The sequence below is a fragment of the Stenotrophomonas sp. MMGLT7 genome (assembly GCF_021168555.1).
Classification (GTDB): Bacteria; Pseudomonadota; Gammaproteobacteria; order Xanthomonadales; family Xanthomonadaceae; genus MMGLT7.
The window spans coordinates 283819-334290 of record NZ_JAJOZS010000002.1 but is presented as its reverse complement, the minus strand read 5'-3'; the positions used below and the strand labels follow the sequence as shown (position 1 = coordinate 334290).

The 50472-nt window shown below is 70.8% G+C and carries 35 protein-coding genes and 1 pseudogene (1 of these 36 only partly in view); 27 read left to right on the top strand and 9 right to left on the bottom strand.

Going from position 1 to position 50472, the window contains the following annotated elements:
- Window positions 1-56: 56 nt before the first annotated feature.
- Entirely contained in the window at window positions 57-2486 is a 2430-nt protein-coding gene (locus LRX76_RS04170) for a penicillin-binding protein 1A (RefSeq protein ID WP_231802375.1), read from the bottom strand.
- 215 nt (window positions 2487-2701) lie between these two features.
- On the opposite strand from LRX76_RS04170, the gene LRX76_RS04165 reads away from it, so the two are divergent.
- The 18 genes and pseudogenes from LRX76_RS04165 (at window position 2702) to LRX76_RS04080 (ending at window position 30428) form a co-directional block, all read left to right on the top strand.
- Entirely contained in the window at window positions 2702-3760 is a 1059-nt protein-coding gene (locus tag LRX76_RS04165) for a pilus assembly protein PilM (RefSeq protein WP_343237801.1), read from the top strand.
- Window positions 3760-4386: pseudogene (locus LRX76_RS04160) on the top strand (PilN domain-containing protein); the annotation flags it as partial. The gene LRX76_RS04165 and the pseudogene LRX76_RS04160, both read left to right, overlap by 1 nt.
- 2 nt (window positions 4387-4388) lie before the next feature.
- The gene (locus LRX76_RS04155) at window positions 4389-5066 is read left to right on the top strand and encodes a type 4a pilus biogenesis protein PilO (RefSeq protein ID WP_231802371.1); all 678 of its coding nucleotides are present in this window, start codon (window positions 4389-4391) and stop codon (window positions 5064-5066) included.
- Window positions 5063-5587: a pilus assembly protein PilP gene (locus tag LRX76_RS04150; protein ID WP_231802369.1), complete on the top strand. Its 525-nt coding sequence runs from the start codon at window positions 5063-5065 to the stop codon at window positions 5585-5587. Before LRX76_RS04155 ends, LRX76_RS04150 begins: the two co-directional genes overlap by 4 nt.
- Before the next feature lie 20 nt (window positions 5588-5607).
- Window positions 5608-7473: a type IV pilus secretin PilQ family protein gene (locus LRX76_RS04145; protein WP_231802367.1), complete on the top strand. Its 1866-nt coding sequence runs from the start codon at window positions 5608-5610 to the stop codon at window positions 7471-7473.
- 133 nt (window positions 7474-7606) lie between these two features.
- Entirely contained in the window at window positions 7607-8638 is a 1032-nt protein-coding gene (locus LRX76_RS04140) for a MoxR family ATPase (protein ID WP_231802365.1), read from the top strand.
- Window positions 8639-8783: 145 nt separating this feature from the next.
- Window positions 8784-9725, top strand: coding sequence for a DUF58 domain-containing protein (locus tag LRX76_RS04135; RefSeq protein WP_231802363.1), 942 nt, complete (start codon window positions 8784-8786; stop codon window positions 9723-9725).
- The gene (locus LRX76_RS04130; RefSeq protein ID WP_231802361.1) at window positions 9722-10177 is read left to right on the top strand and encodes a DUF4381 family protein; all 456 of its coding nucleotides are present in this window, start codon (window positions 9722-9724) and stop codon (window positions 10175-10177) included. The genes LRX76_RS04135 and LRX76_RS04130 overlap by 4 nt, the downstream gene beginning before the upstream one ends.
- Window positions 10174-11184 carry a VWA domain-containing protein gene (locus LRX76_RS04125; RefSeq protein WP_231802359.1) on the top strand — a complete coding sequence of 337 codons (1011 nt, stop codon included), beginning with the start codon at window positions 10174-10176 and terminating at the stop codon, window positions 11182-11184. Before LRX76_RS04130 ends, LRX76_RS04125 begins: the two co-directional genes overlap by 4 nt.
- Window positions 11181-12941 (top strand): tetratricopeptide repeat protein, encoded by a 1761-nt coding sequence (locus tag LRX76_RS04120; RefSeq protein WP_231802357.1) that lies wholly within the window; start codon window positions 11181-11183, stop codon window positions 12939-12941. The genes LRX76_RS04125 and LRX76_RS04120 overlap by 4 nt, the downstream gene beginning before the upstream one ends.
- Window positions 12938-14632 (top strand): BatD family protein, encoded by a 1695-nt coding sequence (locus tag LRX76_RS04115; protein ID WP_231802355.1) that lies wholly within the window; start codon window positions 12938-12940, stop codon window positions 14630-14632. Before LRX76_RS04120 ends, LRX76_RS04115 begins: the two co-directional genes overlap by 4 nt.
- A gap of 428 nt (window positions 14633-15060) precedes the next feature.
- Entirely contained in the window at window positions 15061-16383 is a 1323-nt protein-coding gene (locus LRX76_RS04110; protein ID WP_231802353.1) for a dicarboxylate/amino acid:cation symporter, read from the top strand.
- 417 nt (window positions 16384-16800) lie between these two features.
- Window positions 16801-18804: a transketolase gene (gene tkt / locus LRX76_RS04105; protein ID WP_231802351.1), complete on the top strand. Its 2004-nt coding sequence runs from the start codon at window positions 16801-16803 to the stop codon at window positions 18802-18804.
- A 585-nt stretch (window positions 18805-19389) separates the two neighbouring features.
- Entirely contained in the window at window positions 19390-22395 is a 3006-nt protein-coding gene (locus LRX76_RS04100; RefSeq protein WP_231802349.1) for a TonB-dependent receptor, read from the top strand.
- Window positions 22396-22503: 108 nt separating this feature from the next.
- Window positions 22504-24393 (top strand): gamma-glutamyltransferase family protein, encoded by a 1890-nt coding sequence (locus tag LRX76_RS04095; protein WP_231802347.1) that lies wholly within the window; start codon window positions 22504-22506, stop codon window positions 24391-24393.
- Between the two features lie 8 nt (window positions 24394-24401).
- Window positions 24402-26240, top strand: a complete 1839-nt coding sequence (gene ggt / locus LRX76_RS04090) for a gamma-glutamyltransferase (RefSeq protein ID WP_231802345.1) — start codon at window positions 24402-24404, stop codon at window positions 26238-26240.
- Between the two features lie 316 nt (window positions 26241-26556).
- The gene (locus LRX76_RS04085) at window positions 26557-29526 is read left to right on the top strand and encodes an amidohydrolase family protein (protein WP_231802343.1); all 2970 of its coding nucleotides are present in this window, start codon (window positions 26557-26559) and stop codon (window positions 29524-29526) included.
- Window positions 29527-29606: 80 nt separating this feature from the next.
- Window positions 29607-30428 (top strand): GNAT family N-acetyltransferase, encoded by an 822-nt coding sequence (locus tag LRX76_RS04080; RefSeq protein ID WP_231802341.1) that lies wholly within the window; start codon window positions 29607-29609, stop codon window positions 30426-30428.
- Window positions 30429-30489: 61 nt separating this feature from the next.
- Here the strand turns inward: LRX76_RS04080 and LRX76_RS04075 are convergent, their stop codons facing one another.
- From LRX76_RS04075 to LRX76_RS04065, 3 genes are all read right to left on the bottom strand, one after another.
- Window positions 30490-31194 (bottom strand): M23 family metallopeptidase, encoded by a 705-nt coding sequence (locus tag LRX76_RS04075; protein ID WP_231802339.1) that lies wholly within the window; start codon window positions 31192-31194, stop codon window positions 30490-30492.
- 4 nt (window positions 31195-31198) lie between these two features.
- Window positions 31199-32161, bottom strand: a complete 963-nt coding sequence (locus LRX76_RS04070; RefSeq protein ID WP_231802337.1) for a L,D-transpeptidase — start codon at window positions 32159-32161, stop codon at window positions 31199-31201.
- Window positions 32162-32255: 94 nt separating this feature from the next.
- Window positions 32256-34208 carry an acetyl-CoA hydrolase/transferase C-terminal domain-containing protein gene (locus tag LRX76_RS04065; RefSeq protein WP_231802335.1) on the bottom strand — a complete coding sequence of 651 codons (1953 nt, stop codon included), beginning with the start codon at window positions 34206-34208 and terminating at the stop codon, window positions 32256-32258.
- Between the two features lie 586 nt (window positions 34209-34794).
- Between LRX76_RS04065 and LRX76_RS04060 the strand changes: the two genes are divergently transcribed.
- From LRX76_RS04060 to LRX76_RS04045, 4 genes are all read left to right on the top strand, one after another.
- Window positions 34795-35877 (top strand): Ldh family oxidoreductase, encoded by a 1083-nt coding sequence (locus LRX76_RS04060; protein ID WP_231802332.1) that lies wholly within the window; start codon window positions 34795-34797, stop codon window positions 35875-35877.
- Between the two features lie 323 nt (window positions 35878-36200).
- Window positions 36201-36566 (top strand): BlaI/MecI/CopY family transcriptional regulator, encoded by a 366-nt coding sequence (locus LRX76_RS04055; RefSeq protein ID WP_231802330.1) that lies wholly within the window; start codon window positions 36201-36203, stop codon window positions 36564-36566.
- Window positions 36556-38013, top strand: coding sequence for a TonB family protein (locus tag LRX76_RS04050; protein WP_231802328.1), 1458 nt, complete (start codon window positions 36556-36558; stop codon window positions 38011-38013). Before LRX76_RS04055 ends, LRX76_RS04050 begins: the two co-directional genes overlap by 11 nt.
- On the top strand, window positions 38010-38600 hold the full coding sequence (locus LRX76_RS04045; RefSeq protein WP_231802326.1) for an energy transducer TonB: 591 nt from the start codon (window positions 38010-38012) through the stop codon (window positions 38598-38600). The genes LRX76_RS04050 and LRX76_RS04045 overlap by 4 nt, the downstream gene beginning before the upstream one ends.
- 266 nt (window positions 38601-38866) lie before the next feature.
- Here the strand turns inward: LRX76_RS04045 and LRX76_RS04040 are convergent, their stop codons facing one another.
- From LRX76_RS04040 to LRX76_RS04025, 4 genes are all read right to left on the bottom strand, one after another.
- Window positions 38867-39424: a flavin reductase family protein gene (locus LRX76_RS04040; protein WP_231802646.1), complete on the bottom strand. Its 558-nt coding sequence runs from the start codon at window positions 39422-39424 to the stop codon at window positions 38867-38869.
- Window positions 39425-39503: 79 nt separating this feature from the next.
- Entirely contained in the window at window positions 39504-40319 is an 816-nt protein-coding gene (locus LRX76_RS04035) for an MBL fold metallo-hydrolase (RefSeq protein WP_231802324.1), read from the bottom strand.
- Between the two features lie 12 nt (window positions 40320-40331).
- The gene (locus tag LRX76_RS04030) at window positions 40332-41132 is read right to left on the bottom strand and encodes a S1/P1 nuclease (RefSeq protein WP_231802322.1); all 801 of its coding nucleotides are present in this window, start codon (window positions 41130-41132) and stop codon (window positions 40332-40334) included.
- Between the two features lie 269 nt (window positions 41133-41401).
- Entirely contained in the window at window positions 41402-42046 is a 645-nt protein-coding gene (locus LRX76_RS04025) for an OmpW family outer membrane protein (RefSeq protein WP_231802320.1), read from the bottom strand.
- Window positions 42047-42247: 201 nt separating this feature from the next.
- Here LRX76_RS04025 and gap point away from each other — a divergent pair, with 201 nt between their 5' ends.
- From gap to LRX76_RS04000, 5 genes are all read left to right on the top strand, one after another.
- Complete coding sequence (gap, locus tag LRX76_RS04020) at window positions 42248-43249, top strand: type I glyceraldehyde-3-phosphate dehydrogenase (RefSeq protein ID WP_231802318.1); 1002 nt, start codon at window positions 42248-42250, stop codon at window positions 43247-43249.
- A 373-nt stretch (window positions 43250-43622) separates the two neighbouring features.
- Window positions 43623-46283 carry a DUF2339 domain-containing protein gene (locus tag LRX76_RS04015; protein ID WP_231802316.1) on the top strand — a complete coding sequence of 887 codons (2661 nt, stop codon included), beginning with the start codon at window positions 43623-43625 and terminating at the stop codon, window positions 46281-46283.
- Complete coding sequence (locus tag LRX76_RS04010; RefSeq protein WP_231802314.1) at window positions 46280-47635, top strand: DUF3999 domain-containing protein; 1356 nt, start codon at window positions 46280-46282, stop codon at window positions 47633-47635. Before LRX76_RS04015 ends, LRX76_RS04010 begins: the two co-directional genes overlap by 4 nt.
- A 411-nt stretch (window positions 47636-48046) precedes the next feature.
- Entirely contained in the window at window positions 48047-49222 is a 1176-nt protein-coding gene (locus tag LRX76_RS04005) for a phosphoglycerate kinase (RefSeq protein WP_231802312.1), read from the top strand.
- Window positions 49219-49866 carry an HAD family hydrolase gene (locus LRX76_RS04000; protein ID WP_231802310.1) on the top strand — a complete coding sequence of 216 codons (648 nt, stop codon included), beginning with the start codon at window positions 49219-49221 and terminating at the stop codon, window positions 49864-49866. The genes LRX76_RS04005 and LRX76_RS04000 overlap by 4 nt, the downstream gene beginning before the upstream one ends.
- A gap of 114 nt (window positions 49867-49980) precedes the next feature.
- Here LRX76_RS04000 and LRX76_RS03995 read toward each other — a convergent pair whose 3' ends face one another.
- Window positions 49981-50472: the 3' portion of a nitroreductase family protein gene (locus tag LRX76_RS03995; protein ID WP_231802308.1), read on the bottom strand. It continues 108 nt past the right edge of the window; 492 of the gene's 600 nt are visible here — the last part of the coding sequence; its start codon lies off the right edge, out of view; its stop codon occupies window positions 49981-49983.

Below are 50472 nucleotides of genomic sequence, written 5' to 3'. Positions count from 1 at the left end.
GGGGGCCAGCCCGGGTCCCGGGCTTCGTTGGTGGCGGACGTGGGGCCCCGCCGCCATCAGAAGATGTCGAACGCCTTGTCGTCGGCCTGCGGGTCCTGCTGGCCGTAGTCGTAGTCCTGCAGGCGGTCCATGTCCTCGACCTTGACCCATTCGGTGGCGCCATTGAGGGTGGCCTGCACCATGCCGTCGGGCGGGTCGTTGGCGGCGACCGGCGTGTCCTTCAGCGCGACGCGCATGTAGTCGATCCAGATCGGCAGCGCCGACCTGCCGCCGTACTCGCGGTAGCCGAGCGAGCGGAAGTCGTCGCGGCCGACCCATACGGTGGTCACGTACGGGCCGCCGAAGCCGGAGAACCAGGCGTCGCGGTGGTCGTTGGTGGAGCCGGTCTTGCCGCCCACGTCCTCGCGTCCGAGCGTCCTGGCCTGGGCGCCGGTGCCGCGCTGGACCACGTCGCGCATCATCGACACCAGCTGGTAGGCGGTGCGCGGGTCTATCGCGCGCGGTGCGATGCGCACGTCGGGGCTGGCCGGTGCTTCAGCCTCGGCCGGCGCCTGCGCGACCGGCTGTTGCGGCGCGGGATTGGCCGGCGCCGCCGCACCGAAGTTGAAGCCGTCCACCACCTGGCTGACCGGTGCGCTGGCGGCGCCGCCGGTGTTGCCGCAGCTGCGGCAGGCCACCGCCGGGTTCTCCTCGAACAGCACCTGGCCGTCGCGGTCGGTCACCCGCTCGATCATCCACGGATCCACCCGCGAGCCGCCGTTGGCGAACACCGCGTAGCCGCGCGCCACCGACAGCGGGGTCAGCGAGGCGGTACCCAGCGACATCGACAGGTTCGGCGGCAGCTCGGACTCGTCGAAGCCGAACTGGCTGATGTACTTGCGCGCGAAATCCACGCCGATGGCGTCCAGCAACCGCACCGAGACCAGGTTGCGCGACTGCACCAGCGCCTCGCGCAGGCGCATCGGCCCGCGGAAGCCGCCGCCGTCGTTCTGCGGCGACCAGGTCTTGCCGCGGCGGTCGCGGAACACCACCGGCGCATCGAGCACGATCGAGGCCGGGTTGAAGCCCTTCTCGAACGCCGCCGCGTAGACGAACGGCTTGAAGCTGGAGCCGGGCTGGCGCCGCGCCTGGGTGGCGCGGTTGAACTTGTTGCCGGCGAAGCTGAAGCCGCCGACCAGCGCGCGCAGGGCGCCGTTGTTGGCATCCAGCGAGACCAGCGCGGCCTGGCCGCGCGGCAGCTGGTCGATCAGCCACTCGCCGTCCTTGTCGCCGGCGCGTATGCGCACCAGGTCGCCGCGCTTGAGCAGGGCGGCCGGGGTGCGTCCGGTCCAGCGGCTGGCGGCGGCCGGCAGTGCCAGCTCGGTCCTGTTGGCCAGCACCACGGTGACGCCGCCGTCGCTACCGGCGCCGGCGACGACCGCCGGCAGCAGCCCGGACTGCGGCGCGATGCCCACGAGCTGGGCGGCGATCGCGGCCGTGTCGGCCTGCGCGGGCAGGTCGAAGTGGCGCTCGGCGCCCTGCCAGCCGTGGCGGTGGTCGTACAGCAGCAGGCCGTCGCGCACGGCGCTGTTGGCCGCGGTCTGCAGTTCCGGGTCGATCGTGGTGGTGACGTGGTAGCCCTTGTTGAGCACGTCGCCGCCGTAGCGGGCGATCATTTCCTGGCGCACCAGCTCGGCCACGTACGGCGCGTACACCTCGACCGGGCGCTCGTGCGGGGCGGCATGCATCGGCACCGCCTTGGCCGCGTCGGCCTCGGCCCGGCTGACGAAGCCCAGCTCGGCCATGCGCTCGAGCACGTAGTAGTCGCGGCGTTCGCGGGCGCGCTCGGGATTGCTGATCGGGTTGCCGCTGGAGGGGAACTTGGGGATGCCGGCCAGCGAGGCCATCTCGTCCAGCGACAGCTCGTCGAGCTTCTTGCCGTAGTAGTACTCGGCCGCGGCGGCGACCCCGTAGGCGCGATTGCCGAAGAAGCTCTTGTTGAGATACAGCTCGAAGATCTCGTCCTTGCTCAGCTCGCTCTCGATCTTGCGCGCCAGCAGGATCTCGGCCAGCTTGCGGGTGTAGCTGTACTCCGAACTCAGGAAGAACTGGCGCGCGACCTGCTGGGTGATGGTGGAGCCGCCGGGCACGCGCCTGGCATCGGTGGTGGCCAGCAGCCACACCGCGCGGGCGATGCCCTTGTAGTCCACGCCGCCGTGCTCGTAGAAGCGTGCGTCCTCGGTGGCCAGGAACGCCTGCTTGAGCCGCTCGGGCACGTCGGACATGTGGATCGGGTAGCGGCGGGTCTCGCCGAACAGCGCCATCAGCCGCCCGTCGCTGGCATAGACGTACATCGGCTCCTGCAGTTCCACCTGCTTGAGCGACTGCACGTCCGGCAGCTTGGAGGACACGACGTAGTAGATGGCGCCGGCGGCCAGGCAGCCCAGCAATACGAGTACGACAAACGTGGCTGCCAACCAGCGCAGCCAGCGACGGAGACGAGGCATCAGGGCGGATTCCGATTGCGAATTTTCTGGGTACAGAGTATAGATGACGCCGGGTTTCGGCCGAGGTCGGGACCGGGGAGTGCGAGGGGTAGCCACTGGGGCCGCGTGACGGGTTTCTCGACTTGGACGCGGAAGTGTTGCCAATCGCAAGTGAACCGTTATTAATGCGCGGGCGCGGATAGCGCTTATAGGTGCCCGTCGGCAGGGGAGTTTCCGTGGGGCTCATTCCCAAAAGCCAGTCGCCGCTGATGGGCGTCGACATCAGTTCCACTGCGGTCAAGCTTCTGCAGCTGTCGCGCAGCGGCAACCGTTTCCGCGTGGAGCACTACGCCGTGGAACCGCTGCCGCCGAACGCGGTGGTGGAGAAGAACATCGTCGAGGTCGAGGCGGTCGGCGAGGCCATCCGCCGCGCCATGACCCGCTCCGGCAGCAAGGCCAGGAACGCGGCGGCGGCGGTGGCGGGTTCGGCGGTGATCACCAAGCTGATCCCGATGCCGGCCGATCTGGACGAGAACGACATGGAAGCGCAGGTCGAGCTCGAGGCGGTCAACTACATCCCGTACCCGATCGAGGAGGTGAACCTCGACTTCGAGGTGCTCGGGCCTATCCCCAACAACCCGGAGATGGTGCAGGTGCTGCTGGCCGCATCGCGTTCGGAGAACGTCGAGATCCGGCAGTCGGCGCTGGAGCTGGGCGGGTTGGCCGCCAAGGTGATGGACGTGGAGGCGTTCGCCATCGAGAACGCGTTCGGCCTGGTCGCCCGCGACCTGGCGCTGGCGCCGGATGCGGTGGTCGCGCTGGTCGACATCGGCGCCACCATGACCACGCTCAACGTGCTGCGCAACGAGCGCAGCCTGTACAGCCGCGAGCAGGTGTTCGGCGGCAAGCAGCTCACCGACGAGGTGATGCGCCGCTACGGCCTGAGCTACGAGGAGGCCGCCCTGGCCAAGCGCCAGGGCGGGCTGCCGGAGAGCTACGAGGTCGAGGTGCTGGAGCCGTTCAAGGAGGCGACGGTGCAGCAGATCAGCCGCCTGCTGCAGTTCTTCTACGCCGGCAGCGAGTTCAACCGCGTCGATCACATCGTGCTGGCCGGCGGCTGCGCCGCGCTGCCCGGCCTGCCGGAGATGGTGGAGGAGCAACTGGGCGTGGCCACCGTGGTGGCCAACCCGCTGGCGCAGATGACGCTCGGCCCCAAGGTGCAGGCATACGCGCTGGCCCAGGACGCGCCGGCGCTGATGATCGCCACCGGCCTGGCGCTGAGGAGCTTCGACTGATGGCGCGCCTCAACCTACTTCCGTGGCGCGCCGAGCGCCGCAAGCAGCGCGAGCGCGAGTTCTACACCATGCTCGGCCTGGCCGCGCTGGCCGGCGTGCTGCTGTCCGTGCTGATCTGGTTCTACTACGACCGCCAGATCGAGGGCCAGAACGCGCGCAACGCCTACCTGCAGGCCGAGATCCAGAAGGTGCAGGCGCAGAACCAGGAGATCGACCAGCTCGACCGGCAGAAGGACCGCCTGCTCGCGCGCAAGAAGGTCATCGAGGAACTGCAGGCCAACCGCTCGCAGATGGTGCACCTGTTCGACTCGCTGGTGCGCACCATCCCCGACGGCGTGGTGCTGACCGCGATCAAGCAGGAGGGCGACGTGCTCACGCTCGAGGGGCGCTCGCAGTCCAACGCGCGCGTCAGCGCCTACATGCGCAACCTGGAAGGTTCGGGCTGGATGACCGGTCCGGACCTGTCGATCATCGAGGCCAAGGCGGCCGACGCCAAGTCCGGCGCCAGTGCGGTGATGGACGTCAAGTCGCTGCCCTACGTGTTCACCCTGAAGGTCAAGCTGTCCAACCCGAGCCGGGCCGGTGCCGCCGACGGCGCGGTGCAGGCGGCCGCTGCGGGAGCCGCGCCATGAGCAAGAGCAAGGTCAGGATCAGCGAGCTGGACTTCAACAACATCGGCGGCTGGCCGCAGCAGGCCAAGATCGGTTTCTGCGTGCTGCTGGGCCTGTTCATCGTGGTCATGGCCTGGCTGCTGCTGATCCGCGGCGAGCGCGAGCAGCTGGCCGGGCTGGAGCAGAAGGAAACCGAACTGCGCGCCAGCTTCGAGAAGGAACAGGGCCGTGCCGTCAACCTGGAGCCGCTCAAGCAGCAGCTGGCGCAGATGGAGCAGGTGCTGCAGCAGATGCTGCGGCAGCTGCCCAGCAGGACCGAGATGCCGGACCTGATCATCGACATCTCGCAGACCGCGCTGTCCAGCGGCCTGTCCAACGAACTGTTCCAGCCGGGCCCGGAGTCGCCGCGCGAGTTCTACGCGGAGAAGCCGATCGCGCTGCGCATGGTCGGCAGCTACCACCAGTTCGGCGCCTTCGTCAGCGGCGTGGCCTCGCTGCCGCGGGTGGTGATCCTGACCATGCACGACATCAACCTCAAGCCCAAGGACGCCAAGGCCGGCATCACTGCGCGCGGCGCGCTGGAGCTGTCGGGCACGGTGAAGACCTACCGCTACCTGGACGACGAGGAAACCGCCGAGCAGGAACGGAAGGCCGCCGCGGCGCAGAAGGCGGCGGGCAAGAGGGGCGGCGCATGAACGGCAGGCTTTCGGTCGGCGTGCTGTGCGTGCTGGCGCTGGCCGGTTGCGCGCGCGGCGTCACCAGCACGCCCGGCGACGCCCCGAACCTGCGCAGCTGGGTGGCCGAGGTGCGCGCGCGCCCGGCGCCGCCGCTGGAACCGCTGCCGGTGATGCAGCAGTTCGAGACGTTCGAGTACTCGGCCCAGGGGATGCGCGATCCGTTCAGCGACGCGTGGGTCAACCCGGACAGCGGCAGCGGCACCCGCCCGGACCCGAACCGGCGCAAGGAACCGCTGGAGCAGTTCCCGCTCGACAGCCTGGACATGGTGGGCACGATCGGCGTCCCGTCCTCGCTGGTCGCGCTGGTGATGGCGCCGGACAAGGTCACCTACCGGGTGAGGCCGGGGATCTACTTGGGGCAGAGCGATGGCCGGGTCACGGCAGTCAAGGAGGACCGCATCGAGCTGATCGAGCTGGTGCCCGATGGCGCCGGCGGCTGGCTGGAACGTCCGGCGTCGCTGGCGCTGGATGATCAATGATTCGACTAGGGGATAGCACGATGACTCTCTACAAAGCCCTGCGCCTGCATCCTGCCGGGCGCCAGGCGATGGTCCGGGCGTGTGCGCTGGGGGTGGCGATGGCCGTGGCTGTCGGTCCGGCGCTCGCCATGGCGCAGACGCCGGCCCTGAACGCGCACGACCCGGCCAAGTCGGTTCCCGCCACCGTCGCGGTATCGAAGATCGACTTCAAGCGCGGCGACGACGGCGCCGGCCGCCTGATCCTGAAGTTCGACGGGCACGGTGCCAGCCCCGACCTGCGCAACCAGGGCAGCAACGTGGTGATCGACGTCGGCAATGCCTCGATCCCGGCCCAGCTGCAGCGCCCGATCAACGTCGCCGACTTCGCCACGCCGGTGCAGCGCATCGATGCCAGGCCCTCGGGCGGCGGCGCCCAGCTGGTACTGAGCACCAATGCAGCATTCGAATCGCTGGCCTACCAGACCGGCGACGAGTACGTGGTCGAGATTTCCCCGCGCAAGGGCGTGCCGGCGGTGGGGGCGGTCAACGCCGGCGCGGTCGAGCAGGCCGCGGCCAGGATCGCCTCGCGCGGCTACAGCGGCCGCCCGGTGACGTTCAACTTCCAGGACGTGCCGGTGCGCACCGTGCTGCAGCTGATCGCCGAGGAATCCAACCTCAACATCGTCGCCTCCGACACCGTGCAGGGCAACGTGACGCTGCGGCTGGTCAACGTGCCGTGGGACCAGGCGCTGGACATCGTGCTGCGCGCCAAGGGCCTGGACAAGCGCCGCGACGGCGGCGTGATCTGGGTGGCGCCGCAGCCCGAGCTGGCCAAGTTCGAGCAGGACAAGGAAGACGCGCGCATCGCGATCGAGAACCGCCAGGACCTGACCACCGACTACATCCAGATCAACTACCACAGCGCCTCGGCGATCTACAAGGCGCTGACCGAGGCCAAGGGCATCGGCAACAGCAGCGGCGGCAGCGGCAACAGCCAGAACGAGAACGGCTTCCTGTCGCCGCGCGGCCGCGTGGTGGCCGACGAGCGCACCAACACGCTGATGATCAGCGACATCCCGAAGAAGATCGCGCAGATGCGCGAGCTGATCAACGTGATCGACCGGCCGGTGGACCAGGTGCTGATCGAGGGACGCATCGTCATCGCTACCGATACGTTCGCGCGCGATCTGGGTGCGAAGTTCGGCATCGGTGGCACACGCACCTACGGCGACAACGTGGCAACGATCGGCAGTGGCGCCACCGGCAATGCCGATGCGACGCGTGGCTTGAACGTGAGTCTGCCTGCGGGCAGCTATACCACGGGCAACTCCATGCCCAGCCTGGCCTATACATTGCTGGGGTCCAATTTCAATCTGGATCTGGAACTGTCCGCGTTGCAGGAAGAAGGCCGCGGCGAAGTCATTTCCAACCCGCGCATCGTCACCGCCAACCAGCGCGAGGGCGTGATCAAGCAGGGCAAGGAAATCGGCTACGTCACCATCACCGGCGGCACCGCCGGGACCGCCGCCACGCCGAACGTGCAGTTCAAGGAAGTATTGCTGGAACTGAAGGTCACTCCGACCATCACCAACGACAACCGCGTCTTCCTCAACATGAACGTGAAGAAGGACGAGGTCGACCAGATGATTACGCTAGAGGACTACGGAACGGTGCCGAGCATCAATCGCCGCGAGATCAATACCGCGGTGCTGGTCGAGGATGGCCAGACGGTGGTGATCGGCGGCGTCTATGAGTTCAGCGACCGCCAGAGCGTTTCCAAGGTGCCGTTCCTGGGCGACATCCCGTTCCTGGGCAATCTGTTCAAGAAGCGCGGCAAGAGCAAGGACAAGGCCGAATTGCTGGTGTTCGTGACGCCCAAGGTGTTGCGGGTCGCCAAGGCCAACTGAGCATCCGCGGCCCGCAGTTCCGACTCGGGAATGGCCGCCTGCGGGCGGCCGTTCCGGTCCGAGGCGTCAGTGTTTGCTGAATCGGCGCAGCGCAGGATGAACCAATCGCCACGTGATCGGTCAAACTGCGGCCATGGATACTTCTCCCCTGCCCGAAGCCGTACCCACCGCGCCGCAGCTGGACAAGCCCGACGGCGACCGCCTCCACGACGACTTCATCGCGCTGCGCGATGCGCTGTCGGCCACCATCGTCGGCCAGTCGGCGCTGATCGAGCGCTTGCTGATCGCGCTGCTGGCCGACGGCCACCTGCTGGTCGAGGGCGCGCCGGGCCTGGCCAAGACCACCGCGATCCGTGCCCTGGCCTCGCGGCTGGAAGCGGATTTCGCGCGCGTCCAGTTCACCCCCGACCTGCTGCCGGCCGACCTGACCGGCACCGAGGTATGGCGGCCGCAGGAAGGCCGCTTCGAGTTCCTGCCGGGGCCGATCTTCCATCCGCTGCTGCTGGCCGACGAGATCAACCGCGCCCCGGCCAAGGTGCAGTCCGCGCTGCTCGAGGCGATGGGCGAGCGCCAGGTGACCGTGGGCCGGCACACCTATGCGCTGCCGCAGCTGTTCCTGGTGATGGCCACGCAGAATCCGATCGAGCAGGAGGGCACCTTCCCGCTGCCGGAGGCGCAGCTGGACCGCTTCCTGATGCACGTGCGCATCGGCTATCCGGATGCCTCGGCCGAATCGGAGATCCTGCGGCTGGCGCGCGAGCGCGCGCTGGACACGCTGCACAAGACCGAGGTGCCTGTGCGGCGCATGCCGCAGGAAGACGTGTTCGCCGCGCGCCGCGCGGTGCTGGACCTGCACATGGCGCCGCAGCTGGAGCGCTACCTGATCGAGCTGGTGCTGGCCTCGCGCGATGCCTCGCCTTACGACGCCGCATTGGCCAGGCGCATCGCCTGGGGCGCCAGCCCGCGCGGGTCGATCGCGCTGGAGCGCTGCGCGCGGGCGCGCGCCTGGCTGGCCGGGCGCGACTTCGTGACCCCGGACGACGTGCGCGCGGTGGCGCCGGACGTGCTGCGCCATCGCGTGCTGCCCAGCTACGAGGCGCTGGCCGAGGGCTGGGACGGCGAGCGGCTGGTGGCGGCGCTGCTGGACAAGGTGCCGCTGCCCTGAGCCGGGCAGGCGGTCAGGAACGGACGATGCGTGCGCGGCGGATGCCATGTCCTTTCGTCCCGGCCGGGCAGCGGGGCAGGCGGCCGATGCCTGCCTCCGTGGCCGATGGGTGTCGCGGACACGCAAGGCATCCGGGAGCAGGAGGATGAAGCCGTTGAGCCCGCAGCCATTGCAGCAGCCCCGGCAGAGCGCCGGGGACGAGGGCGTGCGCCCGGCGCTGGCGGAACTGCTGGCGCTGCGCGCGACCTCGCTCGGCGGGCGTGCCGCGCGCAAGGGGCGCCATGGCATGGCCGGGCCGGCGCCTTCGGCGCTGCGCGGCCGCGGCATGGAGTACGCCGAGTCGCGCGAGTACGTGGCCGGCGACGACGTGCGCCATATCGACTGGCGCCTGACCGCACGCAGCGGCAAGACCCACACCAAGCTGTTCCAGGCCGAGCGCGAGCGCCTGACCCTGGTCGTGGCCGATACCGCGCCTGGCCTGTACTTCGGTACCCGGGTGCGCTTCAAGTCGGTGCAGGCGGCCCGCGCCGGCGCGGTGGCGGCCTGGCTGGCGCAGCGGCAGGGCGACCGGGTGGCGGCGTTGCGCGGCAGTTCGCAGGAGCCGCCGGTCGCGCCGGCCTCGGGTACGCGCGGCGTGCTGCGGGTGCTGGATGCGCTGGCGCGCTGGTATGGGCAGCCGCCCGACGGCGACGAAGGGCTCGATTTCGCGCTCGAACAGGCGCGGCGGTTGCTGCGCCCGGGATCGCGGCTGGTGGTGCTGGCGGATCCGGCCGAGGCGGCGGCGATCGCGGCATCGCGCTGGTCGGGGCTGGCGGCGCACCACGAAGTGACGGTGGTCCTGCTGGTCGATCCGCTGGAAATGTCGCCGCCGCACGCCGACCTGCCGTTCGTCAGCGAAGGCGGCCGGCTGGAACTGGCGCTGGGATCGCCGGCGGTCCGGCAGCGCTGGCAGGGCGAGTTCGTCGCGCCGGTGGAGTCGCTGCTGGCCGCGCTTCCGGCGCGCGGCGCGAGCGTGCACGTGCTGTCCACCACCGACGCCAGCGATGCCTGGCTGCAGCCGTCGCCGCTGCCGGAGCTGGCCGGATGAGCGCCAACCCGCTGCCGCTGCGCGACGTGCACCTGCCGCCGGCACCGGCCTGGTGGCCGCCGGCGCCGGGCTGGTGGCTGCTGGCGGGCGCGGTGCTGTTGCTGCTGGCGGCCATGCTCGGCTGGCAGTGGCATCGCCGCCGCCGCGTGCGGCAATGGCGGGCGATGTTCGCCGCTGCCGAAGGCGCGGCGGATTCGCCGCCGGCACGCCTGGCGGCGATCTCGGTGCTGCTGCGCCGTGCCGGCCGCCGCCTGGATCCAGCCGCCGATACGCTGCAGGGCGAGGCCTGGCTGCGTTTCCTGGACGGGGGCAAGGGCACCGCGTTCTCGCAGGGCGTTGGCCGCCTGCTGCTCGACGGCGGCTTCCGCCGCGAGATCGACGCAACCGACTACCTGGCAGCGCGCGATCTGGCGCAGGCGCGTTTCCTGCAACTGATGGCGGGCCGCCGATGAGCTGGTTCGAAGGCGGCGGGCTCGGCAACTGGCTGGACGGCTTCGCCTGGCCGTGGCTGTGGCTGGCGTTGCCGCTGCCGCTGCTGATGCGCTGGCTGCCGGCCTGGCGCAGCCGCGTGCCGGCGCTGCGCGTGCCCTACGGTGCGCGCCTGCGCACCGTAGGCGCGGCCGGCGCCGACGGACATGCGGCGCACCTCGGCACCGCGCTGCTGTGGCTGGCGTGGGCCTGCCTGTGCGCCGCCGCGGCACGGCCGCAGCAGCTCGGCGAGGCGGTGATGCCGCCGCAGCAGGCGCGGCAGATGATGCTGGCGGTGGACCTTTCGGGCAGCATGAGCGAGCCGGACATGCAGTTGGGCGGGCGCGTGGTCGATCGCCTCACCGCTGCCAAGGCGGTGCTGGCCGACTTCCTCGACCGCCGCGCCGGCGACCGCGTCGGCCTGCTGGTGTTCGGCCAGCGCGCCTACGCGCTGACGCCGCTGACCGGCGACCGCGAATCGGTGCGCGAGCAGCTGCGCGACAGCGTGGTCGGCCTGGCCGGGCGCGAGACCGCGGTGGGCGATGCCATCGGCCTGGCGGTCAAGCGCCTGCGCGAACAACCCGAGGGCCAGCGCGTGCTGATCCTGCTCACCGACGGCGTCAACACCGCCGGCGTGCTGGAGCCGCTGCGCGCGGCCGAGCTGGCCAAGGCCGAGCACGTGCGCGTGTACACCGTCGCCTTCGGCGGCAGCGGCGGCTACTCGCTGTTCGGCATCCCCATCGATGCCGGCGGCGAGGACCAGGTGGACGAGGACACGCTGCGCCGCATCGCCCGGGAAACCGGTGGCCGTTTTTTCCGCGCGCGCGACACCGAGCAGCTGGCCGGGATCTATGCCGAGCTGGACCGGCTGGAGCCGGTGCAGGCGGCCGGGCCGGCGGTGCGTCCGCGCATCGAACGCTACGTCTGGCCGCTGGCGGCGGGACTGGCGCTGGCACTGCTGGCCTTCGTGCTGCCGCGGAGGTGGCGATGAGCGCGTACGTGCCAGCGTTCGCCGCGTCGCTGCATTTCCTGCGGCCGGAATGGCTGTGGGCGCTGGCGGGGCTGCTGCCCGGCATCTGGCTGTGGCGGCTGCGCCAGCGCCGGGCCGACGTGTGGCGCGGCAATGTCGATGCGCACCTGCTGCGCCACCTGGCGGTCGGCGGCGGCAGGGCATCGCTGGCGGGCCTGTGCCTGGCGGCGATCGGCTACGTGCTGGCGGTGTTGGCGCTGGCCGGGCCGAGCTGGCGCCAGAGCGAGCAGCCGCTGTGGCAATCGCGCATGCCGCTGGTGATCGCGCTGGACCTGTCGCCGTCGATCGAGGCCAACGACCTGCCGCCGTCGCGGCTGCTGCAGGCGCGGGCCAAGCTGGCCACGCTGCTGCGCGAGCGCAGCGGCGGCGAGGTGGCGCTGCTGGCCTATGCCGGCGATGCCTTCACGGTGGCGCCGCTGACTGCCGACGCGGCCAATGTCGCCCTGTTCCTGGATGCGCTGTCGCCGGCGGTGATGCCGCTGGCGGGACAGCGTGGCGATCGTGCCATCGACGCGGCGGCGCGGTTGCTGCAGCAGGCGGGGTTCCCGCGCGGCGACATCCTGCTGCTCACCGACCATGCCGACGGCGACGCGCGCGCGGCCGCTGCGCGCGCGGCGGCGCAGGGCTACGCGGTATCGGCATTGGGCCTGGGCACGGCGCAGGGGGCCGCCTATCGCGACGCCGCCACCGGCGCCATCGCCCAGGCCCGGCTGGACGAATCCTCGTTGCGCGCGCTCGCCGCCGCCGGGGGCGGCCGCTACGCCAGCCTCGGCGCCGACGACGGCGACCTGCGTTCGCTGGGCGTGCTGGCGCCAGGCGATGTCCGCGACGCCGGCGGCGGCGAGCAGAGCGGCCGGGTCTGGCTGGACGAGGGCTATTGGCTGCTGCCGCCGCTGATGCTGTTGCTGCTGCTTGCCTTCCGTCGCCGCGGTGGATTCCCGGCACTGGCGCTGTTGTGCCTGCTGCCGTTGCCGCAGCCGGCCGCCGCGGCCGAGCAGGGGGGCTGGTGGCGCCGTGCCGACCAGGTCCAGCAACAGCGGCTGGAAGCCGGCGTGCAGGCCTATCGGCAGGGCGATTTCGCCAGGGCGCAGCAACAGTTCGAGGGCATCGACAGCGACCAGGGCTGGTACAACCTGGGCAATGCGCTGGCGCGGCAGGGACAGTACGACGAGGCGATCGCCGCCTACGATCGCGCCCTGGCGGCGCATCCGCAGATGCCCGACGCGGTTGCCAACCGTGCGGTGGTGGAGGCGGCACGCAAGCGCCAGCAATCGCAGGGCGGCGGGCAGCAGGGCCAGCCGCAGCAGCCACAGCAGCCACAGCAGGATTCGAAACCATCGCCGGGCAGCGACGGGCAGCCGCAGGCCGGGCAGCCGGGCGACGATGATGCGCAGCGGCGGCAAGCGGATGCGCAGCAGCGCGAGCAGCCGTCGCGGGAGGACGCAGCGCAGGCCGATGCGCCCAGGGACGAACAGTCCCAGCAGCAGGCCGACCAGGCACAGCGCGAGCGCATGCAGCAGGCGATGGCGCAACAACAGTCCGGGCAGCAGGATTCGCCGGAACAGGCCGAAGCGGCCAGACCCGGCGAGACCCAGGCCGAGCGCGAGCAGCGGCAGGCGGTGGAGGCCTGGATGCGGCGGCTGCCGGACGACCCTGGCAGCCTGCTGCGCAACAAGTTCCAGCTGGAATACCAACGCAGGCAACGGGAAGGCAAATGATCCGCAGGTCGAACATCCTGGTTCTCGTGACCCTGTCGCTGCTGTTCGCCGGATGGATGCCGTGCGCCGCGGCCGCCAGCCGCGCGTGGCTGGACCGCAGCGAGGTGGCGCTGGGCGACAGCGTCACCTTGAACATCGAGACCGATGCCAGCGCGGCGGCGCCGGATCTGTCGCCGCTGCGCGCCGACTTCGACATCCGCGACCAGAACAGCAGCCGCCAGGTGCAGATGGTCAATGGCGCGATGAGCACCAGGTCGCTGTTCGGCGTGGTACTGACGCCGCGCCGCAGCGGCGAGCTGACGATTCCGGCGTTGCGCCTGGGCAGCGACAGCACCGCCCCGTTGCGCCTGAGCGTGGCAGCCGCGGCGGCGGCGCCCGCCGCCACGCGCCGCGGCGACGAAGTGGTGTTCCTGGAAACCGAGGTGGACGATGCCCGGCCGTACGTGCAGCAGAGCGTGGGCGTGGTGCTGCGGCTGTACTTCGCCACCCAGCTCGCCTCCGGCGAACTGGACCTGCCCACGCCCTCCGGCGCCTCGCTGCAGCGGGTGGGCGACGACGCCAACAGCGTGCGCGAGATCGGCGGGCGCCGCTACAACGTGGTCGAGCGCCGCTTCCTGCTGGTGCCCGAGCGCAGCGGCGAGCTGGTGCTGCCGCCGGCGCGTTTCGACGGACGCGCGGTGGGCGGCTTCTTCGACGACTACTTCGGCCGCGGCAGCGGCCGCCTGAGCGCGGCCAGCGCGCCGCGGACGCTGCAGGTGCAGCCGCAACCCGATGGCGCGCCACAGCCATGGCTGCCGCTGCGCAGCCTGCAACTGCACTACACCGCCACGCCGCAGCAGGCGCGCACCGGCGAGGCGGCGACCCTGGTGGTCGAGGCCACGGCGCAGGGCGCCACCCAGGCGCAGTTCCCGGAACTGCCGGTGCCCTCCGTCCCCGGCGCGCAGGTGTTCGCCGAGCCGGCCCAGGCCGAGGAGCATTTCGATGGCGATACCCCGCGGCTGAAGCTGACGCGCCGCTACTCGATCGTGCCCAGCCGTCCCGGCCGCCTGGTGGTACCGGGCATGCAGGTGACCTGGTGGGACGTGGCATCGGCAACCGCCCGCAATGCACGCTTGCCGGACCTGACGCTGGACGTGGCCGCAGGCGCCGGCGGCGATCCGCCCGCGTCCGCCCCGCCGGCCCTGCCGGCCGCGGATGAGGCGCAGGACGCCCCTGCGGCTGCCGGCAACGGCCTTGCGCTGCCGGCGGCCACGCGTGCGCCGACGCTGTGGATCGCACTGGCCGCGGTGTTCGCGCTGCTGTGGCTGGCAACGCTTGCCTGGGCGCTGTCGCGCCGCCGCCGCGGGCATGCGGCCGCGGTTGCGCCGGCAGCGCCGGACGCGGCGCCGGTCAGGTCCAGGCAGGGTCCTGGCGAGCTGCGCCGCGCCATCGATGCCGGCGGGCTGGACGAGGTCGCCCGGCTGCTGTGCGAGATGGCCGGCGTCGCCGACCTGGATGCACTGCAATCGCGGCTGGCGGACCCCGCCCAACGCGCTGCCATCGCTTCGATGCAGCGTGCCCGCTGGGGCGGCGACGGCGACATCGCCGCCGTGCGCAGCCAGTTGCGCGAGGCATTCAGGCAGGGGCCGCGCTTCGAGGTGCAGGCGCCGGCGCCGGCCGATGCGCTGCCGCCCCTGTATCCGCGGCGCTGAGAGCCCGTTCGTGGTCTCAGGATGGATGCAGCAGAGGCCGATCGGTCGCTGTGGCTCAGCAATGACAAGCCGCGAGGGGCGCCTGTGGAGCGGCCTGTAGGAGCGACCTGTAGGAGCGACTTCAGTCGCGATGGGACTCTACCGGTAGAGCCCCATCGCGACTGAAGTCGCTCCTACGGGAGATCGTGAACACGTTCCGAGGCCTGGGGAGAGCGCAGTCTCCGCCCCGGGTTTGGGGGAAGCCGGGGACGCTTGTCCGGGTAGAGCCCGGTCGCGGCTTGGGCGTCCTTTCGGCAACCCGGCAGGCCTGGGAACGGGCGATGTTCGCGTCCCCCCGTATCGCCTGCATGCGCGCCATGGGGCGGGCGGATCGTTCAGTGTTTGCTAAGCTCGGCGTTTCCCCCCTCACTGAAGAAAAGGTCTCGCCGATGACGGACGCCTCCGCCAAGCCCGACAAGCGCAAAGGATTGCCCCTGCACTGGAAGATGGGCATCGGTTTCTGCGCGGGCCTGCTGCTGGGGCTGATCGTGCACACTACCAGCGGCGCCGACGCGCAATGGGTGCAGTGGCTGACCAGCTACGTCACCCAGCCGGCCGGCACGCTGTTCCTGCGGCTGATCTTCATGCTGGTGATCCCGCTGCTGTTCTCGGCGCTGGTGGTCGGCGTGGCGGAGATGGGCGACATCCGTTCGCTGGGACGCATCGGCTGGCGCACGCTGGGCTACACGGTGGTGGTGTCGGGCATCGCGGTGGCGATCGGCCTGCTGCTGGTGAACTGGCTCAAGCCCGGCGCAGGCGTGGACCCGGCCGCCGCGCAGCAGATGCTCGATGCCGGCGCCGAGCGCGCGCAGGCGATCATCAGCAGCAACGCCTCCGGCGGCGGCCAGCCCAGCGGCATCAACATGCTGCTGTCGATCGTGCCGGACAACGTGGTCGGCGCAGCCGGCAACAACGAGATCCTGGGGGTGATGTTCTTCGCGCTGATGGTCGGCATCGGCCTGGTGCTGACCCGCAGCGACAACACCGGCACCTTCAAGCGCGCGGTCGAGGGCCTGTTCGAGATCTCGATGACGCTGATCGGGCTGGTGATCCGGCTGGCGCCGTATGCGGTGTTCTGCTTCATGTTCAACCTGGCCGCGCTGTTCGGCTGGGACCTGCTGATCAAGCTGGGCGCCTACGTGGGCGTGGTGGTGCTGGCGCTGGCGCTGCACATGATCGTGGTCTATTCGGCGGCGGTGCGCTTTGCCGGCTGGTCGCCGCTGGCGTGGTTCAAGCAGATACAGGAGGTGATGGTGATGGCGTTCTCCACCGCCTCCAGCAACGCCACCCTGCCGACCTCGCTGCGCGTGGCCGAGCAGAACCTGAAGCTGCCCAACAAGGTCTCGCGCTTCGTGCTGACCGTGGGCGCCACCGCCAACCAGAACGGCACCGCGCTGTTCGAGGGCGTGACGGTGCTGTTCCTGGCGCAGTTCTTCGGCGTGGAGCTGGATATCGGCCAGCAGTTCATGGTGATGTTCGTGTGCATCCTCGGCGGCATCGGCACCGCCGGCGTGCCGGCCGGCTCGCTGCCGGTGGTGGCGCTGATCTGCGCGATGGTCGGGGTGCCGCCGGAAGGCATCGGCATCATCCTCGGCGTGGACCGCTTCCTGGACATGTGCCGCACCACGCTCAACGTCACCGGCGACCTGGTGCTGGCGACGATGGTGTCCAGGGGCGAGGAGGACGAAGCCGAGCCCGCCGCCGGGGCCTGATGCGGGTCCGGGAGGCTTGATGTCGTTCGCGGGGATCGTGGCGATCCCCGCTAGCTCGGCCCCTACGCGGCCGATCCGGGGGAATTCGGGCTTGCGGGGCGTCGCGGACGCCGGCCCGACCTGCTGCACGACCGAAAGCACGGGAACGGAATCGCGGCCTGGGTAGGGCCGATGGTCGCACCCGGGCCGCAGCCACGCGCCGGACGCGTGTCCCGGGCGCGCCGCGCTTACCCCGGCCACGGCGCTGGCGCAGGGTGCACGGGAATGTTCCCTGACAACCAAGGGCATCGGCGCGATAGCCTCTGCCCAGGTCCCCTAGCAGCGCCGGCCGGGCCGCGCAACCGCGACAGCGCCGGGCACGGGTGGGACAATGGCGCGCCCGCATCCCGGCGGGCGTCTCCCGCATCCAGACCCGTCATGACGCAGCCCACCCGCCGCCAGCTCGCCAACGCCCTCCGTTTCCTCGCCGCCGACGCGGTGCAGGCCGCCAATTCCGGCCATCCCGGCATGCCCATGGGCATGGCCGACATCGCCGAAGTGCTGTGGAACGATTTCCTCAGCCACAACCCCAACAATCCGAAGTGGTTCAACCGCGACCGCTTCGTGCTCTCCAACGGCCACGGCTCGATGCTGCAGTACGCGCTGCTGCACCTGTCCGGCTACGAGCTGTCGCTGGACGACCTCAAGCAGTTCCGCCAGCTGCACAGCAAGACGCCGGGCCATCCCGAGCGCCGCGACACCCCCGGGGTGGAGACCACCACCGGCCCGCTGGGGCAGGGCTTCGCCAACGCGGTGGGCTTCGCCCTGGCCGAGAAGCTGCTGGCGCAGCGCTACAACCGCCCCGAGTTCGACATCGTCGACCACCGCACCTGGGTGTTCCTGGGCGACGGCTGCCTGATGGAGGGCATCTCCCACGAGGCCGCCTCGCTGGCCGGCACCTGGGGCCTGGGCAAGCTGGTGTGCTTCTGGGACGACAACCGCATCTCCATCGACGGCGACACCGCCGGCTGGTTCAGCGACAACACCCCCGAGCGCTTCGAGGCCTATGGCTGGCAGGTGATCCGCGACGTCGACGGCCACGATGCCGACGCGATCAAGGCCGCCATCGAGGTCGCCGTGGCCGAGGACGGGCGGCCGACGCTGCTGTGCTGCCGCACCACGATCGGCTTCGGTTCGCCGGCCAAGGCAGGCAAGGAATCCTCGCACGGCGCACCGCTGGGCAAGGACGAGCTGGAGGCCACGCGCAAGGCGCTGGACTGGCCGTACGCCGCGTTCGAGATCCCGCAGCAGATCCGCGACGGCTGGCGCGCCAACGGCGCCGGCACGCTGCGCCAGGCCGAGTGGGAGCAGATGTTCGACAAGTACGCCCGGCACTTCCCCGAGCAGGCCACCGAGCTGACCCGGCGCTCGCACGGCGAGCTGCCGGAGGACTTCGTGTCCGCCGCCGACGCCTACATCGCCAAGGTGCAGACGGAAGGCCCGACGATCGCCTCGCGCAAGGCCTCGCAGCAGGCGATCGAGGCGTTCGCGCCGCTGCTGCCGGAGATCGTCGGCGGCTCGGCCGACCTGGCCCATTCCAACCTGACGCTGTGGAAGGGCGCGCACTCGGTGGTCGGCGATTCGGCCGATGCCAACTACATCCACTACGGCGTGCGCGAGTTCGGCATGACCGCCATCGCCAACGGCCTGGCGCTGCACGGCGGCTTCATCCCGTTCGATGCCACCTTCCTGGTGTTCAGCGACTACGCGCGCAACGGCGTGCGCATGAGCGCTCTGGTGCCGGCGCACGCGATCCACGTCTACACCCACGACTCGATCGGCCTGGGCGAGGACGGCCCCACCCACCAGCCGGTCGAGCACCTGGCCAGCCTGCGCTACATCCCCAACAACGACGTCTGGCGCCCGTGCGACGCAGTCGAGTCGGCGGTGTCGTGGAAGGCGGCCATCACCCGCCAGGACGGTCCCAGCTGCCTGGTGTTCAGCCGCCAGAACCTGCCGCACCAGCCGCGCAGCGAAGGCCAGGTCAAGCTGATCGAGCGCGGCGGCTACGTGCTGGCCGAGGCCGAGGGCGGCACGCCGGACGTGATCCTGATCGCTACCGGCTCGGAGGTCGGGCTGGCGGTGGAGGCGAAGCAGGCGCTCGATGCCGAGGGCCTGAGGACGCGCGTGGTGTCGATGCCCTCGACCGACGTGTTCGAGCGCCAGGACGCGGCCTATCGCGAGTCGGTGCTGCCGGCCGCGGTGCGCCGGCGCGTGGCGGTGGAGGCCGGGGTCACCGGCTTCTGGCGCCAGTACGTGGGCCTGGACGGCGCGGTGGTCGGCATCGACAGCTTCGGCGCCTCCGCGCCGGCCGACGAGCTGTTCAAGCATTTCGGCATCACCGCCGGGCACGTGGTGCAGGCGGCGAAATCGCTGGGTTGATCCAGTACGGGTAGTGACAGCGAAAAGGCCGGGATTTCCCGGCCTTTTCGCGTTTGCGGGCGGTGCCGGCGACTGCCCGTTGCCCACCCGCCGGGAAGGGACCCACCCGCCGGCCGCCGCTGCCGGCCAGGCGTACTGCGCTAGTGTCGCGTCAACGCTCGAACGCCGGACATTACTTGCCGCCGACTCGCATCGCTGCGTTGCGGATCTTGCCAGGACAGGACCGGTCATGGCGGGTGCCGCGGCTTGCGCTGCGAGCCGATGGCGGCGCGCACGACCGAGGTTCTGGACGTTGACGCGACACTGGACCGTCCATGTCGGTGGTGGGTGCGCATGGCGGCGACGCGCCGCAGGTGCACCCGTGCCCGCCCGGCAGGCGTGGGGATTCTGTGGACATGCTGCATGGCCATGTGATTGGCCGGATGTTGTCGCTGGTTGGCGCGATCGGCAGTGGGAGTGCGGGCAGCGAGCCGTTGCAATACGAACCACCGGGCGTGCCGGATCGCGCGCCCGCCGTGCGGCCGGGGATGTGGCCGCGGGTACCGCCGCGGACGACCGCGGCCCTTCCATCGAGAGGCATTGCGCATGCAGACCACGGGTGCAGGACGTCAAGCCGCCACTTCATACCGCCGCGGCGGGCCGCCGCGCCTGCTGGCCCTGGTCCTGGCGGGGGCACTGCCGCCAGTGGCCGAGGCGCAGGACGCGCGCACCACGCCGCCGCCGGCAGACGGGGCCGCCACGCCCAAGCAGCTCGACGCGGTCTCCGTGGTCGGTTCGCAGATCGCCGGTGGCGGCGCGCAGATGGCCCTGCCGGTGATCTCGCTGGATTCCGAACAGATCGCCGCCACCGGCGCCACCGACGGCAACGAGCTGATCCGCAGCCTGCCGCAGATGGGCGATGTCACCTGGAACCCGACCTGGCTGGGCGGCGGCAACAGCAACGCCGCGCGCGGCGACATCGGCTCGATCAGCCTGCGCAGCGTCGGCGCCTCCAACACCCTGCTGCTGATCAACGGACGCCGCAGCGTGATCCACCCGACCACCGCCACGGTGGACGGCGCGATCTCCACCACCACCTACAACTCCAACGCCATCCCGATGTTCGGCCTGGAACGCATGGACATGCTGCTCGACGGCGCGGCGGCCATCTACGGCTCCGATGCCATCGCCGGCGTGGTGGACGTGGTCACCCGGCAGAACCTGCCCGATGGCGGCGGCGTGCAGGTCGAGTACGGCACCGTGTCCGGGAGCCATCGCGAGGACTACCAGCTCAACGGCTACTTCGGCAGGGACTTCGCCGGCGGCCGCGGCAACGTCTCGCTCATGTACGGGTTCGCGCACCGCTCGGCGCAGTACAACAGCGACCAGTGGTACACCGCCACGTCCGGCCTCACCCGGCGCGCGGACGGCACGCTGGTCCCCGGCGGCAGCGACAGCGGCCTGAGCACCGTGACCCCTTACGGCCGCTTCCAGAAATACAGCGACGTCGGCAGCAGCGGCGGCTACTACACCATCGGCGCCAACGGCCAGGTGGTCACCGGCGCGACGCCGGCGGTGCTGGCCGATCCCAACGCCGTCCCCGGCGTGACCCTGTCGCCGGAAATCGACCGTGGCAGCTTCTTCGGCAACGCGCGCTTCGACCTGACCGACAGCGTGCAGCTGTTCGGCGAGCTGGGCTACTACCAGGCGCGCTCCGAATCGTGGATCGGCCCGGCCAGCACCAGCACCACCCAGCCGACCTACATCGACGCCTCCGTCGCCACCGTGCCGGCGGCGCTGGCCGACGGCGCCGACGCCATCAGCATCTCCAACTACCTGTTCGCCGACGGCGGCATCCGCCCGGTGCGGGTGGACAACTACCAGGCGCGCGCGCTGGTCGGCCTGCGCGGCTGGACCGGCGGCGGCTGGAACTGGGAAACGGCGCTGCTGTGGTCCAAGTCGTATGCCGACGACGACATGGTCGGCGTGGACGTGAGCAAGTTCGTCGCCGCGATCAACGACGGCAGCTACGATCCGTTCAACGGCGGCGGCACCGCGACCGGCGACAGCACGCCCAGCGACCCGTCCAGCTTCATGGTCCATACCCATCGCAAGACCACCGCGGAGCTGGCGCTGTGGGATTTCAAGATCAACCGCCCCGACCTGTTCTCCTGGTATGCCGGCGACATCGGCCTGGCCGCCGGGGTGGAGTACCGCTACGAATCGCTGCGCGACAACCGCGATCCGATCATCGACGGCACCTACACGTACACCGACTGGTACACCGGCACCGTGTACGACAGCAATTTCTTCGGCCACAGCTCCACGCCCGATTCGTACGGCAACCGCAACGTCAAGTCCGCCTTCGTCGAGGTGGCCGTGCCGCTGGTGTCGGCCGGGCAGGGCATCCCGCTGGTGCAGTCGCTGGATGTCCAGCTGGCCGGTCGCTACGAGGACTATTCCGATGTCGGCGACGTGGCCAAGCCGAAGCTGGCGCTGGCATGGAAGGTGTTCGACAGCCTGCTGCTGCGCGGCTCGATATCCGAAGGCTTCAAGGCGCCGAACCTGGAACTGGTGAATTCCTCGGTGCTGTACCGCTTCAATGGCTATGACGACGCGGTGCGCTGCTCGGCCCTGGCCGCGAGCGGGGCCTATGCCAACTACCTGGACTGCGATGCGGCCAACGCGCTGCCGGGCACCGGCACGAGCCAGAACTACGCCATCCGCTCGGTGCGCACCGGCAACCAGAACCTGAAGCCGGAACTGTCGAAGAATTCCTCGTTCGGCTTCATGTTCGAGCCGGCCTTCATCCCGGAGCGGTTCGGCAAGTTCAGCTTCGGCGTGGACTGGTGGAAGATCGAGATCGAGAACCCGATCGGCATGCTCAACGACCAGAACGCGCTGTACTACGACGCCTATCTGCGCGTGGTCGAGGGAAGCTCCAACCCGAACGTGGTGCGCCTGGCCCCCACCCAGGCCGACATCGACCAGTTCGCCGGTTCCGGCCTGGAGCCGGTGGGCGAGGTGGACTACGTCGCCGCCACCTACACCAACATGAACGCGCTCAATGCCGAGGGCGTGGACTACAGCTTCAGCTGGCGCCTGCGCGACACCGCCTGGGGCGATTTCTCGCTGCTGCTGAATGCCGCGCGGCTGAAGAGCTACTCGCAGCAGCCGACCACCGAGGAGGCGCTGGTGCAGTCGGCGATCGATGCCGGCTTGTTGAACCTGATGATCTCGGCCATCGGTGCCAGCAACCTGGTCGGCATGTACAGCGGCAACGTCGGGGTCAAGCCGGAGTGGAAGGCCACCGCCACCCTGGTGTGGCAGTACGACGACTGGACCGTGCGGGTGCGCAACCAGTACACCGACAGCGTGGTGTACGGCCTGTACGGCGACGCTAGCGATTTCGTGGTGCCGTCCACGCAGCGCTGGAACCTGTCGGTCAAGCGCGATTTCACCGGCGATTTCCTCAACGGATTCTCGGTGGAGGCCGGGGCGCGCAACCTGTTCGACAAGGACCCGCCGCTCAACGCCAGCGGCGTCTACCTGGCCAGCCTGTACGAGCCGTACGGGGCCTACTATTACGTAAGCGTCCAGAAGACCTGGTGATCGCCCGTGTCCCAGGGCGCGCCAGGGTTCCAGAGTCGTCGTCGCGCCGGCCGCACCGGTCCGCGACGGCGGCATCCTTTCGCATCCGCCTGCCGGGAATCGATTCGCATGGTCAACGCTGCAACACGCCCCGGTGCCGCCTGCGCCGGGATCACGACGATGGCCCTGCTGGCCGCTCTGGGAGCGTGGGCGGTGCTGGAACCGGGCCTGGCGCAGGCCCAGCAGAACGCGGCGCCGCCCGATTTCCCGGAGCAGGTCCGCAGCGGCGCGCCGGCACCGGAGAGGACCATGTTCCCGCAGGTGCGGACCATGAAGGCGATGGTCGCCGGCGGCAACAACTTCGTCACCGAGGCAGGCCTGCGCATCCTGCGCCAGGGCGGCAACGCGGTGGACGCCGGCGTGGCGGCGATGCTGGCCGGCGCGGTCACCGAGGAGGACCACTTCAGCATGGGCGGCGAGGCGCCGATCCTGGTCAAGCTGCAGGGCCGGCCGGTCGCGGTGGTGTCCGGGATCGGCACCGCGCCGGCGCTGGCGACGCCGCAGTTCTATGCCGGTCGCCCGCCGCTGCCGTGGGAGCGGGCCGATCGCAGGCCGCCGATTCCCTCGCAGGGCATCCTGGCCACCACCACGCCGGGCATGGTGGACGGCGCGCTGCTGGCGCTGCGCGAGTACGGCAGGCTGAGCTTCGCGCAGGTCGCGCAGCCGGCGATCGAACTGGCCGAGGCCTTCCCCGTCACCGAAGTGCTGGCCGATACCCTGAAGCGCGACGAGGGCATGCTGCGCCGCTGGCCCAACTCCTGGAGCTACTTCACCGGCGATTCCGCCGGGCGCCTGCCGGTCGCGGGCGACATCTTCCGGCAGCCGCAGCTGGCGGCCACCCTGCGCGCGATGGTGCAGGCCGAACGCCAGGCCGGTGGCGAACGCGAAGCCGCCATCGACGCGGTGCGCGACTATTTCTACCGCGGCCCAGTGGCCAGGAAGATGGGCGAGTTCTCCGAGGCCAACGGCGGCCTGGTGCGCTACGGCGACATCGCCGCGTTCGCGGCGGAGATCGACACCCCGCGCAGCACCACCTTCCACGGCTACGAGATCGTCAAGCCGGGCTTCTGGACCCAGGGCCCGGTGATGCTGCAGATGTTCAACATCCTGGAAGGCTATGACCTCCAGGCGATGGGCCACAACTCGCCGCAGTACCTGCACACCCTGGCCGAAGCCGCCAAGCTGGCCTTCGCCGACCGCGACACGTTCTACGGCGACCCGAAGTTCGCCAAGGTGCCCGAGCGCGTGCTGCTGTCCAAGGCCTATGCCGCGCAGCGGCGCGGGCTGATCGACCCTGACAAGGCGATGCTGCGTTCGATCCCCGGCCGGATCCGTGGCTACGGCGGCCCGCTGCCGGACGCGGGCGGCACGCCGCTGGAGGTGAAGGACACCACCAGCCTGGCGGTCGTGGACGCGCAGGGCAACGTGTTCTCCGCCACGCCTTCCGGGGCCTGGCTGCCGTCGGTGAAGGCGGGCGACACCGGCATCTCCTTCGGTACGCGGCTGCAGTCCTTCGTCGTCCAGGCCGGGCACCCCAACGTGCTGCAGAAGGGCAAGCGCCCGCGCGTCACCCTCAGCCCCACCCTGATCCTGAAGGACGGCCAGCCGGTGTACGCGGTGAACACGCCCGGCGGCGACAACCAGGACCAGGCCATGCTGCAGGTCATCCTGAACATGATCGTGTTCGGCATGACGCCGCAGCAGGCGGTCGAGGCGCCGCGATTCCAGACCAACGCGCTGTATGCCTCGTTCGGCAACCACGAGTACAAGCCCGGCGACCTGAGCCTGGAAAGCCGCATCGACGCCGCAACCGCCGCGGCGCTGAAGGCCAGGGGCCACGACGTGACCGTGCGCGGGCCGTGGAGCAATGCCTCGGCGCCTTCGGTGATAAGACTGGCAGGCACCCACCTGGAAGGCGGTGCCGATCCGCGCCGCGCGCGCTTCGTCGACGGGTACTGAACATGCACATGAAGACCAGGGCATGCCTTGCGGTCGTATGGGGCGCCTTGCTGGCGCTGCTGGCGGCGGTCGGCGGCGGCGTACAGGCGCAGGACACCGGCGATTCGGCCGCGCATGCCGCGCTGGCCACCTACCGGCCGCCGGTGCCGGGCATGGAGGGGCTGGTCACCAGCGCCAACCCGCTGGCCTCGGCGGCGGGTGCGCGCATCCTCGCCGAGGGCGGCAATGCCGCCGATGCCGCGGTGGCGGTGGCCGCCACGCTCAACGTGGTCGAGCCGCAGAGCTCGGGTATCGGCGGCAACGGCTACACGATGTACTACGACCGCGGCGAGGGCAGGGCGTACTCGCTCGCGATGCACGGCGCCGCGCCGCTGGCGGTGAAGCCGCAGGCGATGACGCAGCAGGACCTGGAGTACGGCATGCTCGCCTCGACCACGCCGGGCGCGATCGGCGGCCTGATCGAACTGCTCGACCGCCACGGCCGGCTGTCGCTGGCGCAGGTGCTGGCGCCGGCGATCCGCTACGCCCGCGACGGGCATCCGGCCAACCGCTCGCTGGTGGCCAGCATCGTCCGCCAGCGCACGCAGATCGAGCGCTTTCCGAGCACGGCGGCGGTGTTCCTGCCGGGCGGGCGCCCGCCGCAGGTCGGCGAGCTGTTCCGGCAGCCGGCGTATGCGGCCACGCTGCAGAAACTGGTGCAGGCCGAGCGCGGCGCCCTGGCCGCCGGCGCCGACCGGTCGGCGGCGCTGCGGGCGGCCTATGCGCGCTTCTACGAGGGCGACATCGCCAGCGAGATCGACGGCTTCTTCGCGCGCGAGGGCGGGCTGGTGTCGCGCCGCGACCTCGCCGGCTACCGGCCGCACTGGGATGCGCCGCTGCACACCACCTACCGCGGCTACGACGTCTACGCCAATCCGCGTGCCACCCGCGGCGGCATCGAGGTGCTGATGCAGCTCAACCTGATCGAGGGCTACGACCTGAAGGCGCTCGGTTTCCAGAGCCCGCAGGCGCTGCACCTGATCGCCGAGAGCATCAAGCTGGCCAAGGCCGACATCTACCACTACGTCGGCGATCCGGCCTTCACCCAGGTGCCATGGGACGGACTGCTGTCCAAGGCGTACGCGGCGCAGCGCCGCCGCTCGATCGCGATGGACCGGGCGATGGCCTACCCGGCGCACGGGCAGCCGCCGCAGGCGGTCGCCATGGCCGCCGCGCGCCGCGCATACCCACGCCTGCCCGAGACATACGCCGACGATCCGGACACCACCAGCTTCTCGATCGTCGATCGCGACGGCAACGCGGTGGTGTGCACGCCGACCGTCGGCGGTGGCTTCGGTGCCGGGGTGGTGGTGGGCGATACCGGGCTGCTGTTCAACAACGGCATGCGGGTCGGGTCCACCTCGCCCTACGCGGACAATGTCAACGCGCTGGCGCCGGGCAAGGTCCCGCTGCTGAACAATTCGCCGATCCTGGTGATGAAGGACGGCCGCCTGGTGCTGGCGATCGGCACGCCGGGCGGCGAGAGCATCGGCCAGACGCAGTTCCAGGGCATCGTCAACGTGATCGACTACGGGCTGGACATCCAGCAGGCGATCGAGGCGCCGCGCATCCGCATCGATGCCGAGCCCAACTTCTACCGCCCCGGCGCGGCCACGACGATCGCGATGGAGTCGCGCATCCCGCAGGCGGTCAGCGATGCGCTGGCGGCGATGGGGCACCCGGTCGAGCGCCTGGATGCCTACACGCCCGGCGTCGGCGGCATGCAGGGCATCCTGGTCGATGGCGAGCACGGCACGATGAGCGCCGGCGCCGATCCGCGCCGGGCCGGCTATGCGATCGGGTGGTAGCGGGAAGGCGGGGGGGACAATCCTTCCCCTGCTTGCGGGGAGGCGTGTCTTCTTCCAGTCCCCCGCAAGCGGGGCACGCCTTCTTTCCCTTGCCCGGCGCGCGGGGGGCGCGCCTTCTTTTCCTTCCCCCGCAAGCCGGGGGGCATGTCTTCTTTCCCTTCCCCCGCAAGCGGGGGAAGGTGCCGAAGGCGGATGGGGGGGGCGCCGCAGGCGCCCGAGCGCACCCTCATCCGCCCCTCCGGGGCACCTTCTCCCGTGAACGGGAGAAGGAAAGCATCGGCCCCATCGCCCCGTCCTCTTCCTTGGAGTCGCAACGATGAAGTACTGCCGCCACCTGCCGATCCTTGCCCTGGTCGCCGCCCTGGCAGCTGCCTCCGCGGTGTCCACGCTGCAGGCCGCCGCTCCGGCTGCGCAGGAGATCGACATCGAGGTCCACGAGGGCACGTCGATGTCGGTGTCGGTGTCGCCCGACGGCAAGTGGCTGGCCACCGACCTGCAGGGCAGCCTGTGGATCGTGCCGGCCGGCGGCGGCAAGGCGCGGCGCATCACCGACCTGTTCAACGACGCGCGCCAGCCGGTGTGGTCGCCCGACGGCAGCACGCTGGCCTACTTCGCCTTCCGCGACGGCGGCTACGACCTGTGGACGATCTCGCCCGACGGCTCCAAGCGGAAGAAGCTGACCGAGGGCGCGTTCGACGATCGCGATCCGGCCTGGTCGCCGGACGGGCGCCGGATCGCTTTCGCCTCGGACCGCGGCACGCCCGGCAGCAGCAGCTACAACATCTGGACGCTGGAGCTGGCCACCGGCGCCTTCGAGAAGGTGACCGACAACGCCTACGAGAACCGCATGCCGACCTGGTCGCCCGATGGCCGCCAGATCGCCTATTCGAGCATCCGCGACGACGTCTCCGCGCTGTGGGCGACGACGCTGGCCAGCGGCCAGGAGCGGCAGCTGCGCAAGGCCGGGGGCCAGGTCGATGCGCCGTCGTGGGGGCCGCGCGGCGAACTGGCCTACGTCGTGCAGGGCGACGGCCGCAGCTGGCTGGAGATCGACGGCACGCCGGTCAGTGGCGACGAGAACGCGTTCCCCTTCCGCGTCTCGTGGGGCCGCGATGGCGATTTCTACTATGTCTCCGACGGCAGGATCCATCGCCGTCCCGGCGTCGGCGGCGCGCCGCAGCCGGTGGAGTTCAGCGCCACCTTGCAGGCGCGCAAGCCGGACTACCCCCATGCCCGCCGCGACTTCGACTCGCAGGCGCCGCGCAAGGCGCTGGGCATCGTCAGGCCGGCGATCTCGCCCGACGGACGCAACGTGGCCTTCGTCGCCCTGGGCGACCTGTACCTGATGCCGGTCGGCGGCACCCCGCGCAAGCTCACCGACGACCGCTACATGGAAGTCGATCCGGCCTGGTCGCCGGACGGCGACAGGCTGGTGTACTCCTCCGACAAGGGCGGCCGGCTGCAGCAGCTGTGGATCCGCGACCTGAAGACCGGCAAGGACACGCAGCTGACCGATATGACGACCCAGCCGCTGGAGGCGGTGTGGTCGCCGGACGGCAACAAGATCGCCTTCATCGACGTCGACGGCATGTGGGGCGTTGCCGGCCTGTGCGTGGTCGAGGTGGCCAGCGGCAGGCTCACCCGGCTGCAGCCCTCGCTCGGCCAGCCGGGACGGCCCACCTGGTCGGGCGACAGCCAGCGCGTGGCGCTCTCGCTGTCCTCGCCGTATTCGAAGAGTTTCCGCGAGGGCACCAACCAGGTCTTCGTGATCAAGGCAGACGGCAGCGGCGAGTCGGCCTGGTACGCGCCGGTGCCCAACCTGTCCATCGACACCCGCGGCGGCGCCGGCCCGGTGTGGTCGCCCGACGGCAACGCGATGGCCGCCGTGTACGAGGGCGAGCTGCGGGTGTGGCCGGTGTCGCCGGCGGGCGAGCCGCTGGGACCGCCGCGCAGCGTCACCTCCGAGATGGCGCATTCGCCCAGCTGGGCGGGCGATTCGAAGACGCTGCTGTTCCAGTCCAACGACACCCTCAAGAAGGTGGACATCGAGACCGGCGCGATCACGCCGGTGCCGCTGCAGCTGGACTACACCCTCGCCGTGCCCGCGGGCCGCACCGTCATCCATGCCGGCTACGCCTTCGACGGCAGGCAGGAGCAGTTGCTGCGCGATGTCGACATCGTCGTCGACGGCAACCGCATCACGTCGATCGGCCCGCACGATCCGGCCCGCCACGATGCGTCCGCGCGCGTGATCGAGGCGCCGCAGCTGACCGCGATGCCGGGGCTGATCGAGTTCCATGCCCATCCCATGCGCGACCTCGGCGAGGCGATGCACCGGGCCTGGCTGGCCTGGGGCGTGACCACGATGCGCAACCCGGGCGACCAGCCCTACCACGGCGTGGAGGATCGCGAGGCCAGCGAGGCCGGGGTGCGCATCGGCCCACGCATCTTCGCCACCGGGCACCTGCTGGAATGGCAGCGCGTGTACTACAAGATGGGCACCGCGCTGTCCGGGCCGGCGCACCTGGAGAAGGAACTGGCGCGGTCGCGCGCGCTCAGCTACGACCTGCTCAAGAGCTACGTGCGCCTGCCGGACCTGCAGCAGCGCCGCCTGGTCGAGTTCGCGCATGCGCAGATGGGCGTGCCGGTGACCACGCACGAGATCTATCCGGCCGCCTTCGTCGGCGTCGACAACACCGAGCACATGGGCGCCACCAGCCGCCGCGGCTATTCGCCCAAGCAGGCGTCGCTGGGGCGGGTCTACCAGGACGTGGTGGACCTGTTCGGCAGGACCGGGCGGCCGCTGACCCCGACCAACTTCGGCGCACTGGTCGCCTACCTGCAGGCGCACCCGCAGTTGCGCGACGACCCGCGACTGGCGCTGTACCCGCAATGGGCGCAGGACGCCGTGCACAACGCCAACGCGCTGCCGGCGCGGCTGAAGGATTCCATGGCCGGGACCGCCGCCGGCATCAAGGCCATCGCCGATGCCGGCGGCAGGATCGCTGCCGGTACCGACTCGCCGATCGCGATCAACCTGCATGCGGAGATCGCGTCCTACGTCGATGCCGGGATGACGCCGTTCCAGGCGCTGCGTTCGGCCACCGCGACCTCGGCCGAGCTGCTGGGGCTGGACGCCGGCACGCTGGAGGCCGGCAAGCTGGCCGACATCGTGCTGATCGAGGGCGATCCCCTGCAGGACATCGGCAATACCGCCAACGTGCGCCAGGTGATCGCCAACGGCCGCGCCTTCAGCGTCGAGGAGTTGCTGCACCCGCGCGAGTGATGTGCCGCCTGGCGTCTTCCGGCTCCCCGGGCTCGTCCGGCAGGCTATCCTGGCCTTGTCGCGGACTGGAGCGTGGAAGCTTGATCAAGTTGCAAGGCAAGGACCACCTTGGGCATGGCCCTGCACGGGCTCACGTGCGGGGTGAAGTGCCCGCTTGCGGCGCATTGACGACGGTCCCCGCATTCTCCGGCACGGTCATTGGCCACTGGCTGGGCAGCGCCGTGCGGCAGGGCCCGCTGGACGCTGCCGATGCCTGCCGGGTGGTGGTGGATCCCACGTTGCCGCCGAATCGCCGGGTCATGCTGCTGGAAGCCGTCGCCGGTGGCGGCGTGCTGTCCGTCGCTCCGGACATGGCCGCGCGGCTGGAGGTCGAGGCCGGCGCGTACATCGACAGGGCACGGCTGGCGGCGGCGATGCAGAGCGCGTCGCTGGAGTTCAACGGCGCCGACGACCTGTTCTATTTCCCGGTTGCCGAACACGCCGTCCTGGCGGCCGAACCCGTCCCCGCCCTGGTGCGGCCGCTCGGAGAAGACGATGCCGATGCGTTCGCGGCCTTCGAGTCGAGCGCTCCGGCGGCGGATCTCGATGAGGCGTTCGTCGAGCTCGATCACTGGCTCGTGTTCGGCGCCTTCGCGCACGGACGGCTGGCCTGCGTCGCGAGCATGTATCCGTGGAGCGACACCCGTCTCGCCGACCTGGGCGTCATCACCCTGCCTGCGTTCCGTGGCCGCGGGCTGGCGCGCAAGACTGTCCGCGCACTGAGTGCGCGCGCGCTCGCCCTGGGTTACGAGCCGCAGTACCGCTGCCAGCCCGACAACCACGCCTCGGTGGCCCTTGCCCGTTCGTGCGGATTGTCGCTGTTCGCGACCTGGGACGTAGTGAGGCCGGACGACGACGGTTGACGCGGAGGCCAGGCACCGCCTCTTTTCCCGAGGTGGTGCTGGCGCATTGCATGACGAGGGCCTACTCCGGCAGGCGGCCGCTCACCAGCAGCGGGTACGGATTGAGCGCCTCGCCCTGCCACCAGTGCCGCTCCGGCCCGAGCCGGTGGATCTCGAAATGCAGGTGCGGGGCTTCGGCGCTGGCGTTGCCGGTGCTGCCGACATAGCCGATCACCTGGCCGCGCCGGATCGGCTGCTTCTCGGCCAGGCCGTCGGCGTAGCGCTGCAGGTGCGCGTAGTAGTAGCAATACTTCCCGCTCGGCTCGAACTGGTAGACGGTGAGACCGCCGCGTTCGCTGTCGAACAGTTTCTCCACGGTGCCGTCGGCCACCGCCAGCACCGGCGTCCCTTCCGCGGCCAGGATGTCGATGGCGTCGTGCACGCGGCCCTCGCTGCGCGCGTCGCTGAAGGTATCGTGCAGTTGCTCGCGGGCGATGCCCTGGACCGGCAGCAGCAGGCCGCCGGGATCCGCCGCGTTGCCGCTGGCGCCGGACGGCGGGGCTGCAGGGGCTGCGGTCGCAGCTGGCGGCGACGTGTCCGGCGAAGGCGTTGTGGTGACGCCTGGCACGACGGTGGCCGGATCGCCCGCCGTGGTGGAGGGCGAGAGCGGCCGCGACTGCGGCGCCGCGACCGCCGGCGCGGGTCCGGCATCGGCCGTGGCGCCGAGATAGTGGTAGCCCACCATGCCCAGCAGCAGCCCCAGTACCAGGGTCAGCAGCGTCCTCATCGCCTCACTCCTGCATCGTCACCGGGGTGCCGGCCTGCACGGCGTCGGCCAGCGTCGTCGCGTCCCAGTTGGTCAGGCGCACGCAGCCGTGCGATTCGGTCTTGCCGACGTGGCCGGGCTCGGGCGTGCCGTGGATGCCGTAGTGCGGCTTGCTCAGGTCCACCCACACCACGCCCACCGGGTTGTTGGGGCCGGCGGCGATGGTGGCCTTCTTGTCGCCCTTGTTCGCATCCCAGAACAGCTTGGGGTTGTAGTGGAAGGTCGGGTCGCGGACCACGCCCTGCACCTTCCACTGGCCGATCGGCAGCGGGTCGTGGCGGCTGCCGGAGGAGGCGGGGAACTGCGCCAGTACCTTGCCGTCGTCGTCGAGCAGGCGTACCGCCGAGTCGGACTTGTCCACCACGATCCGCGCCGCCTGCGGCAGCGGCGCGGCATTGCCGACCGCGGGAACCTGCAGCCGGGTGCCGGCGCGGGTGAGATCGGCACCGGGGTTGAGCGCATGCAGCAATGCCGGGTCGGCATGGAAGCGCTCGCCGAGCATCTCGTCGATCGAGCGGTATCCCAGCGCCGGCAGGCCGGCCTGCTGGGCGATCCTGGCGGGGACGGCGACGAACGGGCCGGCCACGTCGGCATCGGTCACGGTGTATTCGACCAGTACCGGCGCGCTGTCGCGCTCCAGTGCCTGCCAGGTGGCGTCGTCGAGTTCGCCGCTGGGGTTCAGGCCGTGTGCCTTCTGGAAACCGGCCACCGCGCGGCGCTGGTTGGAGCCGGGCACGCCGTCGATCTGCCCCGGCGAGAAGCGGGCGCGGTCGAGCAGGACCTGCGCCTGCAGGTCCGAGCGCGGTGCGCGCAGGTCGGGCGTGCGCTGAGCGCCCTCCTCGGCGACAGGCGCGGGCAGCGGCGGTGCCGCCCAGGCGCAGGCGGCGGGCAGCAAAAGGCAGGTCGTCAGCAGGCAGCGAGTGAGCATGGCGGGATCCATTGGATTTTGCCCACCATGCCGGCTGGCCTCGGCTAGCCGGCGTGAAATGGCTTGCTGGCGGCTGACCGCGCCCGGTTTCCGTTCAGCGGCGCTGCCGCAGCGCGTAGGCCAGCAACCGGGCCTGCACGCGTTCGCCCAGCCCGCGCGGGTGCTCCAGGCCCATGCGCCGCATGCAGTCGCGCTGCGTGTCGTCGAGGCGCGCGGGCGCCACCAGCGCCGCCAGCACGCTGTGCAGCTTGTCGCCGGTCCTGGCGGTGCGCCGCTGCAGCCAGGCCAGTGCACGCAGCAGGCGCTGCTCGTCGGCGCCGAAGTCGCTGCCCAGCGGGTAGTCGGGCAGGGTGCCGTCGTTGCGGAACGGTGCCAGTGCGCGCTGCAACTGCTGCGGCGTATTGCGTTGCCAGGCCGCCGGCGGGGCGAAGTCCTCGCGCAGCTTGCGCGAGGCGCGCGCCTGTTCCAGCAGTCCCGCCTGGTAGGGCCGGGCGGTGACGGCGGCCATCGCGATCACGCAGTCCTCGTCCGTCGTCCCGCGCAGGTCGGCAATGCCGTATTCGGTGACGAACAGGTCGCGCAGGTGGCGGGGAATGGTGGTGTGGCCGTAGTTCCAGCGCACGTTGGATTCCTCGGCGCCGGCATGCTCGCGGGTGGCGCGCAGCATCAGCGCGCTGCGCGCGTCGTCCAGCGCATGGGCCATCGCCACGAAGTCGTGCTGGCCGCCCACCCCGGAGACGACGCGCCCGTCTTCCAGCCCGTCGGAGGTGGCCGCTCCCAGCGCGGTGGCGATCATGCACGAGTTGAAGAAGCGCGCATCGCGGCGCTGCAGGCGCTGCAGCGATTCGCGGCCGCCGTAGAGCTGGTTGATCTCGCTGATGCGGCGCATGCCGATGCCGCGGCGCTGGTCCTCGTCCAGTTCGCGCAGCCAGCGGTAGAAGTCCGGCGAACCCAGGTAGAAGGCGCCGTGCAGGTATTCGCCCTCGCCGGCCAGGCGCGCATGGTCCGCGGCGCTGGCGCTGCCGTCGGCGATGCGCCGCATCAGGGCTTCGTCGTCGTGCACGCGGCGGCGGATCACGCCGGCCTCGACCAATCGCCTGAAGCCCTCGTTGAGCATCTCGCTGCAGCCGTACAGGCCGATGGAGAACGGTTCCAGGCCGCCGCTGGCCAGTACCGCCGGATGCCGTTCGATCGCGGGATCCAGGGCCCGCAGTACCTGGCGATAGCGCGCGTTGTCGGTATGCCGCAGTGCCAGTGCGTGGCCGAGCGCGTCGGCCAGCGTGCCGATGCCGATCTGCAGGGTGCCGCCATCGCGCACCAATGCGCTGGCGTACAGGCCGATGGCGTGGTCGGCATCGGCCACCGGCTGCCGCGGCAGGCCGAAGAGCCTCGGGTACGGGCCGGGCGGCGTCAGCACGATGTCGAAGAAATCCTCGTCCATCGCCGCGCTGCCGCCCAGCCAGGGCAGTTCCGGATCGACCTCGGCCACCATCAGCGGCCGCGGCCGTCCATGCGCGCGGATCGCGTCGAGCGTGTCCTGGGTGATGTCGTTGTTGCACGACAGCGACAGCCGGGCGCCACCGGGTTCGCGCGCGACCTTCTGCACGATCAGGTTCGGCTCGCGCCGGGCGATGGCGTCGGCGGCCATGGTGTAGTTCAGGCTGGTGTAGCTGCGCTGCGCCTGCCGCGAGCGCAGCAGCGCGCCGGACTGCATGTAGAACTCCTCCACCCGGACATGGGCGGGAAGCGCGTCGCGCAGCAATGCATCGACATAGGCCAGGCGGGGGAAGTCGCTGCCGAAATGGCGCTCGACGAACGGCTCGGAGAAACGGCCCTCCAGGCCGGCCGCGGGGCGGGGCGGGTCCAGCGACAGCGCCGTATACAGGTGCAGCGGACGCGAGGCATCGGCCGCCGCGTGCGCGTACAGCGCGTTGACCAGCCGGTGCGGCTTGCCCAGTCCCAGCGGCAGGCCGACGCGCAACGGCCCGCTGACGCGCCGCAGGATGAGTGCGACGGTCGCGTCGATATCGGCCAGCCGTTCGGTCATCGACCCGAAGCCCCTCCCAGGGCGGAATCGCGGATGCCGCCCGGTCGGCGCGGCAAGGTGGCGTAGTGTCGCAGAACCGACCGTCGATCGCCGTCGTCGGCCGGCGGGCGCGGTGCCGGCTTCCTGCCGGCGCGTGATACGGCCCGGGTGCGGCAAGGCGGGGGCTGGGCGACTGCTCATGCGGTGTTTTGCCGCAGGGAACGACGCGGCTCCGATTTATGTGCGACATAATGTCGCGGAATCGCGTATTCATCTAGCGGGTTTGACCTGGGTCAACACATGCCGGGAATGGTCCGTCTAGCCTTTGACCTGCCGTATGTAGAGAGAGCCGCCGCGTGGCGACCCGTGCCGTGAAAGTTCACCCCCTTGATGGCAGACAGGCCCGCCCGATGTTCGTGGACGCAGTCTCGCATTCGTGCATATCACCCCCCGGTTCGACAAGGGCAGCATCGCCGCTCCCGTCGTTCGACGACAATCCGGCACCGGCATCCGCCGTGGCCTGCCGGAACTGGCGCGACGGCGGCCGTGGATCCGCGTGGGGACGGTTACCTAAAGCAACCGCAGTCGATCCTGCGCAGGAGTGTCCATGAGTGTTTCCCTTTCGCTCGGCCAGGCCGAGACGTTCGCCGCCAGCCTGTTGCAGGCCATGAAGGTGCCGCCTGCGATCGCCCACGACGTGGCCGAGCACCTGGTCTCGTCGGACCGCTGCGGCTATGCCAGCCACGGCGTGTCGATCCTTCCGGGGTACTGCCGCGCCATCGCCGATGGCGTGCTGGACGGCACTGCCGACGGGCAGCTGCTGGTCGATACCGGGATCTTCCAGGCATGGGACGGCCAGCATGGCTTCGGCCAGCACATCGGCAAGCGGATGCTGCTGAGCGCGTTCGAAGGCGCTCGCCGCCACGGCCAGTGCGTGCTCACGCTGCGCGGCTGCCACCACCTCGGGCGCATGGGCTTCTATGCCGAGATGGCGGCCCGCGAGGGCCTGGTGCTGCTGGCCTTCACCAACATCATCAACCGCGAGCCGCTGGTCGCACCCTTCGGCGGCGCCGAAGGGCGGCTGACCACCAACCCGCTGTGCTTCGGCATCCCGCTCCCCGACGGGCGGCCGCCGCTGGTGGTGGACATGGCCACCAGCGCGGTGGCGCTGAACAAGGTGCGCGTCTATGCCGAGAACGGCCAGCCCGCGCCGGCCGGCAGCCTGATCGATGCCCAGGGCAATCCCACCACCGATCCGGGGGTGATGTTCGCCAACCCGCACGGCAGCATGCTGCCGTTCGGCGGCCACAAGGGCTATGCGCTGGGCGTGCTGACCGAGCTGCTCGCCGGTGTCTATTCCGGTGGCGGCACCGTGCAGCCCGAGCACCCGCGCAATGGCAAACTGGCGACCAACAACCTGTTCGCGCTGGTGTTCGATCCCGCCCACCCGAGCCATGGTGCGGATCCGGCCTGGCAACGCCACGAGACCGGGGCCTTCATCGACTACCTGCTGGCCTGCCCGCCCCAGCCCGGCGGCAGCGGCGTGCAGTACCCCGGCCAGTACGAGGCGGCCAACCAGGCCCGCCATGCCGACCATATCGAACTGGGGCAGGGCAGCTGGGACTCGCTGGCCGAACTGGCCGACAAGCTCGGCGTGGCGCTGCCGGAAGGCACGGCGGCCGCTGCCTGAGCGAGCCGGGGCCGCGCCCGTCGTCATGGGGCGCGGCCTTGTTCCCAATGCCAGCAAGAAGGGCGCCGCGCGGCGCCCTTCTTGCGTCCGGGCCATTCACCGCGCAGGTGCCGGCTCGAGCCGCCGGGGCCCGGCGAACCCGCCACGCCTCGGCGTTGCAGCCGGATCCTTGGGAACGAGGGCATCGGCATGAGGCATCTCCTGCCCGGATGGCCCTCCGGCGGCCGGGAGCCAAGTGCGGCCCATCGGAACGCATCGGACCTAGGCTTGACGGCACATTCGTTTACGCGTGTAATCGGGAGAAGTGATTACGGGTGTAAACGATGCAGGTCAGCGATGCCGAGGCACAGGTGATGGAGGTGTTGTGGCAAGGCCACCCGCGCGGCGCCGACGAGGTGATCGCGGCGCTGGCCGGTACCGGCTGGGCCGAACCCACCGTCAAGACCCTGCTCAACCGATTGCTCAACAAGGGCGCGATCGCCGCGCGCAAGGACGGCCGGCGCTATCTCTACACGCCGCTGCTGGACCGCGAGCGCTGGGTGCAGCAGCAGAGCGAAGGCCTGCTCCGGCGCCTGTTCGGCGGGCGGGTGGCGCCGCTGGTCGCGCATTTCAGCGAGCACGGCAAGCTCAGCGCGGCCGATGTCGCCGAACTCAAGCGGCTGGTCTCGGAGCTGGACGATGAGCCCTGACGTCGTGCTGCCCGTGCTGGCGAAGCTGTCCGTTGCCGGCTCGCTGGCGGTGGCGCTGGTGCTGTCGCTGCGGCTGCCGCTTCGCCGTGGATTCGGGGCGCAGGCAGCCTATGCGCTTTGGTGGTGCGTGCCGCTGGCCATGCTCGCGGTGCTGCTGCCGGCGCGCCGCGCGGCGGTCGAGGCGCCGCTCCTGCTGGCGGGCCTGCAAGGTCGGGTCGCGCCGCTGCATGCCGATGGTGCCGGCATCGACTGGACGTGGCCGGTGCTGGCGCTGTGGCTGGCCGGCGCGCTGGCCACGGCGATCGTGCTCGGCTGCCGGCACCTGCGTTTCCTGCGCGGACTCGGGGCGCTGCAGGCGGTCGCAGGCGGGAGCGCGCAGGTATTCCGGGCGCAGGGCGATGGCGCAGCGCTGCCGGCGCTGGTCGGCCTGCTGCGCCCCCGGATCGTGCTGCCGCACGACTTCGAACGACGCTACACGGCCGAGGAGCAGCGCCTGGTGCTGGCGCACGAGCGCGTGCACCTGCGCCGCGGCGATGCCTGGGCCAACGCCGTGGCGGCGGCGGTGCTTTGCCTGCACTGGTTCAACCCGCTGCTGCACCTCGCGCTGCGTCGCTTCCGTCTCGACCAGGAACTGGCCTGCGATGCCGCCGTGGTCGCCGCCATGCCCGCGGCTCGCAAGGCCTACGCCAGCGCCATGCTCAAGACCCAGTTCACCGGCCCGCTGGCGCCGATGGCCTGCCAATGGACACCCCGCCACCCCCTCAAGGAGCGCATTGCCATGCTGAAGAGGAAGACCCCCTCGCGGGTCCGCGCGATCTTCGCCCGCACGCTGGTCGCGGCCCTTGCCGTCGCCGGCGCCTACGCCGCCTGGGCGCAGCAGCCGGCGCGTGCCGTCGCGTCCGCAGGTGCGGCAGCCCCCACCCGGAGCGAGGCGCGCGCGCAGTCCGCCACCGGCCCCGGCGTACCGGCATCGGCCGTGCCCACGGCGGACACGCCGCGGGCGGGCACCGGCGCACCCGGCCTGAAGCAGTCGCTGCCGCCGCCGAAGTACCCGGCCGAAGCGCTCAGGCACGCCCGCAGCGGCGAGGTCGTGCTGCTGATGGACATCGATGCGCAGGGCGTCCCCACTGGCGCGCGGGTGGAACGCAGTCGCCCGGCCGGCGTGTTCGACCAGTCCGTGCTGGACGTGGCCATGCAATGGCGATTCGAGCCGGCACGCAGGAATGGCGTGGCGGTACCCGGGAGGATGCGGGTGCCGGTGACCTTCGATCCGATGATGCAACCTGCCGCCGCACCGGAAGGCGTGGCGGCTGCCGGGCGCTATCGCTGGTACCGGATCGAGCGCGGCGACAGCGGCTCCTATCGCGGAACCTGCGACGTGCTGCGGGACGATCCGGGCGATTCGTCCAAGCGCCTGTGCGGCGTGCTCGCCACGGTGGCCGGATGAGCACGCCCGCGCTGGCCTGGGCGTGCCTGCTCGCGGCCGCATGCGCCGGCTGCGCCAGCGGCGGCAGGCCGCCGCCGCGGGAGGAGGCGGCCTACTCGCAGTCCATCGACAGCCGCCTGCTAGGCGCGGAGTCCGATGGCGGCGGGGGCGGCCGGCTGGAGCGCTACACCTTGCAGCCGCGACAGTTGTTCCGCATGCCGCTGCCGCTGCAGGCGCCCGAGCCGGTGCTGCCGCCGCAAGCGGGCCGGCAGACGCTGCCGCCCACCGTCGTGTGCGTGAGCGTGGCGATCGCCGACGACGGCACGGTGATGCATGCCACGCCCCTGGCCGAGCGCGAGGAGTGCGGCGCCGTCGCCGATCCGGCCAGCGCCGTGCTGGTGCAGGCGGCGCTCGATGCGGTGGCGCGCTGGCGATTCCGTCCGGCGGCGATGTGCAGCTATGCCGACGCTGCCGTCCCCGACGACCCTGGCGACTGCGCCGATGCCCAGCAGGTGCAGCCGGTGGCGGTGACGCTGCAGTACGCGTTCACCTTCGAGGTGCGGCAGGGCAAGGCGACGGTGCGCTCCGGCAGCATGCCGCGCAGTTGAGCCCGCCCGCGGCAGCGTTGGCGACACCGTTGGCGGCGCCGTTGTAGGAGCGACGTAGGAGCGACTTCAGTCGCGATGGGGCTTTACCGGTAGAGCCTCATCGCGACTGAAGTCGCTCCTACAAGGGCGCTCCAGCACTTGGCCTACCGCGGAGTCCGCGCCGCCCACCGCGACCGCCGAGGCCACGGACCGAAGGCACGCAAGCCAACGATCGAGGCGCGGATGCGCCGGTTCTGCGAGCACCCTGCGGCGGGCCAGGGCCCGCCCTACAGCATCTCCGGCAGGAACAGCCGCCGCCGCGAGATCTCCTTGCCCGCGACCATGAACTCGCCGTCGCCGCGGTAGTGCACGGTCTGCGGGATCCGCGGGCGCGGCGCCACGTGCGCCTTCACCACTTCCCAGATGAACAGGTTGTAGCGCTCGACCTGGCTGTCGTCGTGGAGGCGGCATTCGAAACTGGAGTGGCACTCGGCGATCAGCGGAGCGTCCACGTGTTCGGCGTCCTCGGCGGTCAGGCCAAAATGGGCGAACTTGTCGATCTGTGCGCCGCTGCTGTTGCCGATGCCGGCCACGGTATCGACGATGTCGACGGTGGGCAGGTTGATCACGCACTCGCGGCTGCGGCGCACCAGCTCGAAGCTGTGGTTGCCGCTGGAGATGCAGCAAGCCAGCAGCGATGGCGAGAACTCCAGCACCATGTGCCAGCCCATGGTCATGATGTCGCGCTCGCCGTCGCATGCCGAGCTGACCAGCACGATCGGCCCCGGCTCGAGGAAGCGCCGCACCTGTTCGACCGGGAAATCCTGCTTGCGGTATTTCTTCATCGCCATGCCCTCGTTCCAGCCCGCGCCCATGATGCGCGCGGCGGCGATGCGGCGGGTATCCGCGGCGTGAAGCGGCGGCTCAGTCCGGCAAGGCCCCGCCCTGGATGTTGGCGCGCACCGCCGGCTGCATCAGCCGCGGCGGCGCCAGCGTGGCGTCGCGCGCGGTGCGCTGCCGCACGAAGTCCTGCTCGGAGGTGTCCGCACGCACGTGGATGTTGCCGCGCTTCTGCTCGCCGATGCTGGTCTGGCAGGCGACCTCGCGGCCGCCCGGTCCGTAGTCGTGGCAGACGAACATGCGCGTCGCATCGGCAAGCTCGTACAGGCGGCGGATGGAGCGGTACAGCTGCGCGGCGTCGCCGCCGGGGAAGTCGCAGCGTGCGGTGCCGCCGTCGGGCATGAAGATCGAATCGCCGGGGAACAGCGCATCGCCGATCAGGTAGGCGATGCTGTCCGGCGTATGGCCCGGCACGGCGATGACGCGCGCCTGCACGCCGCCCACGGCGAAGCGTTCGCCATCGACGAACAGGTGGTCGAACTGGGTGCCGTCGCTGCGGAAGCCCTGCGGCAGCCCGAGCGGGCCGGCGAAGGTGCGCTGCACCTGGACGATGCCGGCGCCGATGCCCACGCGGGCCTGCGGCCATTGCCGCTTGAGCCAGCGCGCGGCCGAGACATGGTCGGCGTGGGCGTGGGTTTCCAGCAGCCACTGCACCTGCCAGCCGCGTTGCCGCACGGCATCGACCAGCGCCTGGGCCGGCGCTTCATCGGCGGCCCCGCTGTGCGGGTCGTACTCCAGCACCGGGTCGATCACCGCGGCGTCGCCGCTGGCCGGGTCGGCCGCCAGGTAGCTGAAGGTGTTGCTGCCGACATGGAAGAAGGGAATCACCTCGACGGTCATGTCGATCTCCGGTCAGGGCGGGGAAAACGCCGCATTGAGCAGGTCCGCCAGCCGGTCGCCGGCCAGGCGCAGCTGGGCCTCGGCCAGCGGGCGCCGGGTTTCGACGTAGCCGGCCGGCAGGACGTGGCGCGGCGGATAGGTGCCAGGCGCGATGGCGATGCGGCACGACGCCTCGGCCCAGCCTGGGGCATCGGCCGCCCTGGCCGGCGCCGCACGCGGCAGCGCCTGCAGTACCTGCAGGTAGTGCGCGTCGTCCAGCTTGCGCTGGCGCAGCATGCCGCTGTCCCACAGCGAGTGCAGGTTGCTGCCGCGGCCATCGAACTGGATCTGGTAGTCGTTGCCGCCGCGGTCGCGGGCGTAGCCGGCATGCATGGGCTGGTGGATGTCGCCGACCAGGTGCACCACGAACTTGAGAGCCTGGCGCCGCACCGGCAGCGGCTGGCTGCGGTCGGCCAGCAGCGCGGCCTGGGCCTGCAACGCCTCGACCACGCAGTTGCCATCGGCGCAGTCGCGCGACGGCTGGTACCGGCAGTCGCTTTCGCCGATGTTGACGTAGTGCCAGCGCGCGCTGCGCTTGCCCAGGTCCGGGTCGGATTCGCGCAGTTCGTCTGCCCAGGAGGCGATGCCCGGCAGCGTGGCCACGGGTTCGCCTTGCAGCAGTTGCGTCACCTGCTGGCGGGCCTGCGGGGTGAGTTGCGCCTGCGCGATCTCGGCGACGAGACGGTGGCCCTGTCCACCCCAGGCCAGGGCCTGGAACGGCTGCAGTGCGCAGGCCAGCGTGCACAGCAGTGCGGTCAAGTGGGTCTTCTTCATGCCGTCGATTCTACCGGCGCGGTCATGACGGATTCGGGAGCGGAAGCGGCGCTGCCGTCGCGGCCGGCAGGGAACGCCCCGACCCGTAGGCCGGGCAAGCGGAGCGCACCCGGGTCATCGGCCAGCCATGCACGGTGCGATTCGCTTACCCGGGCTGCGCGGTTGCAATGCAACAGCGTCCCACGCGGAAAAGGCCACAGAAAACGGGCGGAAGGAGAACCTTCCGCCCGTTGCGTGCACTGCGTGAAAAGCCTGATGGGAGGGGGTTATCAGAACTTGAACACGTAGGCGACGCCGTAGACCAGCGGGTCGATGTTGGCGGTGCCGAGCTTGTTGCCGTTGACCTTCACCTTGGTGTCGATGTCGGCCCAGCGCATGTCCACGCGCAGCGCGCCCTTGTCGCTGACGGCGAAGTCCACGCCCACGTGCGCGGCCAGGCCCCAGGAGTCTTCCAGGCGCAGCTTGGCGTCGGCCAGCGCGCCCTTGCCGTCGGTGCTGAAGAACTTGGTGTAGTTCACGCCCAGGCCGACGAACGGGGTGGCGATGCTGGCGTTGGTGAAGTGGTACTGCAGCGACACCACCGGCGGCAGCTGCTTGGTCTCGCCGACCTTGCCGACGCCGTCGATGCTGATGTCGTGCTTGAACGGCAGCGCGCCCAGCACCTCGATGCCCACGTTGTCGGCGATGAAGTACTCGAAGGTCACGGTGGGCTTGGTGTCGTCGTCCACGTGGGTCTTGAGCGCGCCCAGGTCCAGCGCCGAACCGTTCAGGGTGCCGTTGTCGGACTTGGGATCGACGTTGTGCACGCCCACGCCGATGGTCCAGTCACCCTTGGATTGCGCCATGGCCGGCGCGGCGGCGAAGGCGATGGCGGCAGCCAGGCTTGCGGCGAGTAGCGAGATGTTCTTGCTCATGTGTTGACTCTCGGTGGGTCGGAATTTGAGCGGATTTTTTCGATTTCTTAACGCGTTCGCCTTGATCTGGATCAATTGCGCGCGGTCGTCCGGTCCGCCCCCGGCCGTCTGCCTGAAGCGGGGGCGAAGGCCCCTCCTGCTAGAATGTCGGCCCTTTCCACCCATCCGCCGCGCGGGCCGCGGTCGCAGGAGCTACTGGACATGGCAATCAAGGTTGGCATCAATGGTTTCGGCCGTATCGGACGCAACGTGCTGCGTTCGGCGGTACAGAACTTCGGCGACGACATCGAGATCGTCGGCATCAACGACCTGCTCGACCCCGACTACCTGGCCTACATGCTGCAGTACGACTCGGTGCATGGCCGCTTCAAGGGCGAGGTCTCGGTGCAGGGCAACACCCTGGTCGTCAACGGCAAGAAGATCCGCCTGAGCGCCGAGCGCGACCCGGCCAACCTGAAGTGGGACGAGGTCGGTGCCGAGGTGGTGATCGAGTCCACCGGCCTGTTCCTGACCAAGGAAACCGCGCAGAAGCACATCGACGCCGGCGCCAGGAAGGTGATCCTGTCGGCACCGTCCAAGGACGACACGCCGATGTTCGTCTATGGCGTCAACCACGCCACCTACGCCGGCCAGGCGATCGTCTCCAACGCCTCATGCACCACCAACTGCCTGGCGCCGCTGGCCAAGGTGATCCACGACAAGTGGGGCATCAAGCGCGGCCTGATGACCACCGTGCACGCCGCCACCGCCACCCAGAAGACCGTCGACGGCCCGTCCAACAAGGACTGGCGCGGCGGGCGCGGCATCCTCGAGAACATCATCCCGTCCTCGACCGGCGCGGCCAAGGCGGTGGGCGTGGTCATCCCCGAGCTCAACAAGAAGCTCACCGGCATGAGCTTCCGCGTGCCGACCTCGGACGTGTCGGTGGTGGACCTGACCGTCGAGCTGGACACCCCGGCGACCTACGACGAGATCAAGGCCGAGGTGAAGGCGCAGAGCGAAGGCGCGCTGAAGGGCGTGCTCGGCTACACCGAGGACAAGGTGGTCGCCACCGACTTCCGCGGCGACACCCGCACCTCGATCTTCGACGCCGACGCCGGCATCGCCCTGGACGGCACCTTCGTCAAGCTGGTGTCCTGGTACGACAACGAGTGGGGCTACTCCAACAAGTGCCTGGAGATGGTCAAGGTCGTCGCCGGCTGAGCGGCGCCTCGTTCGCGATGTACCGGAAGGGCGCCTGCGGGCGCCTTTCCTTTTGGCGCTGCGCAGGCCGGCCATCGCGGCGGCGCCCTGCCGTCGTGCTGTCCCCCGATCACAAAATCGGCGGCACGCGGTTCCCTTCTCCCGCTCGCGGGAGAAGGTGGCGCGCAGCGCCGGATGAGGGCGGCTCTCGCTGTTGCTTCCCGATGTTGCAGACAGCCCCCATCCGCCCTTCGGGCAGCTTCCCCCGCAAGCGGGAGAAGGATCGGGGATTTCGAATGTGATGAAGAGACAGGCCATCGCGGGGGATCGGATCGCGGCGCCGGGATACCATGCGTCCCGACACAGGATGTGACCGACCGGTCCGGGGTGGCGAATGCTCGAAATGATGGCGGTGCTGGCAGTGCTGGTGGTGGTGTCCGTGCCGGTGTTGCTGGTGGTGATGCTGGTCTCGCTGTCGGGGCTGCGGCGCAGGGTGTCGATGCTGGAAGCCGCGTTGCGGCAGATGGCGCAGCAGGTGCCGGCCGGCCCGGCCGATGCGCGCGAACCGGCTGCCCGCACTGCCGCAGTGCGGGCATGGAGCGGCGGCGAGGACGTTTCCGATGAAGCCCGGGCGGCACCCGGCGCAGGCGCATCCTCGCCGCCCACAGCATCCTCGCTGCCACCGTCGCCAGCGCCTGCCGCAGCGCCCGAGCCTCCGCTTCGGCATGCGCAGGAGCAGGCGCCGCGTGGGCCGGGACCGCTGGACGTGGCGCTGGCCACGCTGCGGCGCTGGTTCACCGAGGGCAACGTGCCGGTCAAGATCGGCGTGCTGGTCCTGTTCGCCGGCGTGGCGGCGCTGCTCAAGTACGCCAGCGACCAGGGCTGGCTGAGCGTACCGGTCGAGCTGCGGCTGGCCGGGATCGCCGCCTTCGCGCTGGCCGCGCTGGTGCTGGGCTGGCGCCAGCGCGCGCGTCGGCCTGCCTTCGCGCTGGCGGTGCAGGGCGGTGCGATCGGCATCCTGCTGCTGATCGTGTTCGCCGCCTACCGGCTCTACGCAATGCTGCCCGTGGGCGCGGCGTTCGCGCTGAGCGTGGTGCTGGTGGCCGGGCTGTGCGTGCTGGCGGTGCTGCAGGACTCGCGCACGCTGGCGGTGCTCGGCGTGCTGGCGGGCTTCCTTGCGCCGATCTGGCTTTCCACCGGCAGCGGCAACCACGTGGCGCTGTTCTCCTACTACGCGCTGCTCAATGCCGGGGTGCTGGCGATCGCCTGGGTGCGGCCGTGGCGCGAGCTCAACCTGCTCGGTTTCGCCTTCACCTTCGGCATCGGGATCGTGTGGGGCGTGCTGCAGTACCGCCCGCAGCACTTCGCCAGCACCGAGCCGTTCCTGCTGCTGTTCTTCGCCTTCTACCTGCTGATCCCGATCCTCTACGCGCTGCGGCAGGCGAGCGGACGCGCGGTGGTCGATGGCTGCCTGGTGTTCGGCACGCCGCTGGTGGCGTTCTCGCTGCAGGCGGCACTGCTGGAAGGCGAGCGCATGCCGCTGGCGCTGTGCGCGCTGGTCCTGGCCGCGGTCTACGCCGCGCTGGGCTGGGGGCTGCAGCGGCGGTTGCGGCAGCCGTTGCTGGCGCAGTCGTACGCGGTGCTGGCGGTGGGTTTCGCGACGCTGGCGGTGCCGCTGGCGCTGTCGGCGCGGGCGACCGCCAGCGTGTTCGCGCTGGAAGGCGCCGCGCTGGTCTGGCTGGGGCTGCGCCAGCAGCGCCGCCTGCCGCAATGGGCCGGCACGGTGCTGCAGCTGGCGGCGGCGTTCGGCTTCCTGATGGGCGTGGATGCGTGGCCGCTGGACCGGCACATGTTCGCCAATGCGACCTTCATGAGCGCGCTGCTGCTGGCGCTGGGCGGATTCGCCAGTGCCTGGAGCTGCTGGCGCGGCCGGCGTCCGGTACCGGCGCTGGCGTTCTACCTGTGGGCGCTGGGCTGGTGGAGCGCGGCGCTGGTCCACGAACTGGCACGGTTCGCGCCGGCCTCGCTGCAGGCCGACGCCTGGCTGGCGCTGGCCGCGCTGAGCGGCTGGCTGGCGGCCGAGGCGCACCGGCGCCAGCCCGCGCCGGCACTGGCCGCCACCACGTTCGCGGGACTGGCGCTGGCGCTGCCGCTGGCCTGGCTGCAGGCGGGGATGCATGCGCAGCCGTTCGCCGGCCATGGCGCCTGGGCATGGCTGGTCTACGCCCTGTTCGGTGTTCGTGGCCTGTGGTGCCTGCGGACATCGACCGGCGCCTGGGCACGGGCCAGCCAGTTCGTCTGGTGGCTGGCGTGGGCGTTCGCGCTGTCGCTGTGCCTGCACTGGCTGGCGACGTGGTCGGACCTGGCGCAGGGCTGGCGGCTGGCGCTGCCGGCACTGCCGTGGCTGGCCCTGGCGGCCGTGGCGTTGTCGCGCTGGCGCTGGCTGTCGGTGCCGCTGGGGGCCTCCTTCGACGCCTGCCGGGTTTCGTTGCTGGCGACGGTGTTCGGCGTGATCGGGCTGGGGTGGCTGGTCGCGCTGTGGCTGCCGGCGCCGGCGCGACCGCTGCCGTGGCTGCCGCTGCTCAATCCGCTGGAGCTGTTCCAGCTGGCGGCGCTGGCGCTGGCGGCGCGCTGGCTGTGGTCGCCGCAGGCGCCGGTGGATGCACGGCGCTGGCGGCTGTCCGCGGTGGCGGGGGTGGGCCTGCTGTGGATCACCAGCGCGACGCTGCGCAGCGTCCATCATTGGGGCGCGGTGCCCTGGGGCGCGGCATTGTGGGGTTCCAGCCTGGCCCAGGCCAGCCTGACCGTGGTGTGGAGCGTGCTGGGCGTGATCGGCTGGGTGCTGGGCTCGCGACGCGGCCACCGCGGCCTGTGGCTGGCCGGCGCGGTGCTGATGGCGGTGGTGCTGGCCAAGCTGGTGCTGATCGACCGCCAGCACCTGGGCAACCTGCTCGGGATCGGCTCGTTCATCGCCTACGGCCTGCTGTGCACGGTGGTGGGCTACCTGGCGCCGGCACCGCCGCGCGCCGCCGGGGAACGCGGGGTGCCGGCATGATCGCGCGCGGGTGGGGACTGGCGCTGCTGCTGCCGTCGCTGGCGGCCATGGCGGCCAGCGAGCGCAACGACTATGCGCAGCAGTGGCCGTTGCGGCTGTCCGAGCCCGCGGCCGGTGCCTATCGCGTGGTGCTGGACGAGGCTGTCTACCGCCGCGTGCAGCGTGCGTCGCTGGCCGACATCGAGGTGTTCAACGCGCAGGGGCAGTCCGTGCCCGCGGCGCTGGTGAACGCCGATGTCCCGCTGGCAGGGGCGCGCCTGCAGCCGCTGCCGTGGTTTCCGCTGCCGGCCATGGCCACGTCGGCCGGCAACGACCTGCAGGCCGTCACCGAACGCGACGCCGATGGCAGTGTGCGCCGGGTGGACATACGGGTGCAGGGCGGCCGCGCGGCGCCGATGCAGGGCTGGCTGGTGGATGCCAGCGGCGTGCACGAGCCGATCGAGGGCCTGGCGCTGGAATGGCGTGCCGACGTGCCGGTGCAGGCGCAGTTGCGCATCGAGGGCAGCGACGACCTGCGCCAGTGGCACCTGCTCGATCCGCAGGCCACCGTGGTGGACCTGGCCAATCGCGGCAATGCGCTGCGGCAACGGCGCATCCCGCTGCAGAGCCGAGCGCGCTACCTGCGCCTGACGCCGCTGTCTCCGGGGTTCCCGCAGCTCGATGGCGTGACCGCGGAACTGGCGCCGGCGCAGGTGCCGATGCAGTGGCTGTGGCTGGAACTGGCGGGCAGCGCACGCGAGGGAGGATTCGACTTCGCCTCGAGCGGACGCTTCCCGGTATCGCGGATCGACGTGCAGGTCGATGGCAACACCGCGGTCGAATGGACGCTGCTCAGCCGCGACGATGCCGATGCACCCTGGCGGCAACGTGCCGGCCCATGGCTGGCCTGGCAGGTCGACGGCGCCGGCCGGCGCGACCGTTCGCTGCCGCAGATGCTGTCGGGCGCGGTCCGCGACCGCTATTGGCGGCTGCAGCCGCGGCAAGCCGCTGCCGGGCCGCCGCCGCGCCTGCGCCTGGGCTATCGCGCGGAGACGCTGGTGTTCCTCGCCCAGGGCGATCCGCCCTATGCGCTGGCCGCCGGCAGCGCGCGGGCCGAGCGCGGCGACGCCCCGCTGGCGCAGACCCTGCAGGCCTTGCGCGAGCAGCGCGGGGCGCAATGGCGCCCGGCCGTGGCGACACTCTCGGCGGCGCCGCAGATCCTCGCCGGCGACGCCGCGCTGCAGCCGCAGGCCGCGCCGCGCGACTGGAAGTCCTGGCTGCTGTGGGCACTGCTGGTGGCCGGGGCACTGGCGGTTGCCGGGTTCGCGTTGAGCCTGCTGCGCCGGCCCACGGACCAGGGACCGCCGGCCTGAGTCCCGGCGGCGAGCCTGGGGCCGCCGGCGTGGGTCGAACCCTGCCGGGACGAGGCGGCGTTTGCCGCCCCGTGCCGAACCCCGGACAATGGTGTCCCTGCCACGCCAGCGGAAGGCGGACTCTCCGAAGCCAGCGATGTCGCGCCATGGACGGCCAAATGCATTTCCCCAACCCTCACGAGCGAGTTCCCATCACCATGACCATCATCCGCATGACCGATCTCGACCTCTCCGGCAAGTGCGTGCTGATCCGGCAGGGCGAGCCGGGGTGACGCGGACTGCCCTATCGGCAGTCCGCGCCGGCGAGCGCCCGGCCATGGACGGCCGGGCCGGACTGTCCGAAGCCAGCGATGTCGCGCCATGGACGGCCAAGTGTATTTCCCCAACCCTCACGAGCGAGTTCCCATCACCATGACCATCATCCGCATGACCGATCTCGACCTCTCCGGCAAGCGCGTGCTGATCCGGCAGGACCTCAACGTGCCGATCGAGAACGGCCAGATCACCTCCGAGCAGCGCATCCTCGCCTCGGTGCCCACCCTGAAGCTGGCGCTCAAGCAGGGCGCGGCGGTCCTGGTGATGTCGCACCTGGGGCGGCCCAAGGAGGGCACCTGGAGCCAGGAGGACTCGCTGGAGCCGGTGGCCGAGCGCCTGACCGCGCTGCTGGGGGTGCCGGTGCCGCTGGTCAAGGACTGGGTCGACGGCGTGCAGGTCAAGCCGGGCCAGATCGTGCTGCTGGAGAACGTGCGCTTCAACGTCGGCGAGGGCAAGGACGACGAGGCGCTGGCCAAGCGGTACGCCGCGCTGTGCGACGTGTTCGTGATGGACGCCTTCGGCACCGCGCACCGCGCCCAGGCCTCCACCCACGGCGTCATCCGCTTCGCCCCGGTCGCCGCCGGCGGCCCGCTGCTGATGGCCGAGCTCGATGCGCTGGGCAAGGCGCTGCACGCCCCGGCCAAGCCGCTGCTGGCGATCGTGGCCGGCAGCAAGGTGTCCACCAAGCTGGAGCTGCTCAGCAACCTGGTCGGCAAGGTCGACCAGTTGATCGTCGGCGGCGGCATCGCCAACACCTTCATCGCCGCGGCCGGGCTGCCGGTGGGCAAGTCGCTGTGCGAGCCGGACCTGATCGACACCGCCCGGAAGATCGTCGCCGACGCCAAGGCGCGCGGCGCCGAGATCCCGCTGCCCACCGACGTGGTGGTGGCCAAGCAGTTCCTGCCCGACGCGCCGGCCACGGTGAAGGCGGTCGCCGATGTCGCCGATGACGACCTGATCCTCGACATCGGCCCGAAGACCGCCGCCCGCTATGCCGGCCTGATCTCCAAGGCCGGCACCGTGGTGTGGAACGGCCCGGTCGGAGTGTTCGAGTTCGAGGCCTTCGGCCACGGCACCCAGGTGCTGGCGCGTGCCATCGCCGACTCGCCGGCCTTCACCATCGCCGGTGGCGGCGACACCCTGGCGGCGGTGGACAAGTACGGCATCGCCAACCGGATCAGCTACATCTCCACCGGCGGCGGCGCGTTCCTGGAGTTCCTGGAAGGCAAGACCCTGCCGGCGGTGGCTGCGCTGGACGCGCGCGGACAGTGAGCGGCGACACGCTGTTCTTCGACCTGGACGGCACCCTGGTCGATTCCGAGCAGGGCATCGTGCGCAGCATCCAGTACGCGCTGGCCGGACTGGGCCGGCCGGCGGCGACGCGCGAGCAGTTGCTGCCGTGGATCGGCCCGCCGCTGCGCGACAGCTTCGCGCAGCTGTTTCCCGATGATCCGGCGCGGGTCGAGCGCGCGCTGGGGCTGTACCGCGAGCGCTACGGCAGCGAGGGCTGGACCGAGCTGCGGGTATTCGACGGCATCGCCGAGGCCATCGGCGCGCTGCATGCCGCCGGGCACCGCATGGCGGTGGTGACCTCGAAGAACGAGGGCTTCGCCCGCCGTATCGTCGAGCACCTGCCGTTCGGCGCCTGTTTCGAGGAGGTGGTCGGTGCCAGCGACGACGGCAGCCGCCGCTTCAAGCCCGACCTGGTCGCCGAGGCGCTGCGCCGGCTGTCGGTGGCGCCGGCGCGGTGCTGGATGAGCGGCGACCGCCACATGGACGTGGAAGGTGCGCTCGCCCATGGCATGCGCTGCGTCGGGGTGTTGTGGGGCTTCGGCAGCGAGCAGGAGCTGCGCGGGGCCGGGGCGACCCGGCTGGTCTCCGCGCCGGCGCAGCTGCCGCAGGCCTACGCCGGCTGAATCCGCGCGGCGCGCGCCGTTGCCGTCCGGCGGCGGGTGCGGGTCACTGCAGGACGACGACGGGAGGGGCGCCGGAGATGGCACCCCTCCCGAAACGCATTGGACGGCCGCCGCTCAGGCGAAGACGCGGAAACGCTCGGCGTCGTCGATGAAGGTCTTCTCGCCGAACGGGGCCTCGTTGGAGCCGAACGGCAGCTGCGCGCGCAGCTTCCAGCTGGCCGGGATGTTCCACTCCTGGGCCGCGGCCTCGTCGACCAGCGGGTTGTAGTGCTGCAGGCTGGCGCCGATGCCGGCCTCGGCCAGGGCGGTCCACACCGCGAACTGGGCGATGCCGGTGCTGTGCTCGGACCAGAGCGGGAAGTTGTCGGCGTACAGCGGGAACTGCTCCTGCAGGCCCTTGACCACGTCCTGGTCCTCGTAGAACAGCACGGTGCCGGCGCCGGCGGCGAAGCTGTCGATCTTCTTCTCGGTGGGGCCGAACGCCTCGGCGGGCACGATCTTGCGCAGCGCCTCCTTGGTCAGCGCCCAGAACTTCTCGCTCTGCGCGCCGTACAGGATCACCGCGCGCGAGCTCTGCGAGTTGAACGAGGACGGGCTCCACTTCAC

Excerpts from the sequence above, each read along its gene's own strand:
- LRX76_RS04045 (WP_231802326.1), top strand. The coding sequence starts at position 38,010 with ATGAGCACGCCCGCGCTGGCCTGGGCGTGCCTGCTCGCGGCCGCATGC.
- LRX76_RS04170 (WP_231802375.1), bottom strand. The coding sequence starts at position 2,486 with ATGCCTCGTCTCCGTCGCTGGCTGCGCTGGTTGGCAGCCACGTTTGTC.
- LRX76_RS04065 (WP_231802335.1), bottom strand. The coding sequence starts at position 34,208 with ATGACCGAACGGCTGGCCGATATCGACGCGACCGTCGCACTCATCCTG.
- LRX76_RS04035 (WP_231802324.1), bottom strand. The coding sequence starts at position 40,319 with ATGACCGTCGAGGTGATTCCCTTCTTCCATGTCGGCAGCAACACCTTC.
- LRX76_RS04095 (WP_231802347.1), top strand. The coding sequence starts at position 22,504 with ATGGTCAACGCTGCAACACGCCCCGGTGCCGCCTGCGCCGGGATCACG.
- LRX76_RS04005 (WP_231802312.1), top strand. The coding sequence starts at position 48,047 with ATGACCATCATCCGCATGACCGATCTCGACCTCTCCGGCAAGCGCGTG.
- LRX76_RS04010 (WP_231802314.1), top strand. The coding sequence starts at position 46,280 with ATGATCGCGCGCGGGTGGGGACTGGCGCTGCTGCTGCCGTCGCTGGCG.
- LRX76_RS04155 (WP_231802371.1), top strand. The coding sequence starts at position 4,389 with ATGAGCAAGAGCAAGGTCAGGATCAGCGAGCTGGACTTCAACAACATC.
- LRX76_RS04100 (WP_231802349.1), top strand. The coding sequence starts at position 19,390 with ATGCAGACCACGGGTGCAGGACGTCAAGCCGCCACTTCATACCGCCGC.
- LRX76_RS04130 (WP_231802361.1), top strand. The coding sequence starts at position 9,722 with ATGAGCGCCAACCCGCTGCCGCTGCGCGACGTGCACCTGCCGCCGGCA.
- gap (WP_231802318.1), top strand. The coding sequence starts at position 42,248 with ATGGCAATCAAGGTTGGCATCAATGGTTTCGGCCGTATCGGACGCAAC.
- LRX76_RS04125 (WP_231802359.1), top strand. The coding sequence starts at position 10,174 with ATGAGCTGGTTCGAAGGCGGCGGGCTCGGCAACTGGCTGGACGGCTTC.
- LRX76_RS04120 (WP_231802357.1), top strand. The coding sequence starts at position 11,181 with ATGAGCGCGTACGTGCCAGCGTTCGCCGCGTCGCTGCATTTCCTGCGG.
- LRX76_RS04110 (WP_231802353.1), top strand. The coding sequence starts at position 15,061 with ATGACGGACGCCTCCGCCAAGCCCGACAAGCGCAAAGGATTGCCCCTG.
- LRX76_RS04145 (WP_231802367.1), top strand. The coding sequence starts at position 5,608 with ATGACTCTCTACAAAGCCCTGCGCCTGCATCCTGCCGGGCGCCAGGCG.
- LRX76_RS04085 (WP_231802343.1), top strand. The coding sequence starts at position 26,557 with ATGAAGTACTGCCGCCACCTGCCGATCCTTGCCCTGGTCGCCGCCCTG.
- LRX76_RS04040 (WP_231802646.1), bottom strand. The coding sequence starts at position 39,424 with ATGAAGAAATACCGCAAGCAGGATTTCCCGGTCGAACAGGTGCGGCGC.
- LRX76_RS04140 (WP_231802365.1), top strand. The coding sequence starts at position 7,607 with ATGGATACTTCTCCCCTGCCCGAAGCCGTACCCACCGCGCCGCAGCTG.
- tkt (WP_231802351.1), top strand. The coding sequence starts at position 16,801 with ATGACGCAGCCCACCCGCCGCCAGCTCGCCAACGCCCTCCGTTTCCTC.
- LRX76_RS04075 (WP_231802339.1), bottom strand. The coding sequence starts at position 31,194 with ATGAGGACGCTGCTGACCCTGGTACTGGGGCTGCTGCTGGGCATGGTG.
- LRX76_RS04150 (WP_231802369.1), top strand. The coding sequence starts at position 5,063 with ATGAACGGCAGGCTTTCGGTCGGCGTGCTGTGCGTGCTGGCGCTGGCC.
- ggt (WP_231802345.1), top strand. The coding sequence starts at position 24,402 with ATGAAGACCAGGGCATGCCTTGCGGTCGTATGGGGCGCCTTGCTGGCG.
- LRX76_RS04060 (WP_231802332.1), top strand. The coding sequence starts at position 34,795 with ATGAGTGTTTCCCTTTCGCTCGGCCAGGCCGAGACGTTCGCCGCCAGC.
- LRX76_RS04070 (WP_231802337.1), bottom strand. The coding sequence starts at position 32,161 with ATGCTCACTCGCTGCCTGCTGACGACCTGCCTTTTGCTGCCCGCCGCC.
- LRX76_RS04115 (WP_231802355.1), top strand. The coding sequence starts at position 12,938 with ATGATCCGCAGGTCGAACATCCTGGTTCTCGTGACCCTGTCGCTGCTG.
- LRX76_RS04050 (WP_231802328.1), top strand. The coding sequence starts at position 36,556 with ATGAGCCCTGACGTCGTGCTGCCCGTGCTGGCGAAGCTGTCCGTTGCC.
- LRX76_RS04025 (WP_231802320.1), bottom strand. The coding sequence starts at position 42,046 with ATGAGCAAGAACATCTCGCTACTCGCCGCAAGCCTGGCTGCCGCCATC.
- LRX76_RS04055 (WP_231802330.1), top strand. The coding sequence starts at position 36,201 with ATGCAGGTCAGCGATGCCGAGGCACAGGTGATGGAGGTGTTGTGGCAA.
- LRX76_RS04015 (WP_231802316.1), top strand. The coding sequence starts at position 43,623 with ATGCTCGAAATGATGGCGGTGCTGGCAGTGCTGGTGGTGGTGTCCGTG.
- LRX76_RS04030 (WP_231802322.1), bottom strand. The coding sequence starts at position 41,132 with ATGAAGAAGACCCACTTGACCGCACTGCTGTGCACGCTGGCCTGCGCA.
- LRX76_RS04135 (WP_231802363.1), top strand. The coding sequence starts at position 8,784 with ATGAAGCCGTTGAGCCCGCAGCCATTGCAGCAGCCCCGGCAGAGCGCC.